Annotated in this window: 63 protein-coding genes (2 of these 63 cut by a window edge); 54 read left to right on the top strand and 9 right to left on the bottom strand. The window is 45.0% G+C overall.

Annotated features, from left to right (window positions below):
• The 21 genes from recA to ACQCVE_RS03215 form a co-directional block, all read left to right on the top strand.
• Positions 1-871, top strand: the 3' portion of a protein-coding gene (gene recA / locus ACQCVE_RS03315) for a recombinase RecA (RefSeq protein WP_426844372.1). Its footprint begins 170 nt before the window's first position; the window shows 871 of its 1,041 coding nt (coding positions 171-1,041); its start codon lies beyond the left edge, outside the window; it ends in the stop codon at positions 869-871.
• Between the two features lie 595 nt (positions 872-1,466).
• Positions 1,467-3,026 (top strand): ribonuclease Y, encoded by a 1,560-nt coding sequence (gene rny, locus ACQCVE_RS03310; RefSeq protein WP_426844371.1) that lies wholly within the window; start codon positions 1,467-1,469, stop codon positions 3,024-3,026.
• Positions 3,027-3,298: 272 nt separating this feature from the next.
• Positions 3,299-4,093, top strand: a complete 795-nt coding sequence (locus ACQCVE_RS03305; protein WP_426861609.1) for a TIGR00282 family metallophosphoesterase — start codon at positions 3,299-3,301, stop codon at positions 4,091-4,093.
• Positions 4,094-4,272: 179 nt separating this feature from the next.
• Positions 4,273-4,533 (top strand): stage V sporulation protein SpoVS, encoded by a 261-nt coding sequence (gene spoVS / locus ACQCVE_RS03300; RefSeq protein ID WP_009330666.1) that lies wholly within the window; start codon positions 4,273-4,275, stop codon positions 4,531-4,533.
• Positions 4,534-4,652: 119 nt separating this feature from the next.
• Positions 4,653-5,567 (top strand): dipeptidase, encoded by a 915-nt coding sequence (locus ACQCVE_RS03295; protein ID WP_426861607.1) that lies wholly within the window; start codon positions 4,653-4,655, stop codon positions 5,565-5,567.
• A gap of 95 nt (positions 5,568-5,662) precedes the next feature.
• Positions 5,663-7,402, top strand: coding sequence for a 2-oxoacid:acceptor oxidoreductase subunit alpha (locus ACQCVE_RS03290; RefSeq protein ID WP_426861605.1), 1,740 nt, complete (start codon positions 5,663-5,665; stop codon positions 7,400-7,402).
• A complete protein-coding gene (locus ACQCVE_RS03285; protein WP_426844367.1) occupies positions 7,402-8,268 on the top strand; it encodes a 2-oxoacid:ferredoxin oxidoreductase subunit beta in 867 nt (288 codons plus the stop codon). Before ACQCVE_RS03290 ends, ACQCVE_RS03285 begins: the two co-directional genes overlap by 1 nt.
• A 309-nt stretch (positions 8,269-8,577) precedes the next feature.
• Positions 8,578-9,621, top strand: a complete 1,044-nt coding sequence (tdh, locus tag ACQCVE_RS03280) for an L-threonine 3-dehydrogenase (protein WP_426861603.1) — start codon at positions 8,578-8,580, stop codon at positions 9,619-9,621.
• 18 nt (positions 9,622-9,639) lie between these two features.
• Positions 9,640-10,815 (top strand): glycine C-acetyltransferase, encoded by a 1,176-nt coding sequence (locus ACQCVE_RS03275; RefSeq protein ID WP_426844365.1) that lies wholly within the window; start codon positions 9,640-9,642, stop codon positions 10,813-10,815.
• 232 nt (positions 10,816-11,047) lie between these two features.
• On the top strand, positions 11,048-12,577 hold the full coding sequence (gene miaB, locus ACQCVE_RS03270; RefSeq protein WP_426861601.1) for a tRNA (N6-isopentenyl adenosine(37)-C2)-methylthiotransferase MiaB: 1,530 nt from the start codon (positions 11,048-11,050) through the stop codon (positions 12,575-12,577).
• Positions 12,578-13,003: a RicAFT regulatory complex protein RicA family protein gene (locus ACQCVE_RS03265; protein WP_426861599.1), complete on the top strand. Its 426-nt coding sequence runs from the start codon at positions 12,578-12,580 to the stop codon at positions 13,001-13,003.
• A gap of 781 nt (positions 13,004-13,784) precedes the next feature.
• The gene (locus ACQCVE_RS03260) at positions 13,785-14,324 is read left to right on the top strand and encodes an outer spore coat protein CotE (protein ID WP_426844362.1); all 540 of its coding nucleotides are present in this window, start codon (positions 13,785-13,787) and stop codon (positions 14,322-14,324) included.
• A gap of 139 nt (positions 14,325-14,463) precedes the next feature.
• Positions 14,464-17,055: a DNA mismatch repair protein MutS gene (gene mutS / locus ACQCVE_RS03255; protein WP_426861597.1), complete on the top strand. Its 2,592-nt coding sequence runs from the start codon at positions 14,464-14,466 to the stop codon at positions 17,053-17,055.
• Between the two features lie 21 nt (positions 17,056-17,076).
• Entirely contained in the window at positions 17,077-18,927 is a 1,851-nt protein-coding gene (gene mutL / locus ACQCVE_RS03250) for a DNA mismatch repair endonuclease MutL (RefSeq protein ID WP_426861595.1), read from the top strand.
• 66 nt (positions 18,928-18,993) lie between these two features.
• A complete protein-coding gene (locus tag ACQCVE_RS03245) occupies positions 18,994-19,410 on the top strand; it encodes a YmaF family protein (protein WP_426861593.1) in 417 nt (138 codons plus the stop codon).
• A gap of 82 nt (positions 19,411-19,492) precedes the next feature.
• Positions 19,493-20,434, top strand: a complete 942-nt coding sequence (gene miaA / locus ACQCVE_RS03240; protein WP_426861592.1) for a tRNA (adenosine(37)-N6)-dimethylallyltransferase MiaA — start codon at positions 19,493-19,495, stop codon at positions 20,432-20,434.
• 39 nt (positions 20,435-20,473) lie between these two features.
• The gene (gene hfq, locus ACQCVE_RS03235) at positions 20,474-20,698 is read left to right on the top strand and encodes an RNA chaperone Hfq (protein ID WP_426844356.1); all 225 of its coding nucleotides are present in this window, start codon (positions 20,474-20,476) and stop codon (positions 20,696-20,698) included.
• Positions 20,699-20,973: 275 nt separating this feature from the next.
• Positions 20,974-21,939, top strand: coding sequence for a stage V sporulation protein K (gene spoVK, locus ACQCVE_RS03230; protein ID WP_426844355.1), 966 nt, complete (start codon positions 20,974-20,976; stop codon positions 21,937-21,939).
• Positions 21,940-22,130: 191 nt separating this feature from the next.
• Positions 22,131-23,396, top strand: coding sequence for an ABC transporter substrate-binding protein (locus ACQCVE_RS03225; RefSeq protein ID WP_426861591.1), 1,266 nt, complete (start codon positions 22,131-22,133; stop codon positions 23,394-23,396).
• A 14-nt stretch (positions 23,397-23,410) separates the two neighbouring features.
• Positions 23,411-24,346 (top strand): carbohydrate ABC transporter permease, encoded by a 936-nt coding sequence (locus ACQCVE_RS03220; RefSeq protein WP_426861589.1) that lies wholly within the window; start codon positions 23,411-23,413, stop codon positions 24,344-24,346.
• Entirely contained in the window at positions 24,343-25,161 is an 819-nt protein-coding gene (locus ACQCVE_RS03215; RefSeq protein WP_426861587.1) for a carbohydrate ABC transporter permease, read from the top strand. The genes ACQCVE_RS03220 and ACQCVE_RS03215 overlap by 4 nt, the downstream gene beginning before the upstream one ends.
• A 366-nt stretch (positions 25,162-25,527) precedes the next feature.
• Here ACQCVE_RS03215 and ACQCVE_RS03210 read toward each other — a convergent pair whose 3' ends face one another.
• Positions 25,528-26,154, bottom strand: coding sequence for a trimeric intracellular cation channel family protein (locus ACQCVE_RS03210; RefSeq protein ID WP_426861585.1), 627 nt, complete (start codon positions 26,152-26,154; stop codon positions 25,528-25,530).
• Positions 26,155-26,296: 142 nt separating this feature from the next.
• Between ACQCVE_RS03210 and hflX the strand changes: the two genes are divergently transcribed.
• The 10 genes from hflX to cysI all read left to right on the top strand — a co-directional run bounded on the left by hflX (position 26,297) and on the right by cysI (position 36,812).
• A complete protein-coding gene (gene hflX, locus ACQCVE_RS03205; RefSeq protein WP_426861583.1) occupies positions 26,297-27,571 on the top strand; it encodes a GTPase HflX in 1,275 nt (424 codons plus the stop codon).
• 1 nt (position 27,572) lies between these two features.
• Positions 27,573-28,841 (top strand): aminotransferase class I/II-fold pyridoxal phosphate-dependent enzyme, encoded by a 1,269-nt coding sequence (locus ACQCVE_RS03200; RefSeq protein ID WP_426861581.1) that lies wholly within the window; start codon positions 27,573-27,575, stop codon positions 28,839-28,841.
• A gap of 165 nt (positions 28,842-29,006) precedes the next feature.
• Positions 29,007-29,405, top strand: coding sequence for a MerR family transcriptional regulator (locus tag ACQCVE_RS03195; RefSeq protein ID WP_426844346.1), 399 nt, complete (start codon positions 29,007-29,009; stop codon positions 29,403-29,405).
• Between the two features lie 62 nt (positions 29,406-29,467).
• Positions 29,468-30,802, top strand: a complete 1,335-nt coding sequence (gene glnA / locus ACQCVE_RS03190) for a type I glutamate--ammonia ligase (protein ID WP_426844345.1) — start codon at positions 29,468-29,470, stop codon at positions 30,800-30,802.
• Positions 30,803-30,964: 162 nt separating this feature from the next.
• Positions 30,965-31,423: an NUDIX hydrolase gene (locus tag ACQCVE_RS03185; RefSeq protein WP_426844344.1), complete on the top strand. Its 459-nt coding sequence runs from the start codon at positions 30,965-30,967 to the stop codon at positions 31,421-31,423.
• A 147-nt stretch (positions 31,424-31,570) separates the two neighbouring features.
• Complete coding sequence (locus ACQCVE_RS03180; protein ID WP_426844343.1) at positions 31,571-32,002, top strand: MarR family winged helix-turn-helix transcriptional regulator; 432 nt, start codon at positions 31,571-31,573, stop codon at positions 32,000-32,002.
• Between the two features lie 39 nt (positions 32,003-32,041).
• Positions 32,042-32,668 (top strand): nitroreductase family protein, encoded by a 627-nt coding sequence (locus tag ACQCVE_RS03175; protein WP_426844342.1) that lies wholly within the window; start codon positions 32,042-32,044, stop codon positions 32,666-32,668.
• 21 nt (positions 32,669-32,689) lie between these two features.
• Positions 32,690-32,986: a putative quinol monooxygenase gene (locus ACQCVE_RS03170; RefSeq protein WP_426844340.1), complete on the top strand. Its 297-nt coding sequence runs from the start codon at positions 32,690-32,692 to the stop codon at positions 32,984-32,986.
• 280 nt (positions 32,987-33,266) lie between these two features.
• A complete protein-coding gene (locus tag ACQCVE_RS03165; protein WP_426844339.1) occupies positions 33,267-35,069 on the top strand; it encodes an assimilatory sulfite reductase (NADPH) flavoprotein subunit in 1,803 nt (600 codons plus the stop codon).
• Between the two features lie 27 nt (positions 35,070-35,096).
• Positions 35,097-36,812, top strand: coding sequence for an assimilatory sulfite reductase (NADPH) hemoprotein subunit (gene cysI, locus ACQCVE_RS03160; RefSeq protein WP_426844338.1), 1,716 nt, complete (start codon positions 35,097-35,099; stop codon positions 36,810-36,812).
• A gap of 68 nt (positions 36,813-36,880) precedes the next feature.
• Here the strand turns inward: cysI and lexA are convergent, their stop codons facing one another.
• Positions 36,881-37,498 (bottom strand): transcriptional repressor LexA, encoded by a 618-nt coding sequence (gene lexA, locus ACQCVE_RS03155; protein ID WP_426844337.1) that lies wholly within the window; start codon positions 37,496-37,498, stop codon positions 36,881-36,883.
• A 151-nt stretch (positions 37,499-37,649) separates the two neighbouring features.
• Between lexA and yneA the strand changes: the two genes are divergently transcribed.
• The 6 genes from yneA (at position 37,650) to ACQCVE_RS03125 (ending at position 42,112) form a co-directional block, all read left to right on the top strand.
• Complete coding sequence (gene yneA, locus ACQCVE_RS03150; RefSeq protein ID WP_426844336.1) at positions 37,650-37,970, top strand: cell division suppressor protein YneA; 321 nt, start codon at positions 37,650-37,652, stop codon at positions 37,968-37,970.
• Positions 37,971-37,978: 8 nt separating this feature from the next.
• Complete coding sequence (locus tag ACQCVE_RS03145; RefSeq protein ID WP_426844335.1) at positions 37,979-38,641, top strand: YneB family resolvase-like protein; 663 nt, start codon at positions 37,979-37,981, stop codon at positions 38,639-38,641.
• Positions 38,642-38,750: 109 nt separating this feature from the next.
• Positions 38,751-38,981 (top strand): DUF896 domain-containing protein, encoded by a 231-nt coding sequence (locus ACQCVE_RS03140; RefSeq protein WP_426861579.1) that lies wholly within the window; start codon positions 38,751-38,753, stop codon positions 38,979-38,981.
• Positions 38,982-39,076: 95 nt separating this feature from the next.
• On the top strand, positions 39,077-41,086 hold the full coding sequence (tkt, locus tag ACQCVE_RS03135) for a transketolase (RefSeq protein WP_426844333.1): 2,010 nt from the start codon (positions 39,077-39,079) through the stop codon (positions 41,084-41,086).
• A gap of 272 nt (positions 41,087-41,358) precedes the next feature.
• Entirely contained in the window at positions 41,359-41,805 is a 447-nt protein-coding gene (gene sirA, locus ACQCVE_RS03130) for a sporulation inhibitor of replication protein SirA (protein WP_426844332.1), read from the top strand.
• An 85-nt stretch (positions 41,806-41,890) separates the two neighbouring features.
• Positions 41,891-42,112 carry a YneF family protein gene (locus ACQCVE_RS03125; RefSeq protein WP_426844331.1) on the top strand — a complete coding sequence of 74 codons (222 nt, stop codon included), beginning with the start codon at positions 41,891-41,893 and terminating at the stop codon, positions 42,110-42,112.
• 383 nt (positions 42,113-42,495) lie between these two features.
• Here ACQCVE_RS03125 and ACQCVE_RS03120 read toward each other — a convergent pair whose 3' ends face one another.
• Complete coding sequence (locus tag ACQCVE_RS03120; protein ID WP_426844330.1) at positions 42,496-42,672, bottom strand: aspartyl-phosphate phosphatase Spo0E family protein; 177 nt, start codon at positions 42,670-42,672, stop codon at positions 42,496-42,498.
• Positions 42,673-42,944: 272 nt separating this feature from the next.
• On the opposite strand from ACQCVE_RS03120, the gene ACQCVE_RS03115 reads away from it, so the two are divergent.
• The 3 genes from ACQCVE_RS03115 (at position 42,945) to ACQCVE_RS03105 (ending at position 44,728) form a co-directional block, all read left to right on the top strand.
• Complete coding sequence (locus ACQCVE_RS03115; RefSeq protein WP_426844329.1) at positions 42,945-43,649, top strand: cytochrome c biogenesis CcdA family protein; 705 nt, start codon at positions 42,945-42,947, stop codon at positions 43,647-43,649.
• A gap of 102 nt (positions 43,650-43,751) precedes the next feature.
• Entirely contained in the window at positions 43,752-44,111 is a 360-nt protein-coding gene (locus tag ACQCVE_RS03110; protein WP_426844328.1) for a response regulator, read from the top strand.
• Positions 44,112-44,242: 131 nt separating this feature from the next.
• Positions 44,243-44,728, top strand: a complete 486-nt coding sequence (locus ACQCVE_RS03105) for a CcdC family protein (protein WP_426844327.1) — start codon at positions 44,243-44,245, stop codon at positions 44,726-44,728.
• Between the two features lie 40 nt (positions 44,729-44,768).
• On the opposite strand, the gene ACQCVE_RS03100 is transcribed toward ACQCVE_RS03105, so the two are convergent.
• From ACQCVE_RS03100 to ACQCVE_RS03085, 4 genes are all read right to left on the bottom strand, one after another.
• Positions 44,769-45,194 carry a DUF2621 domain-containing protein gene (locus tag ACQCVE_RS03100; RefSeq protein ID WP_426844590.1) on the bottom strand — a complete coding sequence of 142 codons (426 nt, stop codon included), beginning with the start codon at positions 45,192-45,194 and terminating at the stop codon, positions 44,769-44,771.
• Positions 45,195-45,316: 122 nt separating this feature from the next.
• Positions 45,317-45,559: a spore germination protein gene (locus ACQCVE_RS03095; protein ID WP_426844326.1), complete on the bottom strand. Its 243-nt coding sequence runs from the start codon at positions 45,557-45,559 to the stop codon at positions 45,317-45,319.
• A 99-nt stretch (positions 45,560-45,658) separates the two neighbouring features.
• Positions 45,659-46,045, bottom strand: coding sequence for a hypothetical protein (locus ACQCVE_RS03090; RefSeq protein WP_426861578.1), 387 nt, complete (start codon positions 46,043-46,045; stop codon positions 45,659-45,661).
• Between the two features lie 101 nt (positions 46,046-46,146).
• Positions 46,147-46,293, bottom strand: coding sequence for a small acid-soluble spore protein P (locus ACQCVE_RS03085; protein ID WP_426844324.1), 147 nt, complete (start codon positions 46,291-46,293; stop codon positions 46,147-46,149).
• A gap of 115 nt (positions 46,294-46,408) precedes the next feature.
• Here ACQCVE_RS03085 and ACQCVE_RS03080 point away from each other — a divergent pair, with 115 nt between their 5' ends.
• A complete protein-coding gene (locus ACQCVE_RS03080; RefSeq protein WP_426844323.1) occupies positions 46,409-46,669 on the top strand; it encodes a hypothetical protein in 261 nt (86 codons plus the stop codon).
• A gap of 257 nt (positions 46,670-46,926) precedes the next feature.
• Here the strand turns inward: ACQCVE_RS03080 and sspO are convergent, their stop codons facing one another.
• The gene (gene sspO, locus ACQCVE_RS03075; protein ID WP_426844322.1) at positions 46,927-47,076 is read right to left on the bottom strand and encodes a small acid-soluble spore protein O; all 150 of its coding nucleotides are present in this window, start codon (positions 47,074-47,076) and stop codon (positions 46,927-46,929) included.
• A 243-nt stretch (positions 47,077-47,319) separates the two neighbouring features.
• Between sspO and acnA the strand changes: the two genes are divergently transcribed.
• The 7 genes from acnA to ACQCVE_RS03040 all read left to right on the top strand — a co-directional run bounded on the left by acnA (position 47,320) and on the right by ACQCVE_RS03040 (position 52,488).
• Complete coding sequence (gene acnA, locus ACQCVE_RS03070; protein ID WP_426861577.1) at positions 47,320-50,046, top strand: aconitate hydratase AcnA; 2,727 nt, start codon at positions 47,320-47,322, stop codon at positions 50,044-50,046.
• 340 nt (positions 50,047-50,386) lie between these two features.
• Positions 50,387-50,893 (top strand): peroxiredoxin family protein, encoded by a 507-nt coding sequence (locus ACQCVE_RS03065; RefSeq protein WP_426861575.1) that lies wholly within the window; start codon positions 50,387-50,389, stop codon positions 50,891-50,893.
• Positions 50,894-50,963: 70 nt separating this feature from the next.
• Positions 50,964-51,098 (top strand): FbpB family small basic protein, encoded by a 135-nt coding sequence (locus ACQCVE_RS03060; RefSeq protein ID WP_426861771.1) that lies wholly within the window; start codon positions 50,964-50,966, stop codon positions 51,096-51,098.
• A 54-nt stretch (positions 51,099-51,152) separates the two neighbouring features.
• Positions 51,153-51,296, top strand: coding sequence for an acid-soluble spore protein N (locus ACQCVE_RS03055; protein WP_426844319.1), 144 nt, complete (start codon positions 51,153-51,155; stop codon positions 51,294-51,296).
• Between the two features lie 25 nt (positions 51,297-51,321).
• Positions 51,322-51,558: a small acid-soluble spore protein Tlp gene (tlp, locus tag ACQCVE_RS03050; protein WP_426844318.1), complete on the top strand. Its 237-nt coding sequence runs from the start codon at positions 51,322-51,324 to the stop codon at positions 51,556-51,558.
• A gap of 199 nt (positions 51,559-51,757) precedes the next feature.
• Entirely contained in the window at positions 51,758-52,183 is a 426-nt protein-coding gene (locus ACQCVE_RS03045; RefSeq protein WP_426861573.1) for an acyl-CoA thioesterase, read from the top strand.
• Positions 52,183-52,488 carry a hypothetical protein gene (locus ACQCVE_RS03040; protein ID WP_426861571.1) on the top strand — a complete coding sequence of 102 codons (306 nt, stop codon included), beginning with the start codon at positions 52,183-52,185 and terminating at the stop codon, positions 52,486-52,488. The genes ACQCVE_RS03045 and ACQCVE_RS03040 overlap by 1 nt, the downstream gene beginning before the upstream one ends.
• A gap of 127 nt (positions 52,489-52,615) precedes the next feature.
• Here ACQCVE_RS03040 and ACQCVE_RS03035 read toward each other — a convergent pair whose 3' ends face one another.
• On the bottom strand, positions 52,616-52,915 hold the full coding sequence (locus tag ACQCVE_RS03035) for a HesB/YadR/YfhF family protein (RefSeq protein WP_426844315.1): 300 nt from the start codon (positions 52,913-52,915) through the stop codon (positions 52,616-52,618).
• 316 nt (positions 52,916-53,231) lie between these two features.
• On the opposite strand from ACQCVE_RS03035, the gene ACQCVE_RS03030 reads away from it, so the two are divergent.
• From ACQCVE_RS03030 to ACQCVE_RS03005, 6 genes are all read left to right on the top strand, one after another.
• The gene (locus ACQCVE_RS03030; protein ID WP_426844314.1) at positions 53,232-54,026 is read left to right on the top strand and encodes a DUF4397 domain-containing protein; all 795 of its coding nucleotides are present in this window, start codon (positions 53,232-53,234) and stop codon (positions 54,024-54,026) included.
• The gene (locus tag ACQCVE_RS03025) at positions 54,001-54,627 is read left to right on the top strand and encodes a class F sortase (protein ID WP_426861569.1); all 627 of its coding nucleotides are present in this window, start codon (positions 54,001-54,003) and stop codon (positions 54,625-54,627) included. The genes ACQCVE_RS03030 and ACQCVE_RS03025 overlap by 26 nt, the downstream gene beginning before the upstream one ends.
• Before the next feature lie 359 nt (positions 54,628-54,986).
• Positions 54,987-55,337, top strand: a complete 351-nt coding sequence (locus ACQCVE_RS03020) for a flagellar basal body rod protein (RefSeq protein ID WP_426861567.1) — start codon at positions 54,987-54,989, stop codon at positions 55,335-55,337.
• Positions 55,338-55,355: 18 nt separating this feature from the next.
• Positions 55,356-56,003: a PspA/IM30 family protein gene (locus ACQCVE_RS03015; RefSeq protein WP_426861566.1), complete on the top strand. Its 648-nt coding sequence runs from the start codon at positions 55,356-55,358 to the stop codon at positions 56,001-56,003.
• Positions 56,004-56,037: 34 nt separating this feature from the next.
• Positions 56,038-56,805, top strand: a complete 768-nt coding sequence (liaF, locus tag ACQCVE_RS03010; RefSeq protein ID WP_426861564.1) for a cell wall-active antibiotics response protein LiaF — start codon at positions 56,038-56,040, stop codon at positions 56,803-56,805.
• Positions 56,802-57,671, top strand: partial view of a sensor histidine kinase gene (locus tag ACQCVE_RS03005; protein ID WP_426861563.1) — the 5' portion only. 189 nt of this gene lie beyond the right edge of the window; 870 of the gene's 1,059 nt are visible here — the first part of the coding sequence; the start codon lies at positions 56,802-56,804; the stop codon falls past the right edge of the window. Before liaF ends, ACQCVE_RS03005 begins: the two co-directional genes overlap by 4 nt.

Below are 57,671 nucleotides of genomic sequence, written 5' to 3'. Positions count from 1 at the left end.
GCGGATTATCGAAACGTACGGACCTGAAAGTTCGGGTAAAACAACAGTCGCTCTTCACGCCATTGCGGAGGTTCAGCGTCAGGGCGGACAGGCTGCATTTATTGATGCTGAGCATGCGCTGGATCCGGTATATGCTCAAAAGCTTGGCGTCAACATTGATGAACTGCTCCTGTCACAGCCCGACACAGGTGAACAGGCGCTTGAAATTGCCGAGGCACTCGTTCGAAGCGGAGCGGTGGATATCCTTGTAATCGACTCCGTAGCGGCGCTTGTTCCAAAAGCGGAAATCGAAGGGGAAATGGGAGATTCGCATGTTGGTTTGCAGGCGCGTCTAATGTCCCAGGCGCTGCGAAAGCTGTCCGGCGCCATCAGCAAGTCCAAAACCATCGCCATCTTTATCAACCAGATTCGTGAAAAGGTGGGCGTTATGTTCGGAAATCCTGAAACCACTCCCGGTGGACGGGCATTAAAATTCTATTCTTCCGTTCGTCTTGAAGTCCGCCGTGCAGAGCAGCTCAAGCAGGGCAATGACGTAATGGGAAATAAAACGAAAATCAAAGTAGTTAAAAATAAGGTGGCTCCTCCGTTCAGAACGGCGGAAGTTGACATTATGTATGGGCTGGGCATCTCCCGTGAAGGAGAAATAATCGATATGGGAACAGACCTTGATATCGTTCAAAAGAGCGGATCCTGGTATTCCTATAATGAAGAGCGCCTGGGACAGGGCCGTGAGAATGCCAAACAGTTCTTAAAGGAAAATCCAAATGTCGCGACTGTCATTCATAAACAGATCAGAGATCACTACCGTTTGGATGAAACAGTTGATGCTCCTCCCGAAGAGGAAGAAGAACTGTTTGAACTGGAAGATTAACAACCGGCATCTATTCAGCAAGTGGTCTGCCTGAGGAAATATTGGATTGGAAAACCCCCGATACCGGGGGTTTCTTTGTGAAAATCGTTTTAACTTACAAAGATTGGTTACGCTGATTAAAGCGGAAGGTGCCGGGCTACTCACTGAAAGCAGCGGGACAGAGCGATGAGGCTGTCCGCCGCCTGCCCCCTTGACTCTGAGAAGCCTGGTCATAGATGAGCGGGAACAGATCAAATTAAAAAGAGGATAGGGCTTTAAATCGCAGGTAGTTACACCGCCCTTTTTCTGTCTGTCAGAGGATTTGGAAACAAAACAGATCAGATCCCGGGGAATCGGCTGAAACGGGCAGAATGACTGGCTTGACAAGTATTTTTTACAACTATACAATAAAGTTGTGTATTTTGTTTTATTTTTAGTATTTTTTAACAAAAGAACCTGATGATTTTGGCTAAAGCAGCTACTGCCGATTGCCTTTAGCTTACAACTAAAATCATCCTGAAAAAAACAAGTGCAGTATATTGAGACCCTATCACACAATGTACGTGCCGACACATTATTCTAGCAAGAAATGTTCATAGCAAGAGGAGGTGAGATAATGGACGCAACACTAATCATCTCCATTTTGCTTGGCCTAATCGTAGGTGTAGTTGTTGGCTATTTTGTTCGCAAATCGATTGCCGAAGCGAAAATTGCCGGTGCAAAAAGTGCCGCCGAGCAAATTCTTGAAGATGGAAGACGCGAGGCTGAAGCAGCTAAGAAAGAAGCGATGCTTGAAGCGAAGGATGAAATTCATAAGCTTCGCACGGATGCCGAACAAGAAATTCGTGATCGTCGAAACGAGCTACAAAAACAGGAAAACCGATTATTGCAAAAAGAGGAGAACCTTGACAGGAAAGATGATTCTCTCGACAAAAGAGAAGGAGTTCTTGACCGCAAGGAAAACTCTTTGGCTGAAAGACAACAACATATTGAAGAGATGGAAAGCAAAGTGGATGAGATGGTACGCAGGCAGCAAACAGAGCTTGAGCGTATCTCAGGCTTGACGAGAGATTCGGCAAGACAGATCATTCTGGATAAAGTGGAGAATGAGCTTTCCCATGATCTCGCTGTTCTGATCAAAGAAAGTGAGACTCGTGCAAAAGAAGAAGCAGACAAGCGTGCGAAAGAGATCCTGTCTCTTGCACTGCAGCGCTGTGCTGCAGATCACGTGGCGGAAACGACCGTTTCTGTTGTAAATCTTCCAAATGACGAGATGAAGGGACGTATAATCGGCCGTGAAGGCCGGAACATCCGCACCCTTGAAACTCTTACAGGAATCGATCTGATTATTGATGATACGCCTGAAGCGGTCATTCTTTCCGGATTTGATCCAATCCGCAGGGAGACAGCGAGAATTGCCCTGGACAAACTTGTTCAGGACGGCCGGATCCATCCAGCACGGATTGAAGAAATGGTTGAAAAATCACGTCGGGAAGTTGATGAGTATATCCGGGAAGTTGGTGAGCAGACCACATTTGAAGTGGGAGTTCATGGATTGCATCCGGATCTTATCAAGATCCTCGGCCGTTTGAAATTCAGGACGAGCTACGGTCAAAACGTTCTGAAGCATTCAATGGAAGTAGCTTACCTTTCAGGCCTGATGGCTGCTGAACTCGGCGAAGATGTTACCCTTGCTAAACGGGCTGGACTGCTTCACGATATCGGAAAGGCTATTGACCATGAAGTGGAAGGAAGCCACGTTGAAATTGGTGTGGAACTTGCAGGAAAATACAAGGAACACCCGGTTGTCATTAATAGCATCGCTTCCCATCACGGTGATCAGGAGGCGACCTCCATCATCGCTGTGATTGTTGCCGCTGCGGATGCTCTGTCGGCTGCCAGGCCGGGAGCACGGAGTGAAACCCTTGAAAACTATATCCGCAGGCTGGAAAAACTTGAAGAAATTTCTGAATCCTATGAGGGTGTCGAGAAATCATTCGCAATCCAGGCTGGCCGTGAGGTTCGGATTATGGTCAAACCAGACGCGATTGACGATCTTCAGGCACACCGGCTTGCCCGTGATATCCGAAAAAGGATTGAAGAGGAACTGGATTATCCAGGTCATATCAAAGTCACGGTCATCCGTGAAACGCGGGCAGTTGAATACGCAAAATAATTTTCAATCCCTCTAAAAACGGGAAGGAATGGAACAAATAAAGCGGTGCTTAGCGCCGCTTTATTTTTTTTCTGCCTATTGGCCATGATAAAATAAACTGCTTAAATGGGGACTATATTCGGAAAGAAGCTTGTTTCCACATAAACAGTGGCACAGCATAGTAAGAATGGCTTGATGATTAAACGAAGGCTTATTGATGAGGCTTGATCTGGTATGATTGCATGTTATGCTTAAACAGCCTCATATAAAGCTTTAAAGAAAGGGTTTTTTAAATGAACATATTATTTATCGGAGATATTGTCGGTTCACCGGGAAGAGAGATGCTTAAAACCTATCTCCCCCGGCTAAAATCAAATTATATGCCTGATGCTGTTATTGTAAACGGCGAAAATGCAGCACACGGGAAAGGATTAACGGAGAAGAATTACCATGAATTGATGGAGGCCGGTGCCCAAGTCATCACAATGGGAAACCACACATGGGATAAAAGGGAAATCACAGACTACATAGATAAGACGCCTAATCTAATCAGACCGGCAAATTATCCTGAAGGAACCCCGGGAAATGGAATGTTTTTTCAGAAAATGGGTAATAAAGAAGTAGCCGTTATTAATTTGCAGGGGCGCACTTTTCTTCCGGCCATTGATTGCCCCTTCCGAAAAGCAGATGAGCTTGTCGAGCAGGCCCGGAAAAGAACCCCGTTCATCTTTGTAGATTTTCATGCAGAGGCCACGAGCGAAAAGCAGGCCATGGGCTGGTATCTGGATGGCAGGGTATCCGCTGTGGTAGGTACTCATACACATGTTCAAACAGCAGATGAACGGGTGCTTTCGAAAGGGACCGCATATATTTCGGATGCAGGAATGACCGGTCCTTATGATGGGATTCTAGGAACCTCCCGGGAGCCGGTGATCAAGAGGTTTTTAACAAGCCTTCCCGTAAGGTTTGAGGTAGCAGAAGGGCGTACCCAGCTTAGCGGAGTTGTAGTCCGCCTTGACAATAAGACCGGAATGGCTCAATCCATAAAGAGAATCGCCATAAACGATGACCACCCCTATTTTGATTGAATTTTTAGAAAAAACGGCCGCAAAGGCAGGAATACCGCTGTGCGCTAGTGAATATATGTAGTAATGGAATGATTAGCCATTTTGTTCAACGTCAAGGGGATGCGTTTTGAACAATATCCAACAACGGTTGTTCCAATGATCACTCACGATCCTTGGTAATGAATAAGGGGGAAACAGTAATGGAAATATTAAAAGTTTCAGCAAAATCAAATCCTAATTCTGTAGCTGGAGCGCTTGCCGGGGTATTGAGGGAACGGGGAAACGCTGAAATCCAGGCCATCGGAGCAGGAGCGCTGAATCAGGCAGTAAAAGCCGTAGCTATTGCCAGAGGGTTTGTAGCACCAAGCGGAGTGGATTTAATTTGCATTCCAGCTTTTACAGATATTTTAATTGATGGGGAAGAAAGAACAGCCATTAAGCTGATTGTTGAACCCCGTTAAAATGATAAGTCAGAGGCTGACCAGCCAGGACTCCCATAAATGCCGCAGCTTTGCGGCATGGATAGGGACATGCCTGTGTTAAGGTCAGCCTCTTATTTTAGCATCAGGAGGGACAGGTGATGAAGATTTTTGATGCTCACTGCGATATGCTCTTTAAACTATGGCAGGACAACGCACTTCAGCCATGGGACGGGGCGCTGCAAACAAATTTAGAGAAGCTTGCGAGCCATCATGCAAAAGTCCAGTGTCTGGCAATATTTGTACCGAATCATGTACCGGCGGACCAGCAGTTTCATGCAGTGCTCGCTCAGATTGAAATCGTACACAAGAAAATACTGTCTCTCCATCCCCAGTTCAGACTTGTAACGGAGAAACGTCATATTAACGAACTTAAAAAGGATGAAGTCGGGCTGATCCTCTCTCTTGAAGGCTGTGACAGCATTCAAAATGAGCTTGATAAAATCAGTGTTTTGCATGAAAAGGGAGTTCGGATCTATAACCTGACCTGGAATTTTGCAAACCTTTTTGCTGATGGTGCCCTTGAAATACGAAATGCCGGAATATCTCTTTTGGGAGAGAAGCTCATTGAACGGCTGAATGAAACAGGAAGCTGGATCGATGTTTCCCACTTAGGAGAAAAAAGCTTTTGGGGAGTTTTCGAAAAAGCCAAGCATGTGGCCGCTACCCATTCAAATGCATATGCGATCAGACCTCACCCAAGGAACTTAAGGGACAGCCAATTAAAAGCTTTAATTGAAAGGGATGCACCGATTGGTATAACATTCGTGCCCGATTTCATCAGCAGTGAGCCAAGCATTTCCAAACTGCTGCACCACCTGGAGCATATATGCTCGTTTGGGGGAGACCGTTGTACAGGCCTTGGATCTGATTTTGACGGCATTGAAGAAACGGTTCCCGGGCTTGAAGGCTATCATCAATATGACAATCTTTTAAATGAGATATTTAAACGCTATCCGGCAGATGTTGCGAATGGAATAGCTTTTCAGCATTTTGCTGACAGGATTCCGTTTTGAATTTTTTAAAAATTAAGAAAAAAGGGCTGTGTTTCGTAGGCTGACACGAAAAAAATTTGTACATATTTTAAAGCTGAAATAAAGGGGGCACATGTATGATTAAGCAGCTTTCATGGAAAGTAGGGGGACAGCAGGGTGAAGGGATTGAGTCGACGGGTGAGGTATTTTCCATTGCCTTAAACCGGCTGGGCTATTATTTATACGGATACAGACATTTTTCTTCGAGAATTAAAGGAGGGCATACCAATAACAAAATCAGGGTAAGCACGTCACAAATTCGCACCATATCCGATGATCTGGACATTTTAGTCGCATTTGACCAGGAAACGATCGATGTGAACTCAAGCGAATTGAGGGCTGGAGGAATTGTTTTAGCTGATTCAAGGTTTAGTCCTGTCCTATCCAATGCGGAAGGCGTGACCCTGTTCTCCATCCCCTTCACCGAAATTGCTTCAGACCTCGGAACATCCCTCATGAAAAACATGGTGGCGATTGGAGCGACAAGCGCAATTCTCAATCTGAAGCCGGAGGATTTCTTTGAAGTTGTAAATGAAACTTACGGCAGAAAAGGACAGAAGGTAGTTGAAATGAATATGGATGCCATTGAAAAGGGAGCATCCTATTTGATACAGGAGCTGCGCTACTGCAGGAGTGATCTGTTCCTTGAGAGAGCGGATCGCAAAAAACGGATGTTCATGATCGGGAATGATGCGATTGCTCTTGGTGCACTGGCAGGAGGAGCGCGGTTTATGGCTGCTTATCCTATAACCCCTGCATCTGAAATTATGGAATATTTAATCAAAAAGCTGCCTTCATTCGGAGGGGCTGTTATTCAAACGGAAGATGAAATCGCAGCCTGTACGATGGCAATCGGAGCAAATTATGCGGGGACGAGGACCTTTACTGCATCGGCTGGCCCGGGTTTGTCACTGATGATGGAGGCAATCGGTTTATCAGGCATTACGGAAACACCGCTTGTTGTTGTAGACACTCAAAGGGGCGGCCCTAGTACCGGGCTGCCCACGAAGCAGGAGCAGTCAGATTTAATGGCGATGATTTACGGTACACATGGTGAAATCCCTAAGATTGTTATGGCGCCGAGCACAGTACAGGAGGCATTCTACGATACGGTAGAAGCGTTTAATCTCGCAGAGGAGTATCAATGCCCGGTTATTATCTTATCCGATTTGCAGCTGTCTCTTGGCAAGCAGTCGGTGGAGCCGCTTGACTATAAAAAAATTCAGATTAGGAGAGGGGCCCTCGCAGATGACGCAAGCATTCCGGATCGTGAGGGAAAAGAATATTTTAAACGGTATGAAGTTACAGATTCAGGCATTTCCCCGAGGGTGCTGCCGGGAATGAAAAAAGGCATCCATCATGTAACCGGGGTGGAACATGAGGAAACAGGGAAGCCGTCAGAGGTGGCATCCAACCGAAAAAATCAAATGGATAAGCGGTTAAGAAAAATGGATGGACTGCTGTTTCCTGAGCCTATCCATAAATCAGTCAAGCATACGGAGGCTGACTTGCTTCTCATCGGATTCAATTCCACGCGAGGCGTCATTGAAGAAGTGATGGAAAGACTTGAAGAACACGGGGTCAAGGTCAACCATGCCCATATCCGGCTGATTCATCCATTTCCAGCTGCAGAGCTTCGTTCCCTTACTGAATCTGCCGGAAAAATTGCGGTTGTTGAAAACAATGCCACTGGTCAGCTCGCGAACATTATTAAAATGAACATCGGCTGTTCCGATAAAATTCAGTCGATTTTAAAATATGATGGAAATCCCTTTTTGCCTAATGAAGTATTTACAAAATGCAAGGAGCTGATCTGATGGCTACATTTAAAGATTTCAGAAATGATGTGAAGCCGAACTGGTGCCCTGGCTGCGGAGACTTTTCTGTCCAGGCTGCGATTCAGAGAGCCGCTGCAAATGCAGGCCTTGAGCCCGATCAGATGGCGGTCGTTTCAGGAATTGGCTGTTCGGGAAGAATATCCGGCTACATCCAATCCTATGGTTTTCATGGCATTCACGGAAGATCATTGCCGATCGCACAGGGAGTCAAGATGGCGAACCGGGAACTGACAGTCATCGCTTCAGGAGGAGACGGGGATGGATTTGCCATCGGAATGGGGCACACGATCCATGCCATTAGAAGAAACATTGACATTACGTATATTGTAATGGATAACCAGATCTATGGACTGACGAAAGGTCAAACGTCACCCAGAAGCGATTCGGGCTTTGTGACAAAAAGCACTCCAAAGGGTTCTGTAGAATCATCCTTATCAGTCATTGAAATGGCCCTGACAGCAGGAGCATCCTTTGTTGCCCAAAGTTTCTCAACCGACTTGAAGGATTTAACCTCTTTGATTGAACAGGGAATCCGTCATAGCGGCTTTTCTTTTATCAACGTTTTCAGTCCTTGCGTAACGTACAACAAAGTGAATACGTACGACTGGTTTAAAGAAAACCTGACGAAGCTCAGTTCATTGGAAGACTACGACTCTTCAAGCCGAGGGGAAGCCATGCAGACTGTGATGAAATATAACGGTCTCGTAACAGGCTTGATTTATCAGGATAAGACGCGCCCTTCCTATCAGCATTTGATTCAGGGCTACAGCAATCAGCCCTTGTCAAAAGCAAAGCTTGAGATAACAGAGGAGCAGTTCGGGCAATTAACAGAGGAGTTCATGTAATCGGCATCTATAAGTAGATGCTCTTTTTTTTGGGGAGAGGGCCGTAATTAAGCTTCGGCTAGGTTAAGATGTGGCGATGAATTCATTAGACGGTGTCTGTTTTAAAGGAAGGAACAGTCCGTGCAGGAAATTCAACTTAAAGGGTCTGCCCTGCCATTCCAATCCGGAGGATATGGAAAATAAATTTCTCTGTTTTTTTACCAGGTGCTCAAGTGTCTTTTCTGAGAGGACAGCCGCCTTTACTCGAATTAGGGGTAATGATAGAATCACTCTAGATGCATAGTTTTTTTGGACAGGGGAGTGTTCATCATGAACGGAAAAATGAAAGCGGTTGTAAAACATCACGAAGGATATGGCGCTCAGCTCCAGGAAGTAGATATTCCTCAAATTAAAGAAGATGAGGTGCTAATTAAGGTTAAAGCGACATCTATTTGCGGAACGGATGTACACATCTATACTTGGGATCAGTGGTCACAAAGCCGGGTAAAGCCTCCCTACGTGTTTGGGCACGAATTTTCCGGAGAAGTTGCAGAAGTCGGTAGCAAGGTAACGAGTGTAGCTCCTGGTGACCATGTTTCAGCTGAAACCCACTTAGTCTGCGGGCAATGTCCGCAATGTCTGACAGGAAATGCCCATATTTGCAAAGACACGAAAATCATCGGAGTAGATACGAATGGGTGCTTTGCAGAATACGTTGCACTGCCTGCCTCTAATCTTTGGAAAAATCCGAAAGACCTTCCATGGGACGTGGCGTCGATTCAAGAACCGATGGGCAATGCGGTGCACACCGTACTGGCCGGAGACGTGGCCGGAAAATCCGTGGCGGTTATCGGATGCGGACCTATAGGAATAATGGCCGTGGGTGTGGCAAAAGCGGCAGGAGCTTCCCAGGTTATCGCTCTGGATTTGAACAGCTATCGACTGGAGCTCGCCAAAGCGATGGGGGCGACAATCACCATTCATTCAGGAGAAACCAATCCGCTAGAAAAAATCAAGGACGCAACGGATGGCAACGGAGTGGATGTGGTTTGCGAGATGTCCGGTCATCCGGTCGCTATGGATCAAGGATTTAAAATGGTTACAAATGGAGGGCGCGTGTCTATTTTAAGCCTGCCGGTACAGCCTGTTCAGATTGATGTAACAAATGATATCGTATTTAAGGGAATCACCGTACAGGGGATTACAGGCCGCAAAATGTATGAAACGTGGCAGCAGGTTTCAAGTCTTCTCAAATCAGGCCAGGTGAATGTAGAGCCACTGATCACGCATCATTTAAAGCTTGAAGAATTTGAAAGAGGATTTGATTTGATGATACAGGGAAAATGCGGAAAAGTAGTTTTGCATCCTTACTAACTTTCAGGAGGGGTATAAATGAGAGGATTTGAATATTTACAGGCAGAACTGGATGAAATGAAAAAGCAGGGAACGTTCCGAAAGCTTGTTCCTCTGGAATCCGAACAGGGATCAAAAGTTATCATCAATGGCAAAGAGGTTATTCAGCTTTCATCTAATAACTACTTGGGTCTTACTTCACATCCGCGGCTTCGTAGAGCTGCTGTGGACGCTGCACAAAAATACGGAGCAGGAACGGGTTCTGTCCGAACCATAGCCGGAACATTTTCTATGCATGAAGAGCTTGAGCAGAAGCTGGCTGCATTTAAGCATACGGAAGCGGCCCTTGTTTTTCAATCCGGATTCACGACGAATCAGGGCGTGCTTTCTTCCATTTTAACGCAGGAGGATGTCGTTATTTCAGATTCTCTGAATCACGCTTCCATCATTGATGGGATCCGTTTGACGAAGGCGGCAAGAAAAGTGTATAAGCATGTAGATATGGACGATCTGGAGCGTGCATTGAAAGAGTCAGCGGAGTACCGGGTCCGCCTCATTGTAACGGACGGTGTTTTTTCGATGGACGGAAACATCGCGCCGCTGCCGGAGATCGTGGAGCTTGCTGAAAAATACGATGCTCTGATTATGGTGGATGACGCACATGCTTCCGGTGTCCTTGGAGAAAATGGCAGGGGAAGCGTAAACCATTTTAGTCTCGATGGGCGTGTTCATATCCAGGTCGGAACTTTGAGCAAAGCAATTGGTGTGCTCGGAGGGTATGTAGCAAGCACAAAAACACTGATTGATTACCTGATTCATAAAGGCCGTCCTTTCTTGTTCAGCACCTCCCACCCCCCTGCAGTAACGGCTGCCTGCATGGAAGCAATAGATGTCCTGCTGGAAGAACCGGAACTGATTGAGAAGCTGTGGGATAACGCAAAGTTTTTTAAAGAAGGACTGGAGAAGTTAGGATTTGATACCGGCAAGAGTGAAACACCTGTAACACCGGTCATTGTTGGAGACGAAGCGAGGTGCCATCAATTTTCAGACAAGCTGCTGGAATATGGTGTGTTTGCCCAGGGCATTGCCTTCCCGACCGTTTCAAAAGGACAGGCCCGTGTCCGTACGATCGTAACAGCCCAGCATTCCCGTCAGGAACTCCAGGAAGCATTGGATCTTTTCGAAAAAGCAGGCAAGGAATTATCCATCATCTAAGCATCAGATATTGTCTGCCTGTTAAACGTGCAAAGTACGAAAAAGTGAACGGTAACCTGCAAATGCTGTTCAAAGAGAGGGCCGGACCCTCTCTTTTTTTGCGTGAAATCAAGCGGCATCTATTGTATGCCGCTCTAATAAAAGTTATACTATAAAATTGAAAACTTCTTTTATATAATCATCAGCTTAAGCTGATAAAAGAGATAAGCGGTATTTGAAAGGAGCGCTCTCCATGAACGAAAAACAGCGCAGCGAAAACAATCAGGTTCAGCCTGAATCGAAAAAAACTGAGAAAGATTACAGCAAATATTTTCAGGCTGTCTACATGCCGCCTTCTTTAAAAGATGCAAAAAAACGCGGCAAGGAAGACATTCAATATAAAAACGATTTCTCCATCTCAGAAGAGTTCCGGGGACTTGGAAACGGAAAGAAGTTTTACATTCGCACTTATGGCTGCCAAATGAACGAACACGATACTGAGGTGATGGCAGGGATCTTTACCGCCCTTGGCTTTGAAGCGACCGATACAACAGAAGATGCTGATGTCATCCTGTTAAACACGTGTGCGATCCGAGAAAATGCAGAAAATAAAGTATTTGGCGAAATCGGCCATCTTAAGCCTTTAAAACTTGAGAAGCCAGGCCTTCTTGTGGGGGTTTGCGGATGCATGTCCCAGGAAGAATCAGTCGTCAATAAAATTATGCAAAAACATCCCCATATTGATATGATTTTCGGTACACACAACATTCATCGCCTGCCTCATATCCTGAAGGATGCATACATGTCCAAGGAAATGGTGATTGAGGTTTGGTCTAAGGAAGGCGATGTCATTGAGAACCTTCCCAGAGTCCGAAAGGGAACGACTAAAGGCTGGGTGAACATCATGTACGGCTGTGATAAATTCTGTACGTACTGCATCGTTCCCTATACACGGGGTAAAGAGCGAAGCAGGCGTCCTGATGAAATCATTCAGGAGGTTCGCAAGCTTGCGGCACAGGGCTATCAGGAGATTACATTGCTCGGACAAAACGTAAATGCATACGGCAAAGATTTCAGCGATCTGGAATACGGCTTGGGGGATTTAATGGATGAACTCCGCAAAATCGATATTCCCCGTATCCGTTTCACAACCAGCCATCCGCGCGACTTTGATGATCATCTGATAGAGGTGCTGGCTAAAGGCGGCAATCTTCTGGACCATATCCACCTTCCAGTGCAATCCGGAAGCTCCGAGGTACTAAAGCTGATGGCGAGAAAATACTCACGAGAGCATTATTTGGAACTTGTGAAAAAAATCAGAACGGCGATGCCGAATGCTACCTTGACAACCGATATTATTGTTGGTTTTCCTAATGAAACTGAAGAACAGTTTGAAGAGACACTGTCTTTATACAGAGAAGTAGAATATGATAGTGCTTACACGTTCATCTATTCACCAAGAGAAGGCACACCTGCAGCCAAGATGCAGGATAACGTGCCGATGAGAGTCAAAAAAGAGCGGCTGCAGCGTCTTAACAAGCTTGTTAATGAAACTTCTGCTAAAAAAATGAAGGAATACGAGGGCAAGGTTGTCGAAGTATTAGTTGAAGGCGAGAGCAAAAACAACCCGGATGTTCTGGCCGGCTATACAGAAAAAAGCAAACTCGTAAACTTCAGGGGACCGAAGGAAGCAATCGGCAACATTGTAAAAGTAAAAGTCACGAAAGCCAAAACCTGGTCACTGGACGGGGAGATGGCAGAAGAAGCGATAGAGGTGAAGTAAATGACTCGGTATTCAAAAGATGATATTGTTGCGCGGGCGCGCGAGCTTGCTCAAATGATCTCCGAAACAGAGGAAGTGGATTTCTTTAAAAGAGCAGAGGCTCAGCTTAATGGGAACGAAAAAGTGCGCAGCATGATTGCAAGCATCAAAAGCCTCCAAAAGCAAGCTGTCAACTTTCAGCATTACGGCAAAACAGAAGCCCTTAAACAAGTGGAAGAAAAAATCGACCGCATCCAGGAAGAACTGGACCAGCTTCCAATCATCCAGGAGTTCCAGGACTCGCAGCTGGAAGTCAACGACCTTCTCCAGCTTGTTGCCAATACCATTTCAAACCAAGTTACAGACCGTATTATTGAAACGACCGGCGGCGATCTGCTTTCAGGAGAAACCGGTTCTAAAATGAAGAACAGCCCAGGAAGCTGCTGAGCGCATGACTGAATAAAAAGATAGAAGCTGACATTTAAAGGACCTCAAATCCTTTTCATGTCAGCTTTTCTTTATGCTGATTCCTGTTCCAGAACGCAGCGGGACGCAGTTCCATTAGCAGAACATCCATAAGCCGCCTCCTAAGTAGTGCATACTCAATGCTCCTCTTTTTATTTAATCTCGCTATCCAGCTCCGGGCGCCAGCCGTTCGGACGCTTCGCTCCTTCGGTCGAGGGCCCGCAGAACGCGGGTCAGTTCTGCGTTGCGGCAGGACGCCGCGTCCTTAGCAGAACATCCATAAGCCGCCTCCTAGGTGGTGCATACTCGATGCTTCTCTTTTTACTTAATCTCGCTATCCAGCTCCGGGCGCCAGCCGTTCGGACGCTTCGCTCCTTCGGTCGAGGCAAAGAGCGCCTCTCCGTCAGGAGCTCCACCGTCTCTCACGGCTGATCAAGCGCCCTCCTAAGTGCATACTCAATGCTCTTTTTTTGGACTAAGTTTCATTATCCAGCACCGGCGGCTAGCCCCTCGAGGTCATAAGCTGTTCAGCCCGGGGAAGGAAAGGGCACCTTCCCTGGTCTGCCCATCTTATGCTTGTCGGGGCTGAGCAAGCCGCCTCCGCTTTAAAAAGTAGGCACATTTTTTTGGGCTCATGCATACATATGAAATAGGAACGTCATGGACTAAGTAGACCGTGTCTGCGGGTTCGTGTAAATAAAGAACTATCAATATTAGCCCAGCATACAATGGAATGAATATTGATTGAGGAGGGTATGCTTGAATGTCTGAATACAGAGAAATTATTACGAAAGCGGTTGTAGCGAAAGGACGCAAGTTCACTCAATGCACGCACACGATCTCCCCGTCTCAAAGACCTACCAGTATTTTAGGCGGCTGGATTATCAACCATAAATATGAACCCCATAAAGTTGGTAAAACAGTCGAGGTGGAAGGAACTTATGACATTAATGTCTGGTATTCGTATGATCATAATACGAAAACAGAGGTTGTTACAGAACGGGTTAAGTACGTAGACATTGTAAAACTTAAGTACAGAGACAATCATTTCCTCGACGATGAGCATGAGGTTTGTGCAAAAGTACTCCAGCAGCCGAATTGCCTTGAAGTGACGATTTCTCCAAACGGCAATAAAATTATCGTTCAGGCAGAGCGAGAGGTGCTGGCTGAAGTGATCGGCGAAACAAAAGTATGTGTTGTCGTTCATCCTGATGGCTGCGAGGATGAAGAGTGGGAAGAGGATTTGGAAGATGAGTTCGATGATCTGGATACAGAGTTTTTAGCTGGGGAAGCCGAAGAATGATGAACCGGGAAGAAATCCTTCCTGGTTTTTTTGTGCTTCATTGGACAATCTCTGCAGTGTAGTTCCGGGTGTAAAGGTAATCGAAACATATGTTATAATTAAGGTTGTTTTTGATTAGGATAGGCAATGGGGGATAAACATGGCTACATATACGCCGATGATGCAGCAGTATTTAACAGTAAAGGCAGATTACGAGGATGCCTTTTTGTTTTTTAGATTAGGTGATTTTTATGAAATGTTTTTTGAAGATGCGATCCGCGCATCTCAAGAACTGGAAATAACATTAACGAGCCGGGACGGCGGAAGCAGTGAAAGAATACCGATGTGCGGGGTCCCTTATCATTCTGCAGCGGGCTACATAGAACAGCTGATAGGCAAAGGCTACAAGGTGGCGATCTGTGAGCAGACGGAGGATCCAAAGCAGGCGAAAGGTGTAGTGAAGAGAGAAGTTGTCCAGCTTATTACACCGGGGACCGTCATGGATGGAAAAGGCGTCTCAGAAAAAGAGAATAATTTTCTAGTCAGTGTGACTGAGCTCAAGGATGGGTTCGGATTTGCGGTTTCTGACCTCACTACCGGTGAAAACAGTGTGACAAGAGCATCCCGCTTCGATGAAGTCTTAAATGAACTTTATTCCATGGGAGCTAAAGAAGCCGTAGTTGAAGGCTCAATGCCGGAAAACTTGATCAAATCCATGAAAGACCGGTGCGGAGTCGCAGTTTCTATAGAAGCAAATGATGAGGCCGGCCAAATTCCGGACAATCTGCTGGAATCCATTCATGATAGTGAGTTAAAGAGGTCGTTTGCAAGACTCTACCTTTACTTAATCCGGACACAGAAAAGGAGTCTGGACCACCTTCAGCCTGTGCGGCACTATGAATTAAACCAGTTTCTGAAGATGGATTTGTATTCTAAGCGAAACCTTGAATTAACCGAAACGATCCGCGGAAGCGGCAGAAAAGGCTCGCTGCTCTGGCTCCTTGACGAGACTAAGACAGCAATGGGCGGGAGACTTTTAAAGCAATGGATTGACCGGCCGCTGATCCATCAGGAGAAAATTGAGCAGCGGCATGAAATGGTCCAGGTTCTGATTGATAAATTTTTCGAACGGGAAGAGATTCGCGAAAAGCTGAAAGAGGTATACGATCTTGAGCGGCTTGCCGGAAGGGTAGCATTCGGGAATGTTAACGCAAGAGATTTAATTCAGCTTAAAAAATCTCTGGAGCAGGTGCCGGTCCTTACAGATTTGGTTCACTCTCTTGATCATCCCTATTCCAGCAAGCTTGCGCAAACAATTGACCCGTGCAGTGAACTAAAGGATTTGCTGGAACAGGCACTTGTTGAACAGCCTCCGATTTCCGTAAAAGAAGGGAATATGATAAAAGAGGGGTTCAGCATTCAGCTTGACGAATACAGGGATGCCAGCAAAAACGGCAAAACGTGGATCGCAGAACTGGAAGCAAGTGAAAGACAGAGAACAGGGATCCGCTCTTTAAAGGTTGGGTTTAACCGAGTTTTTGGCTACTATATTGAGATTACGAGAGCGAACCTTCACCTGCTGCCTGAGGGCCTTTATGAGCGGAAACAAACGCTGACTAACGCAGAGCGGTTTATTACCCCTGCCTTAAAAGAAAAAGAAGCTTTGATTCTAGAAGCTGAAGAAAACATGGCGGAACTGGAATACCAGCTTTTCAATGATCTCCGCGGACAGGTCCGGATGTATATTCCGAGACTGCAGTCGCTTGCCAAGTGCATAAGCGAACTGGACGTTCTTCAATGCTTTGCATCTGTGAGTGAGAAACGAAGATACGCAAGACCGGTTTTTTCAAGCGGTGAGCTTGATATAACAGAAGGGCGCCACCCGGTAGTAGAAAAAGTTCTCCAGGCCCAGGAATATGTACCGAATGATTGCAGGATGGGAAGCGGAAGAAGCATGCTTTTAATCACCGGACCGAATATGTCCGGAAAAAGCACTTATATGAGGCAGGTAGCCTTAACGGCCATCCTCGGACAAATAGGGTGTTTTGTTCCGGCAGAAAAAGCGGTTCTTCCTGTTTTTGATCAGATTTTCACCAGAATTGGGGCAGCGGATGATTTGATATCCGGCCAAAGCACTTTTATGGTGGAAATGATGGAAGCGCGAAATGCCATCGTCCACGCGACAGAAAACAGCCTGATCCTGTTTGATGAAATCGGCCGCGGAACATCCACATATGACGGAATGGCTCTGGCTCAGGCGATGATTGAATACATTCATCATCACATCGGTGCTAAGACCCTTTTCTCCACCCATTATCATGAGCTTACGGTTCTTGATCAGCCTTTGAAGTGTCTGGCGAATGTTCATGTGCGGGCAATTGAACAGAATGGCAAGGTTGTTTTTCTTCATAAAATATCAGAAGGCGCAGCCGACCGGAGCTATGGGATTCATGTAGCAGAACTCGCTGAGCTTCCGCCTGTTCTGATTAAAAGAGCCCAGGCAATTTTGGAGGAGCTGGAAAATCAGCCGAAAGCCAATGTGCTGGAGCAGAAAACGAAAGAAACATCAGCTGCATCGGAAGAAGAAGCACAGCTGTCGTTTTTTGCGCAGGACAAGCCTGCTAAAAAGAACAAGAAAGAACCCGCAGCCGACCGATTGCTCAAAGAAGAGCTATTGAATTTGAATCTTCTTGAGATGACCCCTCTTGAAGCAATGAATAAGCTGTTTGAGCTTCAAAAAAGTGCACGATAGAGAAGAAAGGGATGGATTTATATGGGCAAGATCGTTTTGCTGGATGATCAGCTCAGCAATAAAATTGCCGCAGGGGAGGTTGTTGAACGCCCTGCCTCCGTTGTCAAAGAGCTTGTGGAAAATGCGATAGATGCGAACAGCTCCGTCATCGAAATTGAACTGGAGGAAGCCGGGATTGGCCGCATCCGCATTATTGATAACGGAGATGGAATCGAACCGGAGGATTGTCTGAATGCCTTTCACAGACACGCTACGAGTAAAATTAAAGATGAAAATGATTTGTTTCGAATCCGCTCCCTTGGCTTTAGAGGGGAAGCCCTGCCAAGCATTGCCTCCGTTTCTCATGTGGAAATGAAAACAAGCAATGGAACGGATGCAGGCACATACGTGAAGCTGACCGGGGGTGCGGTTGATACCCAAGAAGCCGCTTCAAGCAGGAAAGGAACGGACATAACCGTGTCCAATTTGTTTTTTAATACCCCTGCAAGGCTTAAATACATGAAAACCGTTCATACAGAGCTCGGCAACATTACAGACACGGTCAACCGGCTGGCAATGGCCAATGCTTCGGTATCCTTTAAGCTCATCCATAACGGCAAGACGATTCTGCATACAAATGGAAACGGGGATGTCAGACAAGTTATCTCTTCCATCTACGGATTATCCATAGCAAAAAAAATGGTTCCGGTTTCGCTGCAGTCTCTCGATTTCCAAGTGACTGGATACCTGGCTTTGCCGGAAATTACCCGGGCCTCCAGAAATTATATTTCCACGATGATCAACGGGCGGTACATTAAGAATTATGCTATTGCTAAAGCGATCATGGAAGGGTATCATACCCTGCTTCCAATTGGCCGCTTCCCGATTGCGGTTTTAGACATCACCATGGATCCCCTGCTCGTTGATGTAAATGTTCATCCTTCTAAAATGGAGGTAAGGCTTAGCAAGGAAGCGGAACTTTATGAGCTTATTTCTGAAGGTGTAAAAGACACCTTCCGCAAAAAAACGCTCATTCCCGATTCGGGCCTCCACCAACCAAAAAAGGCCATGCCTAAAGATGAACAGCAGTCCATGCTGTTCGAAGACCGCCAGGAAAAACAGGAACGTCCTTCTTATACTGCTTCTCATGAGAAGGCGGAAGAGATCAAGCTGGATGAGTTAATAGAAAAGAGTGAGCACACCGAAGCACCGCCGCAGGATCAGGAAATTTTTGTGAAAGAAAGGCCGGCTGAGCTTCCCCGTGATCAGGAGGAGACGGAATTGGGCAATCCGGATTTAAGGAAAGAGCCAAGGATTCCTCCTATGTATCCGATCGGACAGATGCACGGCACCTATATACTCGCCCAAAATGATACTGGTTTGTATATGATTGATCAGCATGCTGCCCAGGAGCGCATTAAATACGAATTTTTTCGTGAAAAAGTAGGAAGGCTGGAAAAAGAAGTACAGGAAATGCTTGTCCCCATTACCCTTCATTATTCTCATGATGAAGCCGTAAAAGTGAGTGAGTATTTAGAATCACTCGCAGAGGTCGGGGTCTTTTTGGAGCCTTTTGGAGGAAGCAGCTTCATCGTTCGCTCCCACCCCCAGTGGTTCCCGCCCGGCCGGGAGCAGTTTGTTATAGAAGAAATGATTCAGCAAGTGCTTGAACTTAGAAAACCGGATGTAAAAAAGCTGAGAGAGGAAGCGGCCATTCTCATGAGCTGCAAGGCATCCATTAAAGCGAACCGGTATTTAAGAGCGGATGAAATCACAGCGCTGCTTGAGGAGCTTCGAAGAGCGGAAGATCCGTTTACATGTCCGCATGGACGTCCGGTCATCATACAATTTACGACCTATGAGATGGAGAAAATGTTTAAAAGAATCATGTAGGGAACCGTCACCATCCCTTATCCTTCTGTGTAGTCTGCAGTATAGGAGGATAAGGGGGTTTGTTTTGTGAGGGTTTTATTTGCTCCACCGGAATTACCGTCCCACAGCCATGTATTCTTCGTTGATACCACTGCTGCAGCAGGACATACACATGTCATGGATGGTTTTACAAAGCCTGTAAACGGAAATGCCTATGACGGGCATATTCATTTTTTCAACGGCATTAGCTCATTTGAAGAGGGACACTATCATAGATTTTACGGAAAAACAGGGCCTGCTGTGCCTTTACCAGACGGAACGCATTATCACAGCATATCCGGAAGAACCTATTACAATTACAATGCACCACCTGAAGCGGCAGGGGGGGTGCAGTATGCGGAAGGCGGAATTGACCGGCATTTCCACCTGTTCAGCGGAATGACCGGAAGTCCGGTGGGGGTAGATCAGCCTGATTGGTATAGATGGCTCCCGCTCTGGCTATAATGGTTCCGTATGTGAACTGTGTGCGGAATCATGCTATACTAAGCTGGATAGCCATGAGCAGATCCTAAAGAGAGTGATAAGATTGAAAGAAAAACAGAAAGTCATTGTCATTATTGGTCCTACCGGGGTAGGAAAAACAAATTTAAGCATTGAAATCGCCAAACGGCTAAATGGGGAAATCATCAGCGGTGATTCGATGCAGATTTATAAAGGAATGGATATAGGTACCGCTAAGATACGGGTGAATGAAATGCGGGGAATTCCCCATCACCTGATCGACATTAAGGATCCTGATGAAAGTTTTTCAGCGGCTGAATTTCAGATGCTTGCGAGAGAATGCATAACGGATATCTCTTCAAGAGGGAAAACGGCCATAGTAGCCGGGGGCACAGGTCTTTATATTCAGTCACTTCTGTACGATTATCAATTTTCTGAACAGCCATCTGATCCCGGATACAGAAGGCAAATGGAAAAAACCGCTGAAGAGAAGGGGTCTGATTACGTCCACTCCTTATTAAGAGAATGCGATCCGGAGTCGGCGAGCCGGATTCATCCAAATAACGAAAGAAGGGTTATCCGGGCGCTCGAGATTTTTTACAGCAGCGGCAAAACCATGACGGAGCAGCTGAAGCACCAAAAAAGAGAGGAACATTTTCATTCTGCCATTATAGGCTTGACGATGGACCGTGAAACCTTGTACTATCGAATTAACCACCGGGTTGATTCCATGATGGAGGAAGGCCTGCTGGAAGAAGTGACCCGGCTGTACGAATCCGGATTAACATCCGGGCAGGCAGTTCAGGCAATTGGATATAAGGAGATTTACCAGTACCTAAAGGGCGGTATGACTCTGGAGGAAGCGGTGGAACAGCTGAAACAGAACTCCAGAAGGTATGCTAAACGGCAGCTTACCTGGTTTCGGAATAAGATGGATGTCGAGTGGTTTGATATGACTCCTCCAGCTGATCCACAACAGAAGCTTGACGAAATTTTTACATATATAGCAGGAAAGCTTCATCTTTAATCGAATAGTAACCTTATAGAGAAACGAGGAGGACAAATCATGAAACAAGCAATCAATATTCAGGACCAGTTTTTAAACCAGCTGCGCAAGGATGGAATCTTTGTAACAGTATTCCTCTTAAATGGATTTCAGCTCAGAGGGCTGATCAAAGGATTTGATAATTTTACTGTCCTGCTTGAAACGGAAGGCAAGCAGCAGTTAATTTATAAGCACGCGATTTCTACATTTGCTCCGCAGAAAAACATCCAGCTCGAAACGGAATAAAGATAGCTGATTTGCCGCATGCCATAATGGTATGCGGTTTTTGTTTGTACTTATTCTATGGCTTCAGACAAGTTCTCCGTGAATACACATAAAAAGATCAGCTCTTTTCCATTGCTTAAATCATCGTTTACTTTGACAGTCCGGGAGCCTCTCCTCCTGAATAAAGCTGAATCGGGTCCCGATTGCCTTGAATTCGGTTGTTGGATTGAACATAAGACTATAGGCATTTGTCACGGCCGGAACAGATGCTGCGTATAGTATGGTAGAAAGCAGAGGTGACTCTTTTGGATCAGGCTGTAACCTATAAGAATAACGGACAGATTAACATTATTCTCAATGGACAAACGAAGGCGGGAAAGGAAGCTGACTCGAAAGGATATGATCTGGTGCTTCCTAAAACCGATTATAAACATGCGATTCTCAAGCAGATTGAAGAAGAAATGGGCACCCTTGTCGGCATGGAAGAAATGAAGCGAAACATCAAGGAAATATATGCGTGGATATATGTCAGCCAAAAACGTGAAGAACAAGGGCTGAAAGCAGGCAAACAGGCGCTTCATATGATGTTTAAAGGAAATCCGGGGACAGGAAAAACGACGGTAGCGAGACTGATCGGCAAGCTGTTCTGCCAGATGAATGTTTTATCAAAGGGGCATTTGATTGAAGCGGAGCGGGCGGATCTGGTTGGAGAATACATTGGCCATACGGCTCAGAAAACGAGAGACTTAATTAAGCGCGCGCTCGGTGGGATCCTCTTTATTGATGAAGCCTACTCCCTTGCCCGGGGAGGGGAAAAGGATTTCGGCAAAGAGGCAATCGACACGCTGGTTAAGCATATGGAAGATAAGCAGCATGAATTTATCCTTATTCTTGCGGGGTATTCAAGAGAAATGGATCAATTTCTGTCGATTAATCCAGGTCTCCATTCAAGATTTCCGCTCGTCATCGACTTTCCGGATTATACGGTGGACCAGCTGATGGATATCTCGAAACGAATGATTGAGGAAAGGGAATATTCGTGGAGCCGGGAGGCGGAGTGGAAGCTTAAAGACCATCTGATGGCTGTCAAAAGCATGACGCAGCCATCTAAATTCAGCAATGGAAGGTATATAAGAAATGTCATTGAAAAATCAATCAGAGCCCAGGCAATGAGGCTGCTGATGGCGGATAAATATCACCGGGATGAACTGGTCACAATTAAGGCGCAGGATCTGATCCTTCGGGAAGAAAAACCGCAATAGCGGTTTTTTTTGATTGATGGAGCGATGTATGGCTGTACTTGGTTTTGACATGAAACGTCGAATAGGGACAAATAGTGCAGAAAAATAGGTTTTAGCGAAGTAAAATGGGGTATAAGGTACTGGGGGATATCACACCAAAATTCCGGGAACAAAATGAATTCTGAATGTTTAAAAAGTTGGGAGGGAGCCTTTTGAAGAGAAAATGGGGCATGTATGCAAAAATCATCATCCTTGCTTTTATGCTCTCGCTAGCCGGCTGCGGTCAATCAGGAGAGGGAAAAGTAAGACTGGACTTCATGTGGTTCTCTGATGGCGGAGAAGGAGAGGTCATGAAAGAAATTATCGAAAACTATGAAAAACAGCACCCTGAAGTGGATATCAATCTGGTGGAAGTTGCTTTTAAGGATGTTAAAACAAAGCTGAAAACAATGATAGCAGGGGGCAAACCCCCAGCATTGGTACGAATAAATGATACATATGAATTTGCGGATCATGCCATTGATTTAACAGAATACGTCGGGGATAAGGATAAATTCATCGGGCAGTTTGAGGATTCTATCCAGCCGTTTTATGTCATCAACGACCGGATCATCGCCGCTCCGATGGATATAACAGCGAATGGGATGTATTACAATAAAGATTTATTTAAGAAAGCCGGAGTAGAGGTGCCGGCTTCTCCGGAAGAGGTTTGGACATGGGACGAGTTCCGCACGGCTCTGCAGCAAATCAAAGCAAGCGGAGAAGCACGGTATCCGATGGTATGGGATTTTTCCGGACACCGCTGGTCCACAATGATGTACGAATATGGGGGCAGCTTATTCGATAAGGATTTGACAAAGGCTGCAGTCAACAGCCCTGAAGCAGTCAATGCCCTGGCAGAATTTAAAGACATGCATGAGGAAGGACTGATCCCCGACTCTGTATGGCTTGGCGGGGAGAATCCGAACAATCTGTTCCGTTCAGGTACTGTGGCGGTTCACTTAGCGGGCAACTGGATGATGGGCAGCTACAAAGATATCACTCATTTTGACTGGGGTGTGACGTATCTTCCGAAAGAAGAACGGCGGTCTTCAGTTCCGGGCGGCAAATATGTAATGGGACTGAAAAATACAGGGGTGGAGAAAGAAACAGCAGAATTCATTCAATATCTGTCCACAAAAGAAGTCAACGCCGAATACATTGAGAAGTCGTTGTTTCTGAGTGCGAGAAAAGATAACAAAGACCTCAGCTATCCAATGGATGACAAGCTGTTTGCTGTGTTTACGGATGAGTTTAAGAACACTTCTCCCCAAGCGGCAAAAGACTGGGGAAACCAAAAAGTTATGACAAAAAATGCCGGAGATCTGACAACAGGTATTTCGAAAGCGCTTAAAGGGGAGCTGACGCCTCAGGAAGCTCTCGACGAAGTAGCTAAAATCTTCGATGAAACGATTAAACAGAACAATAAACAGCCGTAAAGGGGGGACATTCCATGGTCGTAGAAAAATCCAAGTCCGTATCCGTACCGATGAAAAAAATGAAAGAGCAAAGCATTAAAAGCGATCAGCGAAAAAGAAAATGGGCTCCTTATTTATTCATCCTCCCGAATCTCCTGATCTTTTTAACGTTCATTATTATACCTGCACTTATGGGGTTCATTTATTCATTTACGAGTTACAACGGCGTTTCCAGTATGACGTTTATCGGTATGGAGAACTATATCCGGCTTTTTAATAATGCGGAATTCTGGAAAATTTTAATGAACACGCTCATTTACGCAGCTCTTGTTGTTCCGCTCGTTTACGCAATCTCGCTCGGAATTGCGATGCTGATGATTAAGGAAGTAAAAGCGAGAGGGTTATTCAGAGCCATCATATTCTGGCCGACTATGATTTCGTTTATTATCGTTGGGTTATCGTGGAAATGGATTTTCGGAGACAGCTTTGGAATTGTTACGTATTTGCTTGAAGCAGGGGAACTGCCTTCCATTAAATGGCTATCAGATCCTGCCATTGCAAAAATTACGATTGTGATTGCCACAGTTTGGGCTCGGGTTGGGTTCTTTATGGTAATTTTTATCGCAGGACTTCAAAGCATACCGGCTGCTCATTATGAAGCAGCCCAGATCGATGGTGCGAACAGAATCCAGCTTTTTTGGAAAATCACACTGCCGCTGCTAAAGCCCACAAGCCTTTTGGTTTTCATGCTGTTAATCGTGGAATCCGTTAAAGCGTATCCGCTGATCTTTTCTCTGACAGGCGGAGGTCCGGCGAAGGAGACAACTCTCATGGTGCAGTACATTTTTGAATTTGGATTCACAAAAAGCGAAGTAGGATATGCGAGTGCGATGTCGGTTGTGCTGTTCGTATTGATAGGTGTTTTTACAGTCATTCAATTCAAATGGGCACAAGGAGGGAAAATCAATTGACACAAAGAGCAGGCTTCTTCACTTACTTTGCCTTAATCGTATTGGCGCTCCTTTTTATTGCTCCTGTCCTATGGATCTTCCTGTCTTCCATAAAAGGCCCGATTGATTTGTATTCATGGCCGCCAAAGTTTTTGCCGGACTCGCTGTCATTCGAAAACTTTACAGCCGCCTTCAGTAAAGGAAATTTCGGATTATATTTCTTAAACAGTGCAATCGTTGCTGTATCAGCGACCGTTTTAACCCTGTTTATCAATACGATGGCGGGCTACGCTCTTTCTAAATTCCGGTTTAAAGGGGATACGTTGATTCTGTTTTTATTTCTGTCTACATTGATGATTCCGATTGAAGTCATCATGACGCCGATTTTTACAGTTATCAGCAAGCTCGGACTATACAACAATCTGCTTGGGCTTATTATTCCTCCGGCAGCTACTCCAATGGGGGTCTTCCTGATCCGCCAATACTTGCTCACGGTACCGGATGATCTATTAGAGGCGGCGAGGATGGACGGTGCAGGCGAATGGAGAATTTTCTGGACCATTATTGTTCCGATCGCCAGACCGGTCATAGCGGTTCTGACTATTTTTTCATTCATGTGGAGATGGGATGACTTTATCTGGCCGCTCATAGTGATCAGTGATCCGTCGAAATATACGATTCAGCTGGCACTGGCCAACTTCATCGGTGAATTCAGAGTGGACTGGGGAAGCCTTCTTGCGATGTCGGTGGTGACGATGATTCCAATTCTGATTGTATTTTTGATTTTCCAAAAACAGTTTATTAAAGGGATTGCTACCTCGGGGATGAAAGATTAAATATTACCTGACCGGACGTTTTGCCGTTCAATGTTCCAGGATCAAAAGGTTCAAGGAGTCAAGGCGGAGACCCGTATATTCTCCGTCTTGAAGGTATAAGAATAGGAACCGCAAGAGAAGTGATTGGGTGAAATGATGTTGTATGAGGGAAACCTGGATGAGGCCGTTCATCCTGGCCGTAAAATCATGGGGGTTCACAAAATTGCTTAGGAAAATAACAGCGAGGGGACGAGATGGTTGAAAATAGCACTTACTGCGGACTCAGAAATAAAAAAGTGGTTCGGTGTCTAATGGCGGGGCGGCAGCTAAACCTGCGGCCCTATCCATCTTTACCGAAAGTACTTGAAACTCCCTTTACTTGAAATGTTATTGCTCCAGATCGGTTTTTTGCTCTTCGTTTATCCTCCTGGCAGGAAGTCTCCAATTGAAGGTGTAGGATAAAATCCTAAGCAAGGTAATGACTGCGAACAATGTGTAGAGCTCAAGCGGTGAGGCCGCCCATCCAACACCGATGAAGAGTCCTCCGATAATCGCCCAGGCGGCGTAAATTTCTGCTCTGAGCACTAAGGGCTTTCTTCTCGCCAGCAAATCCCGCACGATCCCTCCGCCGCTTCCGGTCAAAACAGCTGCCACAATGACAGCGCTTAATGGATGCTGCATTTCTGCGGCATACAGCGCACCCTGAATGGCAAAAGCGGATAATCCAATCGCATCAGTGAAATTTCCCCAGCGATTCCAATGTTTCATCAGCATCCGGGGAAAGATGAAGACGAGCGTAATTGAAAAAAGGGCGACCTGAAAATACAAACCCTGCTCCCAAAGGGCGGAAACGGGTACGCCGATCAGCAGGTTGCGGATTGCGCCACCCCCAAAGGCTGTTACAATGCCTAGTATATATACACCAAGAATGTCATATTCTTCTTCCATCGCAACGATTGCCCCGCTTATGGCAAAGGCCGCGGTACCAATGATGCTCAGCACTTCCCACGTCATAGCATTTCTCCTTAATCAATAATGCAGCCGTATAGATTTTATCCGGAGTTTCTCTTTAAATCAATGATTTTTTTTCAAATTCATTGTAAAAATGGTATGATTAATTTTATCCTTAAGAATCAGAAAAAGGCAGGAATGCAGATTGAATGAATTATCACAAACTCAGCCCGAAAAGGCGATTATCGTTGGCTGCCACTTACCTTATGTAACAGAAGAGCACTTCCACTATTCACTGGAAGAGCTGAAATCACTCATTAAAACAGCTAAAGGCATCGCTCTTGCTTCCGTTACTCAAAAACGCGACAGGCTTCACCCTGCCACTTGTATCGGAAAAGGCAAACTCAGTGAACTGAAAGCGCTTGTTGAGGAACTCGAACCGGATGCCGTAATTTTTAATGGAGAACTTTCTCCAAGTCAAATCCGCAATCTATCCAGAGAGTTAGAAGTAAAAGTGATTGACCGGACTCAGCTGATCCTGGATATATTTGCACAGCGTGCACAGACAAGGGAAGGTAAGCTCCAGGTTGAACTCGCGCAGCTGGATTATCTTTTGCCCAGGCTTTCCGGACAGGGGATTCACTTGTCAAGGCAGGGAGGGGGCATCGGAACTAGAGGCCCAGGTGAGACGCAGCTTGAAACGGACCGAAGACATATCAGCAGGAGAATGGTTGAGATTAAACAGCAGCTGAAAACCGTTACCAGCCACCGGTCAAGGTACCGCGAGCGCCGTAAACGGAATCAGGCTTTTCAAATTGCCCTTGTAGGGTATACAAATGCCGGGAAATCGACCCTGTTTAACCGTTTGACAGAAGCAGACAGCTATGAGGAAAATCTTCTTTTTGCGACCCTTGATCCGATGACCCGGAAAATGGGTCTTCCAAGCGGTTATCAGGCCTTGCTGACTGACACGGTTGGTTTCATTCAGGATTTGCCAACCACTCTGGTTGCGGCTTTCCGTTCTACTTTGGAAGAAGCAAAGGAAGCGGATTTAATTCTTCATGTCGTGGACACATCCAGTGAAGACAGCATGAACCATGAGAAAACGGTTTTCCGTCTGCTGGATGAACTGGAAGCAAGTTCAATACCGAGGCTGACCGTCTATAACAAAAGGGATAAAGTACTCCCGGAGTTTACACCGAATACTTCAGATCCATACGTATTGATCAGCGCTCTGAATAAAGAAGATGTAAACCAATTAAAAGAAAAAATGGAAGAACAGGTTAAAAAGGAAATGGTTCCTTATTCAATGGAACTTGCAGCCGGCGAAGGAAGGCTGATCGCTCAGCTGAAACGGGACACCATAGTCCGTTCGTTCCAATTTATTGAAGAAAAAGAAGCATATGAGATTTCCGGCTATGCACGGGAAGGTGACTCCAAGCTTCCAGCTAAAGAATCAGCAGATGAGGATGAATGGTAAAATGTTTAATCGGCTAAAACATGGAGATCAGCTTGAGCCGCTGATCTCTGAGACGGAAAAAGAAATTGCTCACGTACATAAAAAGATTGATGAACGGATTGAGATCAATCAATACCGCGTGCTGGAAAGCTATCAAAAGCATAAAGTGAGTGACTCTAATTTTATGCCCTCCACCGGCTATGGCTACGATGACATTGGAAGAGATACACTGGAAAAAATCTATGCTGATGTGTTTGGAGCGGAAGCCGCCTTGGTTCGTCCGCAGATTATTTCAGGCACCCATGCAATCTCGATTGCTTTATTCGGGGTATTAAGGCCGGGGGACGAGCTCATTTACCTGACAGGAAAACCTTACGATACACTGGAGGAAATTGTCGGGATAAGGGGATCAGGCATTGGTTCTTTAAAAGAATTCGGCATTAGCTATCAGACTGTAGACCTTCTAGAAAGCGGGAAGCCGAATTTAGAAGCTGCCGCAAAGGCTATCACGGAAAAAACAAAAATGGTTGGAATACAGCGCTCAAAAGGGTATGCAAACCGTCCATCCTTCACAATTGATGAAATAAATGAAATGGCTGCCTATGTCAGATCCATCGATCCTGAAATCATCGTTTTTGTTGACAACTGCTATGGGGAATTTATTGAAGAATTGGAACCTTGCCATGCAGGGGCAGACTTAATCGCAGGCTCCCTAATAAAGAATCCCGGCGGCGGCCTTGCTAAAACGGGAGGGTACATAGCCGGAAGAAAGGATCTTGTAACAGCTTGCTCATACCGAATGACTTCTCCAGGGATCGGTGCTGAAGCGGGTGCTTCTCTTTACAGCCTCCAGGAAATGTATCAGGGTTTTTTCCTTGCTCCTCATGTAGCCGGGCAAGCGCTTAAAGGGGCTATATTCACAGCTTCCATCCTGGAAAAAGCCGGTTTGAAAACTTCTCCTTCCTGGAACGCTCCCAGAACAGACTTAATTCAGTCTGTGCAATTTGACGATCCTGACCGGATGGTTGCTTTCTGCCAGGCTATCCAATTTGCATCGCCTATTAATTCGCATGTTACTCCATATCCGAGCTATATGCCGGGCTATGAAGACGATGTGATCATGGCAGCCGGAACATTTATTCAGGGGGCAAGCATTGAACTTTCGGCAGACGGCCCGCTGAGAGCTCCTTATACGGCCTACGTTCAGGGCGGGCTCACTTATTCGCATGTCAAAATTGCTATTTGTTCAGCTCTGGATGCGCTGCTGGAAAAACGATTAATAACGATATAAAGAGCGGGCTTCCCGCTCTTTTGCTGTATAAAAAGACCTGTAATTATCCGGATTAAGGAAGAAATCCAGGTCAATCAACTTTAATGTCACATTTCCTTACATATCCTTGACACATAATATAACATTGAATATAATAGCAGTAAGATTTGATAAGGAGGAAAAGGAATGGGTGATAATGTCAGACGCTCAATGCCTTTGTTTCCAATAGGGATTGTTATGCAGCTTACGGAATTGTCTGCCAGGCAAATCCGCTACTATGAGGAGCATGATCTCGTATTTCCAGCCCGTACAGAAGGCAATCGCCGCATGTATTCGTTCAATGATGTCGATCAGCTGCTGGAAATTAAAAGTCTGATTGAAAAAGGCGTAAATCTGGCGGGAATTAAACAAATCTTTGCAAGGAAAGAATCTCCTGCTGTTCAGCATGCTGAACCTGTCAAAGCAGATAAACCGGATCTGACGGACGAGGAGCTGAGAAAGCTTTTAAAAGCCGACTTGGCCCAAGGAAGCCGTTTCAACCGGCCAACACTTAGGCAGGGAGATATGTCCCGATTCTTTCATTAATTATTCGTGAGCACCATTTAATTGTTTAAATAAAATTGTATTCGAATTGGGAGGAAATGATTATGTCAAAGTATACCAAGGAAGACATCGTAAAGTTAGTGGAGGAAAACAACGTCAAGTACATCCGCCTGCAGTTCACGGATATTCTGGGCACCATCAAGAACGTAGAGATCCCTGTAAGCCAGCTTGAAAAGGCACTGGAAAACAAAATGATGTTCGACGGGTCCTCTATTGAAGGCTTCGTACGCATTGAAGAATCTGATATGAACTTGTATCCGGATCTTGATACGTTCGTCATTTTTCCTTGGACATCTGAAAAGGGAAAAGTTGCCCGCTTCATCTGTGACATTTACAATCCGGATGGCACTCCGTTCGAAGGAGATCCGCGTGCGAATCTTAAACGCGTACTTGGAGAAATGGAAGAGCTTGGCTTTACGGATTTCAACCTTGGGCCTGAACCTGAATTTTTCCTCTTTAAGTTGGATGAGAGAGGCGAGCCGACTCTAGAATTAAACGATAAAGGCGGATACTTTGACCTTGCCCCGACAGATCTTGGTGAAAACTGCCGCCGCGACATCGTGCTTGAGCTTGAAGAGATGGGCTTTGAAATTGAAGCATCCCACCATGAAGTGGCTCCGGGCCAGCATGAAATCGATTTTAAATATGCCAGTGCGATCAGAGCCTGTGATGATATTCAGACATTTAAGCTTGTCGTTAAAACCATTGCCCGTAAGCATGGCCTGCATGCTACGTTCATGCCAAAGCCTCTGTTCGGTGTGAATGGATCCGGTATGCACTGTAACCTCTCCCTTTTCAAAGAAGGAAAAAATGCCTTTTTTGATGAAACTGGAGATCTGCAGATGAGCGATACAGCACGCCAGTTCATCGCCGGCATCATTAAGAACGCTACAGGCTTTACAGCTGTGACGAACCCTACAGTGAACTCCTATAAGCGTCTTGTGCCAGGCTATGAAGCGCCTTGCTATGTAGCATGGTCCGCCCGTAACCGCAGTCCGCTGATCCGGATCCCGGCATCCCGCGGCATCTCTACCCGTGTTGAGGTCCGCAGTGTTGACCCGGCAGCGAATCCTTACCTTGCGATGGCCGTTCTTCTGGCCGCTGGACTTGATGGAATCAAGAACGGATTGACTCCTCCTAAGCCGATCGACCGCAACATCTATGTGATGAACAAAGAAGAGCGTCTGGAAAACGGCATCGTCGATTTGCCATCCACATTGGCTGGAGCACTTGAAGCTCTCAAATCCAATGAAGTGATCGTAAAAGCGCTTGGAGAACATTTGTTCGAACACTTTATCGAAGCGAAAGAAATCGAATGGGATATGTTCCGTACGCAAGTGCACCCTTGGGAGCGCGAGCAGTACATGAGCATGTACTAAAATTCAAAAACCCTGATACCAATGGTGTCAGGGTTTTTTTGTGAAAAAGGCTTTTGTACTATTTCTGTCGAATACCTAGAAAAATGTAAAAGAAAGGACAGTAGAAAATTTTTAAAAAGTTACTTGCGGCAAGAAAATCTATAAAGAACTGAGGGGAAATCGATGTCTCAAGATGGCATTGTTCTAGTTGTAACTGTATCCATCATAAATGATGATAAAGTGTTGATCATAAGGGAGAATAAACCTGCCGCAGTCAATAAATGGACCTTTCCGGGTGGTCATGTTGAATATGGCGAGTACATTCTCTATGCTGCCCAAAGGGAAGTGAAAGAGGAAACAGGATACGACATAAAACTGATTGGGACTACTGGCGTATATAATTTTATCAGTAATACAAACAATCAAGTGATCCTGTTTCATTTTATTGGTGAAATTACTGGTGGGCGGTTAAAGCTCGAAGAAGAAGGGGTTACTGACAGCAGGTGGATTAAGGTGGCTGACTTTGCAGAATATAAAGATGAAGATTTAAGGGAACCACATTTAATAAAGCAAATAATTGATAACTTACTAAATAAAAAGATATATCCAATCAGTACTTTTAACGAAAAACTGGGCAAATGATGGTTATTAAGAATGCACTGCAGAAAGGAAAACACGAAACGAATTCGAATCATTTGACCTGTGTAACGTTTTATTATAAGATAGTTGACGAGTCAATGATTGACCTATCAACTATGTAAGATTCTATTCCAGAAAGGGAGGTTGCTATTGAAAGAATGGTGTGCAGAGGATGACGAACTATTCCACAGACTTTATGAAGTCAATAAAAGGATCGTGCCTAAATTTGAGCGCTGCACAGGCCTCAGCCAGTCCCGTCTGGAGATCCTGCATAAGCTTTATGAAAAAGAGGAAATGACCCAGCGGGAATTGCAGAAAGCTGTTCAGATCGATCATGCAGCCGTGACAAGGCATTTGAAGCAGCTCGAGGAAAGAGGAAGCGTCTCCCGCCGCAAGAATCCGGAGGATACTCGTTTCACGTATGTGAAGCTGACCGATGAAGGGCGCAGAAAAATGGATGCTTACCGCGAGGAGAAACAAAAATTTGTTTCCAATGTGTTAAAAGGTTTTACTGAAGAAGAGCGGAGCAGCTTAAGAGGAATGCTGACTAGGCTGCAGCAAAATATAGAAGACATCGAATAATGCACTTCACATCTTAGAAAAACAGAAGGAGAATGATCTATGATTACCAACGACTTTAAACAAATCATCACAGGGCGCCGCTCCATCCGAAGCTACGACCCTGCTGTAAAAATCAGCAAAGAGAAAATGACGGAGATCCTGACGGAAGCAGCGCTGGCTCCTTCATCTGTTAATATGCAGCCATGGAGATTTCTTGTCATTGATTCTGAAGAAGGAAAAGCAAAGCTTGCACCTCTTGCTAAATTCAACCAGACTCAAGTAGCCACTTCTTCAGCTGTTATTGCAGTTTTTGCAGATATGCAAAGCGATCTTTATTTAGATGAAATTTATGATACGGCTGTAGAAAAAGGCTTAATGCCTGCTGAAGTACGCGACCGTCAAGTCCCGGCCATCAAAGGATTCTTTGAGAACAGCTCATACGACCAGCTGAAAGAGATGAACCTGATTGACTCTGGGCTTGTTTCCATGCAGCTGATGCTTGCGGCACGCGCACATGGGTATGATACAAACCCGATCGGCGGCTATGAAAAAGATCAGATCGCAGAAGCTTTCGGGATGGATAAAGAACGCTATTATCCTGTAATGCTGCTGTCCATCGGAAAAGCAGCGGATCAAGGCTATCAGTCCTACCGCCTGCCAACTGAAAAAATTACCGAGTGGAAATAAGAATAGAAAAGGAGAATGAAAATGATCATTATTCATGCAGAATTTCAAGTAAAGCCAGAGAAGGAAACTGAATTTTTAACAGAAATCACAGCACTTGTATCCGCTTCAAGAGAAGAGAGCGGCAATGTTTCCTATGAATTAATGAAAAGCACTGAGCGCGATTATGTCTACACGATGGTGGAGCTATGGAGCGGTCAGGAAGAGGTTCAAAGCCATAACGAAAGCGCACATTTTCAGGCATTTGTTGAAAAAGCACCGCAATACCTTGCGGCTCCACTGACGGCAAAAGTTTTTGCAGGAGAAGAAATCAAACGATAAGATTAGAACCCCCGCTAAAATGCAGCGGGGGTTTTTTATTGCGAAAGGCCTGTTCGTTTAAGGTGAGTCCCTATTTTTTCCTGGACTGGAACAGCTATTAAGAAAACTGATGAACATCATAAAAGAAAAATATTTTACTAATGCTAAAATTTTCTGTAAAATTAACTGGGAATCTATTTATCAGGGTTAACAAGGGTACTGACTACGTTGAAAGCCGACTTATTTTATCGGTATAATCGTGATATCGCATGAATTCACGCAGACGAATGAGGTGTAAAGATTGCCATTACATGTAACGAACAGTCCATTCAATCAGGAGCAGGCTGATCTGCTGAACCAGCTTCTGCCATCTTTAAACCCGTCACAAAAAATGTGGCTTGCCGGGTATCTGGCTGCCATTGACCAAGATGCTTCATCTGGTACTGCTGTTACACAGCAGCAAAATGAATCTGCTCCTGTATCTAAAGAAGTCACCATCTTATATGGATCTCAGACAGGGAACGCCCAGGGACTGGCTGCAAAAAGCGGCAAAAAACTGGAGGAGAACGGATTTAAAGTAACCGTGTCCTCCATGAACGATTTTAAACCGAATTCTCTGAAAAAGCTTGAAAATCTACTCATTGCTGTAAGTACACACGGGGAAGGCGACCCGCCGGACAATGCTCTGACTTTCCATGAATTTCTGCATGGAAAGCGCGCACCGAAACTGGAAGGTTTGCGTTATTCAGTACTGTCGCTCGGAGACAGTTCGTACGAGAAATTCTGCCAGACAGGAAAAGAATTTGACTTGAGGCTGGAAGAGCTGGGAGCAAGCAGGCTTGCACCGCGCACAGACTGCGACTTGGATTATGACGAACCAGCTGCTGAGTGGCTTGACAAAGTATTGGCTGAATTGCAGGGAGCAGCCGCACAGCCTGTTTCCAATAATAAAGAAATTACCTACTCAGGCGAAAGCACGTATACGCGGACAAATCCATTTTATGCAGAAATATTAGAAAGCATCAATCTCAACGGGCGTGGCTCAGACAAGGAAACGACCCATTTGGAGCTCTCGCTTGAAGGTTCCGGCCTCTCCTATGAGCCAGGGGACAGTCTGGGAATTTACCCGGAAAACGACCCGGCTCTCGTGAACCTTATAATAGATGAAATGAAATGGGACGAAAATGAAACCGTAAAGGTCAACAAGCAGGGAGAGACTAAATCTCTTAAAGAGGCGTTGACTTCGAACTTTGAAATTACCGTCCTGACTAAACCGCTTCTTGAACAGTCATCCCAGCTGACAGACAGCAAAGAGCTGAAAGAGCTGCTGTCAGAAGGGCATGAGGAAGAGCTGAAAACCTATCTGAAAGGCCGCGATCTGCTCGACCTGCTCCGTGATTATGGACCATGGAAAGGATCGGCACAGGATTTGTTATCGATTCTCCGTAAAATTCCGGGCCGCCTTTACTCGATCGCGAGCAGTCTGGAAGCAAATCCTGAAGAAGTGCATCTTACAATTGGAGCCGTCCGCTATGAGTCATACGGCCGTTCCCGGAGCGGGGTGTGTTCCATCCTCTGTGCAGAGCGGCTTCAGCCGGGAGATAAACTACCGGTCTACGTCCAGTCCAACCAGAACTTTAAGCTCCCTGAAAACGGAGATACCCCGATCATTATGATCGGTCCCGGCACTGGTATCGCGCCTTTCCGTTCATTTATGCAGGAGCGCGAGGAAAAAGGGGCAGGCGGAAGATCGTGGCTGTTCTTCGGCGACCGCCATTTTGTCACAGATTTCCTTTACCAGACAGAGTGGCAGAAATGGATCAAAGACGGTGTCCTGACAAAAATGAATGTAGCGTTCTCAAGAGATACAGCAGAGAAGGTTTATGTACAGCACAGAATGCTCGAGAACAGTAAAGAATTATATGAATGGATTCAAAGCGGTGCCGCCGTTTACGTATGCGGGGATGAGAAGAATATGGCGCATGACGTTCATAACAGCCTTATCACCATCATTGCCAAAGAAGGCAATATGGGAAAAGAAGAGGCGGAAAAATACATCGCCGCCATGCAGCAGGAAAAACGGTACCAGCGGGACGTGTATTAAACGTCATGGAAAGGAGCTCGATCGAATATGTCTAAGCGAATCTTAACTGCCCCAGAAGGCAGCCCGAGCGATGTTGAACGCATAAAACAAGAGAGCAGGTTTTTGCGCGGGACTCTCGAGGAATCGATGCTCGAGCAAATCAGCAGCGGCATCTCAGATGATGATAACAGATTAATGAAATTTCACGGCAGCTATCTGCAGGATGACCGGGATCTCCGCATTGAGCGTCAAAAACAAAAGCTTGAACCTGCATACCAGTTTATGCTGAGGGTACGTCTTCCGGGAGGGGTGGCCACACCGGAACAATGGCTCGTCATGGATGACCTGGCAGACAGAAACGGCAATGGAACCCTGAAACTAACGACGAGAATGACCTTTCAGATGCACGGTGTTTTAAAGTGGAACATGAAGAATACGATCAAGGAAATCCATCAATCCATGATGGACACGATCGCAGCATGCGGAGACGTAAACCGGAACGTGATGTGCAATCCGAATCCTTATCAGTCAGAAATCCATCATGAAGTGTACGAATGGTCCAAAAAGCTGAGTGAGCATTTGCTCCCTAAGACGAGGGCATACCACGAAATCTGGCTGGATGAAGAAAAGGTAACAGGGGAGGAAGAGTTTTCTGAACCGATGTACGGTCCGCTTTATTTGCCGAGGAAATTTAAGATCGGCATCGCCGTTCCGCCTTCTAACGATATTGATGTCTACTCGCAGGACCTTGGTTTTATCGCGATCGTCGAGAAGGGTCTGCTGAAAGGCTTTAATGTGATGATTGGCGGAGGAATGGGGATGTCTCATGGAGATAAGGAGACCTATCCTCAAATCGGTAAAATCATCGGCTTCTGCACCCCGGATAAAATTCTGGAGCTGTCGGAAAAGATCATTACCATCCAGCGGGATTACGGCAACCGTTCTGAAAGAAAGAACGCACGTTTTAAGTATACAGTCGACCGCCTCGGCCTGGAAACCGTGAAAGAGGAGCTGGAAGAGAGGCTCGGCTGGAAGCTCGGGCAGCCTGAAGATTTTCATTTTGACCATAACGGGGACCGTTATGGCTGGGTGGAAGGAACAGAAGGCACATGGCATTATACGTTGTTTGTAGAAGGCGGCCGTGTGGCGGACTTTGAAGGTTACCAGCTTAAGACAGGCTTAAAAGAGATCGCGAGAGTGCATACCGGCGATTTCCGCCTTACTGCCAATCAAAATGTTATCATCGCGAATGTAGCTGCTGAAAAGAAGGCGGAAATTGAAGGGCTCATTCAAGCATACGGCTTAACAGACGGAGCCCATCACTCTGCACTCCGCCGGAGTTCGATGGCATGTGTAGCACTCCCGACATGCGGTCTGGCTATGGCCGAGGCGGAGCGTTACCTTCCAGAGCTGATCAGCAGGATTGAAGAAATTGTGGATATAAACGGTCTTCGGGGAGAAGAGATCACCATCCGCATGACCGGCTGTCCGAACGGATGTGCCCGCCATGCACTGGGGGAAATCGGCTTTATCGGAAAAGCTCCCGGAAAGTATAACATGTACTTGGGAGCAGCCTTTGACGGCAGCCGGCTCAGCAAAATGTACAAAGAGAACATTGGAGAAGAAGAAATTCTGAATGAGCTCGGGCAGCTTTTGCCCCGCTACGCAAAGGAAAGAGAACAAGGAGAACATTTTGGGGATTATGTCATCCGTGCCGGCATCATCGGGGCAACGACTGACGGAACCAACTTTCATGCGTTATAAAAAAGAAGATGGCTGCCAGCCATCTTCTTTTTATGCAGAAAAAAAGCCTGTCCTGACGAACAAGGCTCTCAATGCACCGTACGATATACGCCAATCACTTTTCCTAAGATTGAAACATTCCGCAGGATAATAGGCTCCATGGATGAATTTTCCGGCTGAAGCCTGATATAATCCTTTTCTCTGAAAAAGCGCTTGACGGTTGCTTCATCATCTTCCGTCATGGCGACCACGATCTCTCCATTATTAGCAGACTGCTGCTGGCGGACTATCACAAGGTCTCCGTCCAGAATTCCCGCTTCAATCATACTGTCTCCTACAACTTCAAGCATAAATACATGGTCATCAGGAGGGACCAGACGTTCGGGCAGCGGGAAATATTCTTCAATGTTTTCTACTGCTGTAATAGGAACCCCTGCTGTAACCTTCCCGATAATCGGGATGTTGACAGCGCTGCTTTTTGGAATTTCCAGTTCTTCGTTCAGTACTTCAATCGCTCTCGGCTTAGTGGGGTCTCTCCGTATCAATCCTTTATTCTCGAGCCGCGCAAGGTGGCCATGCACGGTAGAGCTTGAGGCAAGGCCTACGGCCAAGCCAATTTCACGGACGGAGGGAGGATAGCCTTTGCTTTTGACTTCCTGTTTAATAAATTCCAGAATGTCCTGTTGCCTTTTTGATAGTTTGCTCATCCTTAGCACCTCAGAGTAAGTAATTTATAGTTATTATAGCATGATTTACCTGCATATACAAACATAAGTTCGAAAACCTCTTGACTGGGAATGTTTGTTCGGATTATAATGAATTTATCAAAATACGAACAAACATTCTGGAGGGATTCAAATGTCTAAAATTACATTTGCTTACATTTCTGTTTTCGCACTTCTTGTTGGAGGAATTTTATACGCAGCCGCTGATAAAGGGAACAGCAGCCTGCTTGAAAAATATGCTAAAATAGAAATCCGTGAAGGCGATACGCTGTGGGATCTTGCGGAAGAGCTCAAAGGCAGACATGATCTTACAAGTACTGAATTCGTGGAGTGGGTCAACAAGGAGAACAGGATGACTTCCCTCGTCATTAAACCTGGCGAAGAGCTGTATATACCGGTTAAAAAAGAAGAAGTGTATAAAATAGATGCGAAGATGATAGCTTCAGAAGAGTAGGTGGTTGTTTGAAAGCGATAATTTACTGCAGGGTGAGCACAGATAAGGCAGAACAGGAGACATCGCTGCAGAGGCAAAAGGAAGAACTCTCCTCGCTTGCAGAAGAGCACGGGATGGAACCGGTGCAGACCATCATGGAGAAAGCCAGCGGCTATGAAATAGAGAGAGAGGGGATCCTTACCCTTCTTGATGCGGTGAAAAAAAGAGAAGCAGAGGCGATACTCATTCAGGATGAGACAAGGCTTGGGAGGGGCAGTGCCAGAATGGCCATCCTTCATTTTCTGTATAAAGAAAAGGCTAAAGTATTTACGATTTCACATCAGGGAGAGCACCAGCTTTCTGAAGCGGATTCAATGGTCCTTGAAATAGTGGGTATTGTAGAGGAGTACCAAAGGAAAATACATAATTTAAAGATTAAACGGGGAATGAAGCGTGCAGTAGAAAATGGCTACCGTCCCCAGGAAAACCTGACAGATCTCTCCTCAGGCGGAAGGAAAGACAAAATAGATGTTCCTATCGAGGATATTATCCGTCTTAGGGCAAGCAAACTCACCTTTGCAGAAATTGCCGCTACCCTTAGAGGATTTGGATATTCCGTTTCAAAAGCAACCGTTCATCGGCGATACCAGGAGTATACGGAAGAAACAAAGGCAGCCGAACAGGAGAACTAATCTGTTTGTTTGCCTTTTTCTCATATATTTTGTACGATGTCACTACTAACTTTAGTTTTGATGCAGGAACTTTGCTTTTGGCAGAGCCGGTTTATAAAGGAGAATCAATATGCTTTCTAAAGAAAAAATCGACAGAATCAATGCTCTTTCAAGAAAGTCCAAATCCGAGGGGCTTACGGAAAAGGAGCTTCTTGAACAAAAGAGACTCCGTGAAGAGTACCTCCGTGCTTTTAGGGGTTCTATGAAGAACACGCTGAAAAGTGTAACGGTTGTAGACCCTGAGGGAAATGATGTAACTCCACAAAAATTGAAAAATGAAAAGAATAAAAGATTGCATTAACCAGGGCCTGTTGAAATTAACAGGCCTATTGGTTGTACATTTTCTTTTCTACGGATATGATAAGAGGGTAAATTGTTCACGAAAGGATGGTTATTATGACATTATCTACTATTGATTCATTATCCATTGCTACAATTCGTACGTTATCCATTGATGCAATTGAAAAAGCAAAATCAGGGCATCCGGGAATGCCGATGGGTTCCGCTCCAATGACATATAAGCTTTGGGTAGATTTTATGAAGCAAAACCCCGGCAACCCAAATTGGTTTAACCGTGACCGGTTTGTTCTTTCAGCCGGACATGGCTCTATGCTTCTTTACAGCATGCTTCATTTATCCGGATACGATGTTTCCATGGAGGATTTAAAATCATTCCGTCAGTGGGACAGCAAAACTCCGGGACATCCTGAATTCGGGCACACTCCGGGAGTTGACGCAACGACTGGTCCGCTTGGACAGGGAATTGGAATGGCTGTCGGCATGGCAATGGCTGAACGGCACCTTGCTCATACATATAACAGAGGTTCATACAACATCGTAGACCATCATACATTTGCCGTTTGCGGAGACGGAGATTTAATGGAAGGAATCTCTTCTGAAGCTTCGTCATTTGCCGGCCACTTAAAGCTTGGCAGGTTAATTGTTCTTTATGATTCCAATGATATCTCTCTTGACGGGGATCTTGACCGCTCTTTCAGCGAAAACGTCCAGCAGCGCTTTGAGGCGATGGGCTGGCAGGTTCTGCGTGTAGAGGATGGAAATGATACGGATGAAATAGGCCGGGCTATTGAAGAAGCCAAAAAGAACGAAGATCAGCCGACTCTCATCGAAGTAAAAACGACAATCGGCTTTGGTTCTCCAAACCGTGCAGGAACATCAGGGGTACACGGTGCACCGCTCGGAGCAGAGGAAACGAAGCTTACAAAAGAAGCATACAAGTGGACTTTCGAAAAGGATTTCCATGTACCGGATGAAGTGTATGAACATTTCAGCAAAACCATTAAAGACCATGGGGCTCAGGCTGAGCAAGAGTGGAATGAACTTTTTGAGGATTATAAAAAAGAGTATCCTGAGCTTGCAGAAGAGCTGACAAGGGCCATCCACGGCGAGCTTCCTGAAGGATGGGACGCGGATATTCCTGTCTATGAGACAGGTGCAGGACTCGCTTCCAGAGCTTCTTCAGGAGAAGTGCTTAATGCGATAGCCAAAAATGTGCCTTACCTGTTTGGAGGCTCTGCTGACCTTGCAGGTTCAAATAAGACAACAATTAAAAATGTAGAGGACTTCACGGCGGATAACTACAGCGGGCGCAACATCTGGTTCGGTGTCAGGGAATTCTCAATGGGTGCTGCTCTTAATGGCATGACTCTGCATGGCGGCCTAAAGGTTTTCGGAGGAACATTCTTCGTATTCTCTGATTACCTGCGTCCGGCTATTCGTCTTGCTGCGCTTATGAACCTTCCTGTGACCTTTGTCTTTACACACGACAGCATTGCCGTTGGGGAAGACGGCCCAACGCATGAGCCGATTGAACAGCTCGCTTCTCTGCGCGCCATGCCAAACCTTGATGTTATCAGACCCGCAGATGGCAACGAAGTAGCTGCGGCCTGGAAACTGGCAGTAACATCAGAATCAAGTCCAACGGCTCTTGTCCTTTCAAGACAGGATCTTCCGACGCTGGAGCATTCTGCAGAACTTGCTGCTTCAGGAGTGGAAAAAGGAGCTTACATCGTTTCTCCTGCCGATAAAGAGCAGGCAGATGTGCTTCTGCTGGCTTCAGGATCTGAGGTTGGTCTAGCGGTAGAAGCTCAGAAAGCACTTTTGCAGGAGGGCATCCACGCTTCAGTTGTCAGCATGCCATCCTGGAAAAGGTTTGAAGAGCAATCAGAAGAATACAAACGCTCCGTTCTTCCAAAAGAAGTTAAAAAGCGTCTTGCTATCGAGGTTGCGTCTCCGCTTGGCTGGGAACGTTACACAGGAGATGAAGGGGATGTACTTGGAATCAATCGTTTTGGGGCATCAGCACCTGGCAGCACAATTATGAAAGAATTTGGATTCACCTCTGAGAATGTAGCAGCGAGAGTCAAAGCGTTACTGAATAAATAGGATTTATTGATCGAGTGTTCGTTTTCACACCTGTTGACTGGAACGGAAGGCAACCTGGGAGGAACCTTGCCGCTCGCCTTCAAGCTGTAATCAACAGTCAAGTTAACAGAGCTGATCAATTAGAGGAGAAGAGGAGCCGGCATTATACCGGCTCTTCTTTTATCTCTATTCGACATAATTAGTGGTTCCTCTCTCCGTATTAAGACACTCTTCACTCCATCCATCCCGTTATAATGAGTAAAAGGGCGGCATCGGCTTAGGAGGGATTACCATTGAGGCATTACTATGTGTATTTTATGGAAGAGGAGATTGCAAGTCATTATTTTGGCAAGGAATCAAAAATTTTTGATCTAATCCGCACGTATCATTGGACAAGCATACATGATGAGCGTTACTCATTGCTTAAACAGCAGGTTGAGTATATATCGAAGCCTATTCCTTCAAAATCGATTCATCAGCTGCTGAACGGATTTTTAATGATGAGAAAGGGGTACAGGCAGCTTGGAGACTTGCACAGAATCGTGTTAAATGGCGATCCTGGACAGGCTACCCTTCTGATTAAAGAGAGGTATCTGGAAATTGATGCCCAGGGCAGCTTTGAAGCTGAGACTATATTTTTTGAAATTCTCCGTAAAATGAATCCCTGTTTTCTCGCAATGGACTTTCAATCAAGAAGATATGGCTGGCTAAACCCGATATCGGAAAGAAAATTTGTCTAAAAAAGCAGAAATTAGGCAGGAATTATTGTATAATTGCCGAGGGTTTAGTAGACTGTAAACGAGAGAACTTGAAGGAGGAACTACCATGGCTTTATGGCTCGGCATTACACTGATTATAGTTGCTCTTTTGGGCGGCGTGGCGCTGGGTTTCTTTATCGCTCGCAGATACATGATGAGCTATTTGAAAAAGAATCCGCCAATTAATGAAAATATGCTACGGATGATGATGATGCAGATGGGAATGAAACCGTCCCAGAAGAAAATCAACCAAATGATGAAGGCGATGAACAATCAACAGTTGAAGTAGACCCTTGTGGCTGCAGGGTTTATCGCTTAACGATAGATACTCGAAGACACATTTGCAGGCTTGCTTTTACTGTGAGGTAAATTCTATATAGGAATTTATTGAAATGAATCTGTACTTTCCCGAACCACTTATTCTGTTGGCAGCTTAGCCTATGGATGGTGGTTCTTCGTCTTATACAGGAGTTTATTTTCCGCTGCGGCCGTTCGCTTATCCCTATACAGAAACAGCCACCAAGAAATGTGCATGAGTGCCTGCAGAAAGATCATTTGCTTCTTACCAAATCGGTTAACCGATCATTCTTTCAATAAACGAAATAAATGAACGATTGAATTCGTATATAATAAAAGAAATGACCGATAGTGGCCATCTCTTTTCTGACAAAATTATAAGCTGATCCGCTGTCCGTTATTGGAAGACTGAAACTGCTGGTACTCATAGAGCATTTTATCGAGTTCCTGACTGTAACGAATGGTAATCGATGAAGACATACCGTTTTTATCAGCTATTTCATTAAGTTCTACCCGTTTCTGTTCAATCTCTTTAAGTATACTTTTTTTCATCGCTGCGATAAATCCCTTCTATATGAACTGCTGCTTGCACCTGGAATTCGGTTGGAGCAGGAGATGTAATAATCTTATTAAATTATAAGGGCATTTACTGAATTCTTCTATATGCTGGATTTAACTGTAAGAAAATTGACATATCCCTGTCATAAAGTGAAACAATTATATCTTGCTGCACTTGATAAAATAGAGATAGGGAATTTTATTGCAAGGAAGGGACTGCATAAACATAAACACTTGGTCAATCAGGAAACGGAGGGGGAGAATGAATGAGTGACGTGAATGTGCTTCTTTCTTTCGGTGCGGGGTTTCTGTCGTTTATTTCACCGTGCTGCTTGCCTGTGTATCCGGCATTTTTATCATACATAACCGGGGTAACTGTATCGGATTTAAAACATCATCAGGGGATGCAGAATAGGCAGAGCCTGCTGCATACATTCTTCTTTTTACTTGGATTCTCTATTATATTTGTTGCGTTGGGGTACAGCGCTACTATTATCGGACGCTTTTTTATTGATTATCAGAATCTTTTGAGACAGCTCGGTGCTATTTTGATGATCGTAATGGGTTTTGTTACACTTGGAGTGTTTAGTCCGGCTCTGCTCTTGAAGGAGCGTAAATTTCAATTCAAAACCAGGCCGGCAGGGTACGCCGGTACTTTACTAATTGGTCTTGGTTTTGCCGCTGGCTGGTCACCGTGCATTGGACCCATTCTGACCTCAGTAATGGGACTTGCCAGTTCCCAGCCCGAATCCAGTGTTCTTTATATGGTAAGCTATGTGCTGGGATTTTCGGTTCCCTTTTTCCTAATGGCATTCTTCCTTGGAAAAATGAATTGGATAAAGCGTCACACCGGTGCCTTTATGAAAACAGGCGGGACTGTTATGCTGGGGATGGGACTTATCCTGTATTTTGACGGATTGTCCAGGATTATCATTTTTTTCACTGAGCTGACAGGTTTTTCAGGATTTTAGACCTATAAATTTATTATAAATGAGACAAATTTACTACATATTTCTTATGAATCTGTTATAATAAGGGCAGAAAAAGTGCTAAGCATGATGGGGAGGGGTAACATGGCGGGGATTTTAATCGTCGATGATGCCAAATTTATGAGAGTAACGCTGACCAGTATTTTAAATGGAGCCAACCACACGATTGCAGGAGAAGCTGAAAATGGGTTTGAAGCGGTCAGCAAATACAGGGAGCTTCTTCCCGATCTGGTTACACTTGATATTACAATGCCTGAAAAAAATGGGATTGAAGCCCTTAAAGAAATTATGAGGGAATTTCCGTCCGCCAAGGTGATTATGTGCTCTGCAATGGGACAGCAGAAGATGGTTGTGGAAGCCATTGAAGCAGGAGCAAAGGATTTTATAATTAAGCCATTTGATGCAAGCCGTGTGCTGGAAGCTGTGGATCGTGTATTAGGATAGTTCATTTGCCATTTAGAGTCTGTCTAAATGGTTTTTTTGTTCCGCAGCATGATAAAGGCGGACGAGTCATATGTTAACTTAGGCATAAATGGTTTATAATAGAAGCAATACACTGCGAGGGATGATAAAGGATGGATTTACTGATCATTTCTACTATATTGGCCGTTTTTATGGGCTGCATCGTGCTGGTAGTAAGAATGAGAGCCTCCAGGAGGCCTGCATCTGCAAAAAAAATCATCTTGCCGCCGCTTTTTATGAGTACCGGAGCTCTCATGTTCGTTTTTCCTTTTTTTCGTGTAACGTTTGCGGAATTTTCGGAAGCGATCCTGGCAGGCATGTTTTTTTCGATATTCCTCATTAAAACAAGCAAGTTTGAAATCAGGGACAATGAAATTTATTTGAAGAGATCCAAGGCCTTTGCTTTCATACTAGTGGCGCTTCTCGCACTCCGGATTGGCTTGAAGTCTGTTTTAAGTTTATCCATTGATGTGGGAGCACTGAGCGGAATGTTCTGGATTCTGGCTTTTGGGATGATTGTACCCTGGAGGATTGCCATGTATGTATCGTTTAAGAAAATACAAAACCAGCTTAATCCGCCAAACAGTCAGGCGACTTAAAAAGCTGCAGCCGGTAACCCGGATGCAGCTCTTTTCTTTCTTAAAACATTGCTTTATAGGAACGGTGATCGATATTCTTTTCTTTCAGTCTTTTTATTAAGAATTTATGATCTCTTTTAGGTGTGGCCAGAATATAGCCTCTGATTACATGATCCTGAGTGATAAAAGAAGCTTTTTCGCTTAAGGCAAGCTCACCGATTTTGCCTGCAATTTTCTCCCTTGCCACATCCCTGAACAGTTCGGGAACTGGGGCAACTAATTCCTCTAACAGCTCTTTCTGCTGCTGCTCCCACAGATGGCGCGATTGGCTTATATAATGATCCTGCCAGTCCAAATCGGATTTCCCATCTTCTTTGGGCAGTCGCTTTAAGAATTTTCTGAACATAAAGTATCCGCCGATCGAGAGCATTCCGGCGAGGAAAAACACCCAAAATACGATAAACCATTGAAACCAGCCGTCCAGCATCATCCTTCACCCCAACTGTTTCCATTTATTCTTTTATTATACATGAAACGGGCTCAGTTTAGTGGCAAGCGCTTTATTTTCTTCAATTTGTGAAAGCCGTTCCCCGGGGACAGGGAAGGACATCAATTAGAGCGGCTTTGTCTCTGGGCTGCGGCTCCTCTTAAACGGGCAGGATCTTTCATGGGCCCTGAGGGAACCTGCGGAGAAGCTGTGCCGTTCGCAGATTCGGATGACACCGATTCCATATCAGGGCTGCCTTCTGCGGTTTTCGATGCAGTTACAGGTGAAATGTTCGCCGCATTGCCGAAATGGACAATACCTCCCGAAACCTCATTAATAACCAGGTTTTTAATATATACTCCCATTTGCTATCTCTCCTCCGGCTTTTTTCCATTATATGTACAGGCTTCATTCCATGTATAAGCATTTATCCAAAAATGGAAAAAAGCAGAGACAGGTCTCTGCTAAAGCTGAATAATTATCCTATCGTTCGTCCCGGCTTTTCCGGACTGTTCTTCCTTAGGCACATGGATTTCAAGAAAGCCATCCTGAAATTTCGCATTAAGCGTTCTGCTGTCTATTTCAAATGGGAGAAAAACCAGAGATTCAAGAAGCTTTCCATCACAGCATTCACTTTGGATGGTTAAGCTGCTGTGGTCTTTACTAATAACGAGCCGCTTAGGGAAAACCGTGCACAGGTCCGCTTCAATAATGTACTGATCGCTTATTTCGTATACATCTGTTCTGAACGAATTGGCCAGTCCGTCCGCATAAGGATCTTCCAAAAACTGAGCCAGCCATTGATCCAGCCCTTCAAAATCAGAAAGAGCGGGTCGTTTAGAATCACTCATTGCTGTCATACCCTCCATAAAAACCTTTCCATTATTTTTATTCAAGTGATTGATAAAAGTGAATGGAACAGGCCTATGAGAAGGAAAAAAATGATCGTGCTTTACATATCGTGTCCGCTATTATGCTTTTGGCGGGTATGGTTTCTGTTTTTTACTTTTTTTGACCCGCTTAATGGTTCGGGCTGGCCGGGCTGATCGCCTTTAGGCGCATTCTTTCTAATGTCCTTGCCTGTATTTTTGTTCGTCATGAATCTCGCCTCCTTGTCTGATTAGTTTTAGCCTCCGGGGAAGGAGTATTCATGCATACATTTGCCGTTGGAGGAAAAGATATGAGCAGTCAAACAGGTAAAGGAGAGAATAACGATGCCCTATCACAAAAACAAACAGCAGTCGTTTCAGGCTGCGCAGCAGGAAGCTGCTGAAACCGTTCACCATTATGAGCAAATGAATCCTTCGAGTGCTGATTATGGATCTCATCTAAAGCATTTAAAAGAAGAAATTAATGAAACGAATGCCCAAATACAAAATGCTCTCGAAAATGCAACGGAACATCAGAGGTCCCAGCTCGAGAAATTTCAGCATGATATCAACCGGATTGTATCGGAAATCAATAAGTCTGAATAAATGGAATGTCTGTCCAGTAAGTTCGTTTACTGTTCAATGCTTTCCGGGCTGATAAGCCTGACCAGCCCAATTAAAAGAAAGGCTTTGTTAAAGCATGGTGTTAATTTTTCACACCTGTCCGCCCAAGCATAAGCGAACGCCTGCAGCGGAAATCAACAGCCAAGTTTAAAAGAAAAAGACTTAAACCCCCGGTATGCCCGGGGGGATTTTTTATTCCAATATTTTCTCTCAAGCGGCCTTTTTAAACAGCCTCTGTATTATTGATTCTTTTTGCGTTTTTTGTTGTTTTGTCTTTGTTCTGCAGTCAGCGGTTCATTTTGATATTCTTCATTATAGCCGGCTCCTTGGCCTTGTGCACCGGCTGCGTTCATTCCTTCAATCAGGTGATTGGCTTTTCTTTTGGCCACTTCATTCACCCCCTTATACGAAAGTGTGTCCCTGCAAGCTGATTTGATGCAGAAGGTGCAATCCAGGCAAATTTTTATATTTTAGAAAAATAAAGAATTTTCTTTTCTATAAGATATCCTTATAATCATCAATAACATCATTGATATTTACTTATGTATAAAGTTGTATTAAGATTGAATTGTGAAGTTTGCAGCGGCGGTTTTAAGCCGCTTTCGACAGTTTTCTTTAAGGGGGAGTAACACATGGCAGAACAGCAGCAATTGAATAATCAGGATGTTTTTAAAGCTCGCAAATCCTTCGATTTAAGAGGGAAAACGTATCATTACTACTCTTTGAAAGCGCTTGAAGATGCAGGGATCGGCCAGGTTACGAAATTGCCGTATTCCATTAAAGTTCTTCTTGAATCTGTTTTGAGACAGGTCGATGGACATGTAATTAAAAAAGAGCACGTTGAGAACCTTGCCAAATGGGGCACAAGTGAGCAAAAAGATATTGATGTGCCTTTTAAGCCTTCCCGTGTTATCCTTCAGGATTTTACGGGCGTTCCGGCCGTGGTGGACTTGGCTTCCTTAAGAAAAGCAATGGCTGAAATGGGTGGGGATCCGGATAAAATTAATCCGGAAATTACTGTGGACCTCGTGATCGACCACTCCGTTCAAGTGGATAAAGCGGGAACGGAAGATGCCCTGCAATTTAACATGGAACTGGAATTTCAGCGAAATGCCGAAAGATATAAATTTTTAAGCTGGGCTAAAAAAGCCTTTGACAACTACCGTGCGGTACCGCCAGCAACCGGAATCGTCCATCAGGTAAACCTTGAATATCTGGCAAATGTTGTGCATGCTGCAGAAAAGGATTCCGAAACCATTGCGTATCCGGATTCTCTGGTCGGCACAGACTCCCATACTACGATGATCAACGGAATCGGTGTTTTAGGCTGGGGTGTAGGCGGAATCGAAGCTGAAGCGGGTATGCTTGGCCAGCCTTCTTATTTTCCAGTGCCTGAGGTAATCGGGGTAAAACTTACGGGGAAATTGCCGCAAGGTACAACTGCGACTGATCTCGCCCTCAAAGTAACCCAGGTTTTGCGCCAAAAAGGCGTAGTAGGAAAATTTGTCGAGTTTTATGGCCCGGGTGTGCCTGAGCTTCCTCTGGCAGACCGTGCAACCATCGCGAACATGGCACCGGAATACGGAGCGACATGCGGATTCTTCCCTGTTGATGGCGAAACGCTGAATTATCTTCGTCTAACAGGACGGGATGAGGATCAGATTGATCTCGTAGAAGCTTATTCAAAGGAAAACGATCTTTTCTATACGCCGGACAAAGTGGATCCAATCTTTACGGATGTTGTGGAAATTGATCTGGGCAGTATTGAGGCGAACCTTTCCGGACCAAAGCGCCCGCAGGATCTGATTCCCCTTTCTGAAATGAAAGAAACGTTCCATTCCCAGCTGGCGGCTCCATTCGGAAACCAAGGCTTCGGACTGGACGCGGAGGACCTTACTAAAGAAGTTCAGGTAACCCTTGCAAGCGGCGAGGAAACTGTAATGAAAACAGGTGCGATTGCGATTGCAGCGATAACGAGCTGTACCAATACCTCTAACCCATATGTATTGATCGGTGCCGGCCTGGTGGCGAAAAAAGCTGTTGAAAAAGGCCTTCAAGTGCCGTCATATGTCAAAACATCTCTTGCACCGGGATCAAAAGTTGTTACCGGATATTTGAATAATTCAGGTCTTATGCCTTACCTTGAACAGCTTGGCTTCAATACAGTCGGCTATGGCTGTACGACATGCATTGGAAACTCCGGCCCGCTTGCTGAAGAAATTGAAAAAGCAGTAGCGGACGCTGATTTGCTTATCACTTCTGTCCTCTCCGGAAACCGGAACTTTGAAGGCCGTATCCACCCGCTCGTGAAGGGCAACTACCTGGCATCTCCTCCGCTAGTCGTCGCTTATGCACTGGCAGGAACAGTGGATGTGGACCTTAAAAAGGATTCATTCGGAAAAGACAAAGATGGCAAGGATGTATTTTTCCATGATATATGGCCTACTTCAGAAGAAATCAAAGAAGTTGTGGCCAGAACGGTTACTCCAGAGCTTTTCCGCAAAGAGTATGACCGCGTGTTTGATGACAATGCCCGCTGGAATGAAATTGAGACGACAGATGAAGCACAATACGTATGGGATGAAAATTCCACATACATTCAGGCGCCAACATTCTTTGAAGGAATGTCTCCGGAGCCGGGTACCGTCAAACCTTTGACAGGACTTCGCATAGTCGGGAAGTTTGGAGATTCTGTTACGACAGATCACATTTCACCAGCCGGTTCGATTGGAAAGGATACTCCTGCCGGACGCTATCTGCAGGAAAAAGGGGTTTCACCAAGGGACTTTAATTCCTACGGTTCCCGCCGCGGTAACCATGAGGTAATGATGCGCGGAACTTTTGCCAACATCCGGATCCGCAATCAGATTGCACCGGGCACAGAAGGCGGATTTACAACCTATTGGCCGACAGGCGAAGTTACATCCATTTATGAAGCTTGCATGAAATACAAGCAGGATGGAACAGGGCTTATGGTGATCGGCGGAAAAGATTACGGCATGGGCAGCTCCCGCGACTGGGCAGCTAAAGGAACGACTCTTCTCGGGATCAAAACCGTGATTGCTGAAAGCTACGAGCGGATCCATAGAAGCAATCTTGTTCTTATGGGTGTGCTTCCTCTCCAGTTCAAAGAAGGAGACAGTGCAGAATCTCTTGGATTGACTGGCAAGGAAGTTTTTGAAGTGGCGATTGATGAATCTGTTAAACCGCGCGATTTTGTAGAAGTCCGTGCAACAGATGAAAACGGCAGTTCCATTGAGTTTGAAGCGCTTGTTCGTTTTGACAGTGAAGTCGAAATCGATTATTACCGACATGGCGGAATCCTGCCGATGGTATTGCGTGATAAATTAAAAGCATAAACAGGGTATGAAGGGGCTGACTCTTGAGGTCGAATTTATTTCGGCCGGAGAGTCACCTCTTTTTTTATCTGCTGGTGTTGGGGCATATAATGGGGATATCCCTCAAGGCATCAATCGGCTCTCATTTCTTCTTTTTTTGGCATTCGTATTATAGGAGCGGGTCAGGCCGGTTTAAGAAGAATAAGCGTCTGCAGCTTAAGTGAGAAATCCCAGAGGGTGTCCGGAAGCTAATGCCTTCCAGGACACCCTCTTTCTTTGTCGGGTCTGTCCTTATAGATGGTTTTAAAGTAAAATTATTGCATACATATAGTACAGACTACGGGAGAAGGGAAGAGCCATAATGAAACGGATTGCAGCCATTGCTGTATTAGCGGTACTGATCATCTCTGCTGCCTGGCAGGCTTTATGGCCAAAAGAACCTGAGGTCGGGCTTGATCAAGGGAACAAAGCGCCTGAATTCAGCCTGCCTCTGATCAATGGGAACGAAACACACCTTGCCGATTATAAAGGGAAAAAAGTGATTGTTAATTTCTGGGCTACGTGGTGCCCGCCATGTAAGGAAGAAATACCTGAATTTAAAGAAATTTCCGCAAAGCATTCGGATGATCTTGTTGTTTTGGCAATCAACTACACAGGTTCTGAAGCAAGTGAAGAGGCTGTAAGAACATTTGTTGACAGCCATGCAATGAAATTTCCTGTTTTAATGGATGTGAATTCAGAAGTGCTGAGCCAGTACGAAGTATTCAGTTATCCAACAACGTATTTTCTTGACGAGGAGGGCATCATTCAAAAAATCCAGAGAGGCATGGTGGACCGCGGAACCCTGGAGGAATTCGCTGACTCTTAACGAACCATACCCGCCTTCCTATGTATAAAAATCTGCAGACAGGGCGATACTGTCGCTAATACATATGGAGGTGAAGCTTTTGAGAAAAATCAAAAAGCTGTCATTCGAAGAATTAGTTATGGAAAACAAAAAAGAATTGCTGAAGGATGAAGCCTTTTTAAGCAAGATCGAAGATAAATTAGAACAGCGTTACAGTGAAAAATAAATTCATGAAACAGCCTCCTTCGGGCAAAATAAACACCGGAAGGAGGCTGTTTTTATGACCAATTCCAATGACAAGCAAAGCCATTTTACCCCTAATCATATTGGAACAAAATCAAGGGGATTTGGCGGAAATAAAGGCAAGAAAATGCAGGATAAGTCTAACCAGCATGCACAGGTAATACAAACAAAAGGCGAATAGCCGGAAATTTTGGAGGGTGAAAGCTATGGGATATAAGTCCAACCCGGATGACCGTTCAGATAATGTGGAAAAATTGCAGGATATGGTGCAGAACACCATTCAAAACATTGAAAAGGCTCATGAGTCAATGGGACTTGCAAACGAAGAAGAACGACACAGAATTCAAGAGAAAAACAAACGCAGGGAAGATTCGATTGCTGCCATGAGATCCGAAATTCAGGATGAGGCACATGCCCGTGAAAATGGATATAAATCCGAATGAAAGTAAGCCGGCTTTTGCCGGTTTTTTTCGTTGGCTTTGTTCGTACTTGGCATGGATTCTGTTTCGATCGAGTGCTGTACATATGTTAAATAAACTATGTTCCAAATAATCACATTGAGGCTTCTGTTTTTGTATGCCATTTTAAGCCGTGATAAAATATAAAACGGAATACATAAAGAATAAAGTTAGGAGAGAAGAGATGTTTACGTCGAGAACAGCAGTGGATGTAAGATATGCAGAGACGGACCAAATGGGAATCGTTTATCATGCCAACTATTTGGTCTGGATGGAAATAGGGAGAACGAGGCTAATTGAAGATCTCGGTTTTTCCTATGCCAAAATGGAGGAGGATGGAATTCTGTCGCCAGTGGTGGATTTACAGGTTGAATATAAAAAGCCGCTGAGATATGGCCAGAAGGCAGAGATTCATACAAGGGTGAAAGAATACACTGGCATCCGGGTCAGTTATGAATATGAAATGTTCACGCCGGATGGAGAATTGGCGATTAAGGCTTCCTCTTCACATGTCTGTGTGAAAAAAGAAACTTTTAGACCCATTAATATAAAAAAACATTTCCCCGATTGGGATGCAGCATACAGAAATGCTGCCGGAAGCGGGATGTAATGGCATTCGGCATTAAAAGAGAGGACCTTCAGCAGTGGAAGAGAGCTGTTGCAAGGGGGGAAATTGCATTTCTCACCCATTTTTGGCAAGATGACCGGTTTCCTGAAGCTAAATCAGTTACAAAAGCGGGCTGCAGCGATATCCGAAAGCTTGCTGACTGGGGAAAAGGCTTTGGACTTCAGGAGCAATGGATTGACAGCCGGAGTGATTTTCCTCATTTTGACTTAATGGGAGCTAAGCAGGCCGAAGTATTGATGCACTATAAAATGTACAAGACGATGCAAAAATTTAAAATTTATACTTAATTATTCAAGCATTATTCCGATTCAAACAGGACAGACGGGCCGGGACCGCCGGAAGGGTATCCCGGCCCGCTCTATGTCCTGCAGCATTGATCATCTCAGGATGGGAGAAAATAATATGCCGCGCAGGTCAACCAGTTCCCTCTTCATAATCAAAAACAGGCTCGTTACGCTCTGTGTCAAAATCCACAATCAAATCATTCCCATCGAAATACCAAAGGTCTTGTTCATTGACGTAAAATTTAATCCCCTCAGCCTCGGTAGACACCCCGGCTTCTTCCTTTTCTTCTTTTACAATACCAAGGCTAAAGCCCTTCTGGATTTTACTTGCACCCCCATACCGCACAAAAAAGCGGACAGAGTCTCCTGTCTCCAGCCGCAATTCTTCCTGATACCATTTGGCAGCCTGATCCTTTACTTTGATTTTCATGCAAGCTCCTCCTTTATCCATTGATTCCTACATTATAATCCATGAATGGCTGCAAACGCGAATGATTAGCCGAAAACAGCGTGCCAGAAAGGGAAAAGTACGGCTAATTTGAACATAAAAGCATCTATATTTATTTGATTAAACTATGTTCTAAATAACCATACAAATACAGTAAAAAATTTGAATGTGCTGTCAGAACATGCGGACTTTTGACATAACATATAGGTATTGTATAAGATTTGTATATAAAGTGTAGATAGGAGGGCCGTTCAAGATTATCAGCTCAATCAAAATAAAATAAAGGGAGAGAATCAGGATGAAAAAATTAGCTATGCTTGCAATCGTAATGGTATTTGCATTAATGGGAACAGCTGCAATGGCGGCAGAATCAAAGGATGCTATGGTTCGAATCGTACATGCTTCACCGGATGCTCCAGCTGTTGATGTAACGGTAGATGGCAATACTGTAGTAGAAGGAGCAGAGTTTAAAGCTGCTACTGAATTCATGGCTGTACCTGCTGGGGAACATAAAGTAGAAATCTTTGCAGCAGGAACCGTTGCAGACGGAGAGCCAGTTATTTCAGCTGATTTAACAGTAGAAGCCGGCAAAATGTATACGGCTGCTGCTGTCAATACCCTTGATAATCTTGAACTGCAAGTCCTGAATGACGATACGATGGTTTCAGAAGGAAAAGCTAAAATCCGTGTAGGCCATTTCTCTCCTGATGCACCGGCGGTGGATGTAGCGGTAAAAGACGGCGATGTGCTTTTCCCGGGCGCTGAATTTAAGGGAGTTACAGAATATATGGAAGTAGACCCTGGAAGCTATGATCTCGAAGTAAGAGCTGCCGGATCAATGGATGCGGTTTTGGATCTTTCAGGAACAGAGCTTAAAGAAAACATGACGTATACCGTTTTAGCTGTAGGTTTTCTTGAAAACGATCCTGCTCTTGATGCCATCGTATTAGAGGATCCAATGATGCCATCAGAAATGCCGAAAACAGGAATGGGCGGAGCCTCTGAAAGCCAAGCGCCTTGGGCTATGTTTGCAGCAGCAGCAGCTGGACTGGGAGCTTTAGTGATTTATGGGAAAAAGAAAAGCGCTCAGTAATGTTCTGCTTCTAGGCATCCTGGCAGGGTGCAGTTCGGCTGGAGAAGGAGCGGCAGATTTGACTGCGCCAGTGATAAGCGAACCGAAACCTGCCGCTTCTTTGAAATCTGCGGCAGCTTCCGACCAGCCGTCTCAGAGTGAGCAAGAGGGAATTGTCCCGGAATCAATCGAAATACCAAAGCTTGGAATCGTTACAGCTGTAGAGAAAACCGGACTGCTTGAAGACGGCTCGATGGGTGTTCCAGAAAAGGATGAGAATACAGCTTGGTACAAGCAGGGAGCAAAGCCCGGTGATTACGGAAATGCTGTCATTGCCGGTCATGTAGACAATAAAACAGGTCCGGCAGTCTTCTTTAAATTAAACAGTTTAAAGCCTGGGGATGAAGTTCTTATAACCGATGCAAAAGGGACGAAGCTGACTTTTATCGTTGAAAAGGCAGAAGCCTATCCTTATGATGACGCGCCAATTCAACAGATTTTCGGACCATCTGATCGGAAGGGCCTTAACCTGATCACCTGTACCGGAATTTATGACCAGTCGAAGAGAACACATCTAGAACGTCTCGTTGTTTATACTGTACTGAAAGATGAGCCGGCTTAACGGATTTGAAGAAGCAGAAGCAGAGGCTCTGCTTGTAATAGACCGCCAGAAGAATAACGAATGTGAAAAGCACTCAGAGCAACCCTCTGGGTGCTTTTTTCGTTAACCGGGAACGGGTGAGTATTCATGCTTCGCGGCATGATAAATCTTTACATAACGCACTGAAACTAACATAGCTTACTTGAATGATGAAATTAAACTATGTGCTAAATAATCACTATAAACCTAAACCCGTAATAAAATAAACAATCAATAAAGTTACAAATAAGCCTCGAGACTTACTGCAAAATATGGCCGGAGCTCATTATGAGAAAAACACCGGCAAGGTAAGATAAGAACATGAAGGGAGGAGGAAATCTATGAAGAAAACAGGGTTAGTACTGGCAGGAGTGGCTGCAGCCATCATTTTACTGGCAAACACCGGACACATCATCGGCTTGGCCATAAGTGCAGTCATCCTTTATTTCGCCTTTAAAGGATTTATGAAAACCGATTCAGCAGGAAAAAAAGTTTTTTGGGCTATTGTCGGGCTCATCGCATTGAGCGCTTCCGCCGCAAATTTACCGGCAATCTTCGGTCTGGCAGCCTTATATGTTCTCATCAAAATTGTGAGAAGCTTAAAAGAAACGAAGCAGAATCCAAAAGCAAAAACGGATGATCCATTTGAAAATTTTGAACGCCAATGGGCAGACTTAACCAAATCCAAATAAGAAAGGCTTGAATGGAAAATGTCAAATTTATTTACACGAATGAAAGACAGCATTTCGGCAGATCTGCACGCCATCCTTGATCATAAAGAAGAAAAGAACCCAATTTCTATGCTGAATCAGTACTTAAGAGAATGCGAGAAAGAAACGGAAAATGTAAGATCTCTTGTGGAAAGACAGTATAAGCTTAAGGATGAATTTCAGAGGGAGCTTCAGGATGCAGGCAGGATGGCTGCTAAACGAAAGCATCAGGCAGAAGTGGCAGAACGGGCGGGGGAACGGGAACTGATGCAATTTGCTTTAAAAGAACATGAACAATATACGGAACGGGAACAGCGGCTCACTCTTGCTACCCAGGAGGCTTCAAGCCAGCTTGAAAACCTGGAGCAAAAATATGAAGAAATGAAACACAAGCTGAAGGACATGAATTTAAGAAGGCTTGAGCTGATGGGAAGAGAAAATACAGCCCGGGCTCAGGCGAAAATGAACACTGTTCTTCATTCTTCTGAGAGATCGTACGCATCCCAGGCCCGATTTGACGAAATGGAGCGCTATATTGACCGTCTCGAATATCAGGTCCAAACCAATTATTACAGAAGCACGATTGATGCCAAAACAGAGGCCCTTGAAAAAGGGTTAGAGCTGGAAAAAACCAATACTCCATCCTGAATAAACGTGGTATTCTAATTAAAAAGGCGCAGCTATGCGCCTTTTTCACAATAAGGAGGCGATTGCCATTTTCTCTAAACTGCCAACCGAAACCATCAATCTGTTCCTGCTCACCGGCATCGCCCTATTATTGCTTGAGTTCACGTTTCATGATGGGGGAACTGTCTTTTTTCTTTTACTTACAATCGGCTGCATCTATTACGGACGTAAAAATATGCTGCGCACCCGGGGCAAATTTATCTTCTGGTTTGGTGTGATCTTCTTTTCTTTCACCCTCTTAAATACGCTGGCCTTTAAATTTCTGATTTTAGCCGTTTTGGGCTATACCATTTATCAATATGTGAAAAGCCATAAAGACAAGTCTGTGATTAATCCTCAAATGAAAGTCAGGCTGGAAAAGGAAACGCCTGAAACCATTGTTGTTCATAAGCCGCTAATCGGTAATTTTCTGTTCGGCAATCAAGCAACTCCGGAAGACATTTACGAATGGCAGGACATTGCCATTCAAACCGGGATAGGGGATACAGTCATAGATTTAACCAATACTGTTTTGCCTAAAGGAGAAGCCGTTATTTTTATCCGTGGTTTTATAGGAAATGTTCAGATTTTTATTCCCTATGACATGGAAATCTCTTTAAAGCACTCCGTCGGTGCAGGGGCAGTGAACGTGCTCCATTTCAAGGAACCGAGAACGGTTAATAAAATGATCTTCATCGAGACCGAAGGCTATACAGAAGCAAAAGAAAAGGTGAAAATCTGCACCGCTCTGCTTGCAGGGGATCTTGAGGTGAAACGGAAATGAGCATTTTGGTGCGAAGTTTGTTCTCCGGGATGATTTTGGCTTTTCTTATTTTTGCCGCACTTTTCAGTGTTTGGTTTATGGCTTTCCCTCCTGCTAACTGGGCTATTTTATGGGAAAGAGAGGTTGCAGACCTGCCGTTCATTTTATTTGCCCTGCTCATATGCTTGGGACTTGGTTTGCTTTATGGACTTTTTTCAGGTGCAGGCTTTAAAAAGCAGCTTAAATTGATGGACAGCTATCTGCAGGAACTCGAGAGCGGCAAGCATTCTAATGTCCATTTCGATCTGTCTGCAGCACCCGAAGTAAAACAGATTTGGAGCCGCCTCAGCAGGCTGGGCAAAAAGCAAACGGAGCAGATCAAACTCTTTCAGAAAACAGCAAATCAAAAAGCCGAGCATTATGAAAAACAAGTACAGGCGATGGTTTCCCTCGAAAGACAGAGGCTGGCCCGTGAACTTCATGATTCAGTAAGCCAGCAGCTCTTTGCAGCTTCTATGCTGATGTCTGCAATCAACGAAGGAGATGGCGATTCTGAAACTGCAGCAAAGCAAATGAAGCTGACTGAACAAATGATCCACCAGTCCCAGCTGGAAATGAGGGCGCTGCTGCTTCACCTTCGGCCGGCTGCTCTTAAAGGCAAAACATTGAAAGAGGGCATTGAAGAACTTCTGTCTGAACTGATACATAAAGTTCCTTTGGAGGTCCATTGGAAGCTTGAGCCGTTTACAATGGCTAAGGGAGTAGAGGACCATCTGTTCCGTATCTTGCAGGAATCAGTATCCAATACCCTGAGACACGCGAAAGCAGAGCAGCTGGATGTCCTTCTTATCAAAAGAGAACAATTGGCAATCCTGCGGATAACTGAT

This window comes from Metabacillus sp. 113a (assembly GCF_050107635.1).
Taxonomy (GTDB): domain Bacteria; phylum Bacillota; class Bacilli; order Bacillales; family Bacillaceae; genus Metabacillus_B.
This window is presented reverse-complemented; position numbering and strand designations above follow the sequence as displayed.

Coding starts and splice junctions, on each gene's coding strand:
- mutL (WP_426861595.1), top strand. CDS start 17,077: ATGGGCAAGATCGTTTTGCTGGATGATCAGCTCAGCAATAAAATTGCC.
- ACQCVE_RS03195 (WP_426844346.1), top strand. CDS start 29,007: ATGGGTGATAATGTCAGACGCTCAATGCCTTTGTTTCCAATAGGGATT.
- ACQCVE_RS03265 (WP_426861599.1), top strand. CDS start 12,578: ATGACTCGGTATTCAAAAGATGATATTGTTGCGCGGGCGCGCGAGCTT.
- tlp (WP_426844318.1), top strand. CDS start 51,322: ATGGGATATAAGTCCAACCCGGATGACCGTTCAGATAATGTGGAAAAA.
- ACQCVE_RS03040 (WP_426861571.1), top strand. CDS start 52,183: ATGGCATTCGGCATTAAAAGAGAGGACCTTCAGCAGTGGAAGAGAGCT.
- ACQCVE_RS03080 (WP_426844323.1), top strand. CDS start 46,409: ATGCCCTATCACAAAAACAAACAGCAGTCGTTTCAGGCTGCGCAGCAG.
- ACQCVE_RS03035 (WP_426844315.1), bottom strand. CDS start 52,915: ATGAAAATCAAAGTAAAGGATCAGGCTGCCAAATGGTATCAGGAAGAA.
- yneA (WP_426844336.1), top strand. CDS start 37,650: ATGTCTAAAATTACATTTGCTTACATTTCTGTTTTCGCACTTCTTGTT.
- ACQCVE_RS03305 (WP_426861609.1), top strand. CDS start 3,299: ATGAACATATTATTTATCGGAGATATTGTCGGTTCACCGGGAAGAGAG.
- ACQCVE_RS03275 (WP_426844365.1), top strand. CDS start 9,640: ATGAGAGGATTTGAATATTTACAGGCAGAACTGGATGAAATGAAAAAG.
- ACQCVE_RS03220 (WP_426861589.1), top strand. CDS start 23,411: ATGGTCGTAGAAAAATCCAAGTCCGTATCCGTACCGATGAAAAAAATG.
- ACQCVE_RS03200 (WP_426861581.1), top strand. CDS start 27,573: ATGTTTAATCGGCTAAAACATGGAGATCAGCTTGAGCCGCTGATCTCT.
- tkt (WP_426844333.1), top strand. CDS start 39,077: ATGACATTATCTACTATTGATTCATTATCCATTGCTACAATTCGTACG.
- ACQCVE_RS03030 (WP_426844314.1), top strand. CDS start 53,232: ATGAAAAAATTAGCTATGCTTGCAATCGTAATGGTATTTGCATTAATG.
- hfq (WP_426844356.1), top strand. CDS start 20,474: ATGAAACAAGCAATCAATATTCAGGACCAGTTTTTAAACCAGCTGCGC.
- ACQCVE_RS03100 (WP_426844590.1), bottom strand. CDS start 45,194: ATGCTGGACGGCTGGTTTCAATGGTTTATCGTATTTTGGGTGTTTTTC.
- ACQCVE_RS03055 (WP_426844319.1), top strand. CDS start 51,153: ATGACCAATTCCAATGACAAGCAAAGCCATTTTACCCCTAATCATATT.
- ACQCVE_RS03020 (WP_426861567.1), top strand. CDS start 54,987: ATGAAGAAAACAGGGTTAGTACTGGCAGGAGTGGCTGCAGCCATCATT.
- liaF (WP_426861564.1), top strand. CDS start 56,038: ATGCGCCTTTTTCACAATAAGGAGGCGATTGCCATTTTCTCTAAACTG.
- ACQCVE_RS03025 (WP_426861569.1), top strand. CDS start 54,001: ATGGGAAAAAGAAAAGCGCTCAGTAATGTTCTGCTTCTAGGCATCCTG.
- glnA (WP_426844345.1), top strand. CDS start 29,468: ATGTCAAAGTATACCAAGGAAGACATCGTAAAGTTAGTGGAGGAAAAC.
- ACQCVE_RS03065 (WP_426861575.1), top strand. CDS start 50,387: ATGAAACGGATTGCAGCCATTGCTGTATTAGCGGTACTGATCATCTCT.
- ACQCVE_RS03170 (WP_426844340.1), top strand. CDS start 32,690: ATGATCATTATTCATGCAGAATTTCAAGTAAAGCCAGAGAAGGAAACT.
- ACQCVE_RS03210 (WP_426861585.1), bottom strand. CDS start 26,154: ATGACGTGGGAAGTGCTGAGCATCATTGGTACCGCGGCCTTTGCCATA.
- mutS (WP_426861597.1), top strand. CDS start 14,464: ATGGCTACATATACGCCGATGATGCAGCAGTATTTAACAGTAAAGGCA.
- ACQCVE_RS03140 (WP_426861579.1), top strand. CDS start 38,751: ATGCTTTCTAAAGAAAAAATCGACAGAATCAATGCTCTTTCAAGAAAG.
- ACQCVE_RS03175 (WP_426844342.1), top strand. CDS start 32,042: ATGATTACCAACGACTTTAAACAAATCATCACAGGGCGCCGCTCCATC.
- spoVS (WP_009330666.1), top strand. CDS start 4,273: ATGGAAATATTAAAAGTTTCAGCAAAATCAAATCCTAATTCTGTAGCT.
- cysI (WP_426844338.1), top strand. CDS start 35,097: ATGTCTAAGCGAATCTTAACTGCCCCAGAAGGCAGCCCGAGCGATGTT.
- tdh (WP_426861603.1), top strand. CDS start 8,578: ATGAACGGAAAAATGAAAGCGGTTGTAAAACATCACGAAGGATATGGC.
- ACQCVE_RS03085 (WP_426844324.1), bottom strand. CDS start 46,293: ATGACGAACAAAAATACAGGCAAGGACATTAGAAAGAATGCGCCTAAA.
- ACQCVE_RS03295 (WP_426861607.1), top strand. CDS start 4,653: ATGAAGATTTTTGATGCTCACTGCGATATGCTCTTTAAACTATGGCAG.
- ACQCVE_RS03115 (WP_426844329.1), top strand. CDS start 42,945: ATGAGTGACGTGAATGTGCTTCTTTCTTTCGGTGCGGGGTTTCTGTCG.
- rny (WP_426844371.1), top strand. CDS start 1,467: ATGGACGCAACACTAATCATCTCCATTTTGCTTGGCCTAATCGTAGGT.
- ACQCVE_RS03285 (WP_426844367.1), top strand. CDS start 7,402: ATGGCTACATTTAAAGATTTCAGAAATGATGTGAAGCCGAACTGGTGC.
- ACQCVE_RS03120 (WP_426844330.1), bottom strand. CDS start 42,672: ATGAAAAAAAGTATACTTAAAGAGATTGAACAGAAACGGGTAGAACTT.
- ACQCVE_RS03125 (WP_426844331.1), top strand. CDS start 41,891: ATGGCTTTATGGCTCGGCATTACACTGATTATAGTTGCTCTTTTGGGC.
- ACQCVE_RS03260 (WP_426844362.1), top strand. CDS start 13,785: ATGTCTGAATACAGAGAAATTATTACGAAAGCGGTTGTAGCGAAAGGA.
- ACQCVE_RS03105 (WP_426844327.1), top strand. CDS start 44,243: ATGGATTTACTGATCATTTCTACTATATTGGCCGTTTTTATGGGCTGC.
- ACQCVE_RS03045 (WP_426861573.1), top strand. CDS start 51,758: ATGTTTACGTCGAGAACAGCAGTGGATGTAAGATATGCAGAGACGGAC.
- miaB (WP_426861601.1), top strand. CDS start 11,048: ATGAACGAAAAACAGCGCAGCGAAAACAATCAGGTTCAGCCTGAATCG.
- lexA (WP_426844337.1), bottom strand. CDS start 37,498: ATGAGCAAACTATCAAAAAGGCAACAGGACATTCTGGAATTTATTAAA.
- ACQCVE_RS03090 (WP_426861578.1), bottom strand. CDS start 46,045: ATGAGTGATTCTAAACGACCCGCTCTTTCTGATTTTGAAGGGCTGGAT.
- ACQCVE_RS03110 (WP_426844328.1), top strand. CDS start 43,752: ATGGCGGGGATTTTAATCGTCGATGATGCCAAATTTATGAGAGTAACG.
- ACQCVE_RS03185 (WP_426844344.1), top strand. CDS start 30,965: ATGTCTCAAGATGGCATTGTTCTAGTTGTAACTGTATCCATCATAAAT.
- ACQCVE_RS03095 (WP_426844326.1), bottom strand. CDS start 45,559: ATGGGAGTATATATTAAAAACCTGGTTATTAATGAGGTTTCGGGAGGT.
- ACQCVE_RS03015 (WP_426861566.1), top strand. CDS start 55,356: ATGTCAAATTTATTTACACGAATGAAAGACAGCATTTCGGCAGATCTG.
- ACQCVE_RS03290 (WP_426861605.1), top strand. CDS start 5,663: ATGATTAAGCAGCTTTCATGGAAAGTAGGGGGACAGCAGGGTGAAGGG.
- acnA (WP_426861577.1), top strand. CDS start 47,320: ATGGCAGAACAGCAGCAATTGAATAATCAGGATGTTTTTAAAGCTCGC.